The 45098-nt window shown below is 62.0% G+C and carries 44 protein-coding genes and 1 pseudogene; 27 read left to right on the plus strand and 18 right to left on the minus strand.

From position 1 onward, the window contains the following. Positions 1-391: 391 nt before the first annotated feature. Positions 392-610 carry a hypothetical protein gene (locus C404_RS60600; protein ID WP_235180619.1) on the plus strand — a complete coding sequence of 73 codons (219 nt, stop codon included), beginning with the start codon at positions 392-394 and terminating at the stop codon, positions 608-610. Positions 611-630: 20 nt separating this feature from the next. Here C404_RS60600 and C404_RS36915 read toward each other — a convergent pair whose 3' ends face one another. The 3 genes from C404_RS36915 to C404_RS36925 all read right to left on the minus strand — a co-directional run bounded on the left by C404_RS36915 (position 631) and on the right by C404_RS36925 (position 1775). Continuing rightward, positions 631-882, minus strand: a complete 252-nt coding sequence (locus tag C404_RS36915) for a GlsB/YeaQ/YmgE family stress response membrane protein (protein ID WP_031329016.1) — start codon at positions 880-882, stop codon at positions 631-633. 283 nt (positions 883-1165) lie between these two features. After that, positions 1166-1345 carry a hypothetical protein gene (locus C404_RS36920; protein ID WP_021193790.1) on the minus strand — a complete coding sequence of 60 codons (180 nt, stop codon included), beginning with the start codon at positions 1343-1345 and terminating at the stop codon, positions 1166-1168. A 34-nt stretch (positions 1346-1379) separates the two neighbouring features. Then, the gene (locus tag C404_RS36925) at positions 1380-1775 is read right to left on the minus strand and encodes a DUF3597 domain-containing protein (protein ID WP_021193791.1); all 396 of its coding nucleotides are present in this window, start codon (positions 1773-1775) and stop codon (positions 1380-1382) included. A gap of 98 nt (positions 1776-1873) precedes the next feature. Here C404_RS36925 and C404_RS59900 point away from each other — a divergent pair, with 98 nt between their 5' ends. Then, a complete protein-coding gene (locus C404_RS59900; RefSeq protein WP_152524421.1) occupies positions 1874-2122 on the plus strand; it encodes a hypothetical protein in 249 nt (82 codons plus the stop codon). Positions 2123-2128: 6 nt separating this feature from the next. On the opposite strand, the pseudogene C404_RS59140 reads toward C404_RS59900, so the two are convergent. The 3 genes and pseudogenes from C404_RS59140 to C404_RS60955 all read right to left on the minus strand — a co-directional run. Further along, a pseudogene (locus C404_RS59140) lies at positions 2129-2449 on the minus strand (hypothetical protein); the annotation flags it as partial. A gap of 130 nt (positions 2450-2579) precedes the next feature. Continuing rightward, a complete protein-coding gene (locus C404_RS36930) occupies positions 2580-2825 on the minus strand; it encodes a hypothetical protein (RefSeq protein ID WP_021193793.1) in 246 nt (81 codons plus the stop codon). A 201-nt stretch (positions 2826-3026) separates the two neighbouring features. Then, a complete protein-coding gene (locus C404_RS60955) occupies positions 3027-3239 on the minus strand; it encodes an NlpC/P60 family protein (protein ID WP_442792368.1) in 213 nt (70 codons plus the stop codon). Between the two features lie 486 nt (positions 3240-3725). Between C404_RS60955 and C404_RS60960 the strand changes: the two genes are divergently transcribed. The 6 genes from C404_RS60960 to C404_RS36955 all read left to right on the plus strand — a co-directional run bounded on the left by C404_RS60960 (position 3726) and on the right by C404_RS36955 (position 6361). Beyond that, a complete protein-coding gene (locus C404_RS60960; RefSeq protein WP_442792369.1) occupies positions 3726-3806 on the plus strand; it encodes a hypothetical protein in 81 nt (26 codons plus the stop codon). After that, the gene (locus tag C404_RS36940; protein ID WP_021193795.1) at positions 3803-4102 is read left to right on the plus strand and encodes a hypothetical protein; all 300 of its coding nucleotides are present in this window, start codon (positions 3803-3805) and stop codon (positions 4100-4102) included. Before C404_RS60960 ends, C404_RS36940 begins: the two co-directional genes overlap by 4 nt. 221 nt (positions 4103-4323) lie before the next feature. Beyond that, positions 4324-4695, plus strand: coding sequence for a hypothetical protein (locus C404_RS36945; RefSeq protein ID WP_152524422.1), 372 nt, complete (start codon positions 4324-4326; stop codon positions 4693-4695). A 67-nt stretch (positions 4696-4762) separates the two neighbouring features. Beyond that, positions 4763-5596, plus strand: a complete 834-nt coding sequence (locus C404_RS36950) for a nucleotidyltransferase domain-containing protein (protein WP_031329017.1) — start codon at positions 4763-4765, stop codon at positions 5594-5596. Further along, on the plus strand, positions 5586-6029 hold the full coding sequence (locus tag C404_RS58790) for a hypothetical protein (protein ID WP_021193798.1): 444 nt from the start codon (positions 5586-5588) through the stop codon (positions 6027-6029). Before C404_RS36950 ends, C404_RS58790 begins: the two co-directional genes overlap by 11 nt. Further along, positions 6026-6361, plus strand: coding sequence for a hypothetical protein (locus C404_RS36955; RefSeq protein WP_021193799.1), 336 nt, complete (start codon positions 6026-6028; stop codon positions 6359-6361). The genes C404_RS58790 and C404_RS36955 overlap by 4 nt, the downstream gene beginning before the upstream one ends. Before the next feature lie 596 nt (positions 6362-6957). On the opposite strand, the gene C404_RS59145 is transcribed toward C404_RS36955, so the two are convergent. The 11 genes from C404_RS59145 to tssK form a co-directional block, all read right to left on the minus strand. Next, on the minus strand, positions 6958-7362 hold the full coding sequence (locus C404_RS59145) for a hypothetical protein (protein ID WP_081659342.1): 405 nt from the start codon (positions 7360-7362) through the stop codon (positions 6958-6960). A gap of 352 nt (positions 7363-7714) precedes the next feature. Beyond that, complete coding sequence (locus tag C404_RS58795) at positions 7715-7921, minus strand: hypothetical protein (RefSeq protein WP_021193801.1); 207 nt, start codon at positions 7919-7921, stop codon at positions 7715-7717. Further along, positions 7902-8570 (minus strand): substrate-binding domain-containing protein, encoded by a 669-nt coding sequence (locus C404_RS58800; RefSeq protein WP_081659339.1) that lies wholly within the window; start codon positions 8568-8570, stop codon positions 7902-7904. The genes C404_RS58795 and C404_RS58800 overlap by 20 nt, the downstream gene beginning before the upstream one ends. Before the next feature lie 195 nt (positions 8571-8765). After that, the gene (locus tag C404_RS59150; RefSeq protein WP_160170171.1) at positions 8766-9926 is read right to left on the minus strand and encodes a hypothetical protein; all 1161 of its coding nucleotides are present in this window, start codon (positions 9924-9926) and stop codon (positions 8766-8768) included. Between the two features lie 120 nt (positions 9927-10046). Further along, entirely contained in the window at positions 10047-10361 is a 315-nt protein-coding gene (locus C404_RS36975) for a hypothetical protein (protein WP_021193803.1), read from the minus strand. A gap of 33 nt (positions 10362-10394) precedes the next feature. Then, on the minus strand, positions 10395-10820 hold the full coding sequence (gene tssE, locus C404_RS36980) for a type VI secretion system baseplate subunit TssE (protein ID WP_031329021.1): 426 nt from the start codon (positions 10818-10820) through the stop codon (positions 10395-10397). A gap of 10 nt (positions 10821-10830) precedes the next feature. Continuing rightward, complete coding sequence (gene tssH / locus C404_RS36985) at positions 10831-13545, minus strand: type VI secretion system ATPase TssH (RefSeq protein WP_021193805.1); 2715 nt, start codon at positions 13543-13545, stop codon at positions 10831-10833. Positions 13546-13696: 151 nt separating this feature from the next. Beyond that, positions 13697-14182 (minus strand): Hcp family type VI secretion system effector, encoded by a 486-nt coding sequence (locus tag C404_RS36990; RefSeq protein WP_021193806.1) that lies wholly within the window; start codon positions 14180-14182, stop codon positions 13697-13699. A 95-nt stretch (positions 14183-14277) separates the two neighbouring features. Then, positions 14278-15912: an OmpA family protein gene (locus C404_RS36995; RefSeq protein ID WP_021193807.1), complete on the minus strand. Its 1635-nt coding sequence runs from the start codon at positions 15910-15912 to the stop codon at positions 14278-14280. Positions 15913-16016: 104 nt separating this feature from the next. Continuing rightward, positions 16017-16766 carry a DotU family type IV/VI secretion system protein gene (locus C404_RS37000; protein WP_021193808.1) on the minus strand — a complete coding sequence of 250 codons (750 nt, stop codon included), beginning with the start codon at positions 16764-16766 and terminating at the stop codon, positions 16017-16019. Next, the gene (gene tssK / locus C404_RS37005) at positions 16763-18115 is read right to left on the minus strand and encodes a type VI secretion system baseplate subunit TssK (RefSeq protein WP_021193809.1); all 1353 of its coding nucleotides are present in this window, start codon (positions 18113-18115) and stop codon (positions 16763-16765) included. The genes C404_RS37000 and tssK overlap by 4 nt, the downstream gene beginning before the upstream one ends. A gap of 503 nt (positions 18116-18618) precedes the next feature. On the opposite strand from tssK, the gene tssB reads away from it, so the two are divergent. The 19 genes from tssB (at position 18619) to C404_RS37080 (ending at position 44692) form a co-directional block, all read left to right on the plus strand. After that, positions 18619-19131 (plus strand): type VI secretion system contractile sheath small subunit, encoded by a 513-nt coding sequence (tssB, locus tag C404_RS37010; protein WP_021193810.1) that lies wholly within the window; start codon positions 18619-18621, stop codon positions 19129-19131. 72 nt (positions 19132-19203) lie between these two features. After that, positions 19204-20739 (plus strand): type VI secretion system contractile sheath large subunit, encoded by a 1536-nt coding sequence (tssC, locus tag C404_RS37015; RefSeq protein ID WP_021193811.1) that lies wholly within the window; start codon positions 19204-19206, stop codon positions 20737-20739. 277 nt (positions 20740-21016) lie between these two features. Further along, entirely contained in the window at positions 21017-22597 is a 1581-nt protein-coding gene (gene tssA, locus C404_RS37020) for a type VI secretion system protein TssA (RefSeq protein WP_021193812.1), read from the plus strand. Between the two features lie 11 nt (positions 22598-22608). Continuing rightward, complete coding sequence (tssF, locus tag C404_RS37025) at positions 22609-24423, plus strand: type VI secretion system baseplate subunit TssF (protein WP_021193813.1); 1815 nt, start codon at positions 22609-22611, stop codon at positions 24421-24423. Further along, positions 24420-25508, plus strand: coding sequence for a type VI secretion system baseplate subunit TssG (gene tssG, locus C404_RS37030; RefSeq protein ID WP_021193814.1), 1089 nt, complete (start codon positions 24420-24422; stop codon positions 25506-25508). The genes tssF (C404_RS37025) and tssG overlap by 4 nt, the downstream gene beginning before the upstream one ends. A 13-nt stretch (positions 25509-25521) precedes the next feature. Next, the gene (gene tssJ, locus C404_RS37035; RefSeq protein WP_021193815.1) at positions 25522-26055 is read left to right on the plus strand and encodes a type VI secretion system lipoprotein TssJ; all 534 of its coding nucleotides are present in this window, start codon (positions 25522-25524) and stop codon (positions 26053-26055) included. Positions 26056-26200: 145 nt separating this feature from the next. Beyond that, entirely contained in the window at positions 26201-28552 is a 2352-nt protein-coding gene (locus C404_RS37040; RefSeq protein ID WP_031329026.1) for a type VI secretion system Vgr family protein, read from the plus strand. 4 nt (positions 28553-28556) lie between these two features. Further along, on the plus strand, positions 28557-30989 hold the full coding sequence (locus C404_RS37045; RefSeq protein WP_021193817.1) for a M23 family metallopeptidase: 2433 nt from the start codon (positions 28557-28559) through the stop codon (positions 30987-30989). Further along, the gene (locus C404_RS37050) at positions 30986-31456 is read left to right on the plus strand and encodes a hypothetical protein (RefSeq protein ID WP_021193818.1); all 471 of its coding nucleotides are present in this window, start codon (positions 30986-30988) and stop codon (positions 31454-31456) included. The genes C404_RS37045 and C404_RS37050 overlap by 4 nt, the downstream gene beginning before the upstream one ends. A gap of 11 nt (positions 31457-31467) precedes the next feature. Continuing rightward, entirely contained in the window at positions 31468-31731 is a 264-nt protein-coding gene (locus tag C404_RS0129720; RefSeq protein ID WP_031329027.1) for a PAAR domain-containing protein, read from the plus strand. A gap of 113 nt (positions 31732-31844) precedes the next feature. Then, positions 31845-33065 (plus strand): hypothetical protein, encoded by a 1221-nt coding sequence (locus C404_RS37055; RefSeq protein WP_235180621.1) that lies wholly within the window; start codon positions 31845-31847, stop codon positions 33063-33065. A 1-nt stretch (position 33066) separates the two neighbouring features. Beyond that, the gene (locus tag C404_RS37060) at positions 33067-36594 is read left to right on the plus strand and encodes an ImcF-related family protein (RefSeq protein ID WP_021193821.1); all 3528 of its coding nucleotides are present in this window, start codon (positions 33067-33069) and stop codon (positions 36592-36594) included. After that, positions 36591-38450, plus strand: coding sequence for a type VI secretion system baseplate subunit TssF (gene tssF, locus C404_RS37065; protein WP_021193822.1), 1860 nt, complete (start codon positions 36591-36593; stop codon positions 38448-38450). Before C404_RS37060 ends, tssF (C404_RS37065) begins: the two co-directional genes overlap by 4 nt. Then, the gene (gene tssJ / locus C404_RS37070) at positions 38447-38983 is read left to right on the plus strand and encodes a type VI secretion system lipoprotein TssJ (protein WP_031329030.1); all 537 of its coding nucleotides are present in this window, start codon (positions 38447-38449) and stop codon (positions 38981-38983) included. Before tssF (C404_RS37065) ends, tssJ (C404_RS37070) begins: the two co-directional genes overlap by 4 nt. A gap of 209 nt (positions 38984-39192) precedes the next feature. After that, entirely contained in the window at positions 39193-40107 is a 915-nt protein-coding gene (locus C404_RS60605) for a type VI secretion lipoprotein TssJ (RefSeq protein ID WP_235180625.1), read from the plus strand. Positions 40108-40271: 164 nt separating this feature from the next. Next, on the plus strand, positions 40272-41039 hold the full coding sequence (locus tag C404_RS58810; protein ID WP_152524423.1) for a hypothetical protein: 768 nt from the start codon (positions 40272-40274) through the stop codon (positions 41037-41039). A gap of 14 nt (positions 41040-41053) precedes the next feature. Continuing rightward, positions 41054-42142, plus strand: a complete 1089-nt coding sequence (locus C404_RS60965; protein ID WP_021193826.1) for a DUF746 domain-containing protein — start codon at positions 41054-41056, stop codon at positions 42140-42142. A 55-nt stretch (positions 42143-42197) separates the two neighbouring features. Next, positions 42198-42968: a murein hydrolase activator EnvC family protein gene (locus C404_RS59155; RefSeq protein WP_081659341.1), complete on the plus strand. Its 771-nt coding sequence runs from the start codon at positions 42198-42200 to the stop codon at positions 42966-42968. 695 nt (positions 42969-43663) lie between these two features. After that, positions 43664-44692: a hypothetical protein gene (locus tag C404_RS37080; RefSeq protein ID WP_152524425.1), complete on the plus strand. Its 1029-nt coding sequence runs from the start codon at positions 43664-43666 to the stop codon at positions 44690-44692. Between the two features lie 130 nt (positions 44693-44822). On the opposite strand, the gene C404_RS60625 is transcribed toward C404_RS37080, so the two are convergent. Next, on the minus strand, positions 44823-45098 hold a 276-nt coding region (locus C404_RS60625; protein ID WP_442792367.1), incomplete at its 5' end, for a tyrosine-type recombinase/integrase.

A 45098-nucleotide genomic window follows, 5' to 3' on the forward strand; every position in this document is an offset into this window, starting at 1 on the left:
CTCGCTTCCAAGACTGTGGTCGACGTGGACGGGGAAATGGTCAAGATCCTGACCTGAACCGGTCAAGGCTGTTGCCACACATCCATTCTGGCGCCCATTGACCAGCTGCCGGCCGGCTCGCACGACTTCTCGGGGGCATTGCCGGCCGCCTTCACGCGCAGGAGTAGACGAACATGCTTGTGTCAAAAATCGACGCCGCCCGACGGCAACTCATTACTGCCATTCGCCTATTCTTCGATGGCGGTGATCCCGTTTCCGTGTACTCGCTGGCATCGAACACATGGGAGGTCACTGACGTGCTCTGCACGAGCGTGGGCGTGGAAAGCTTCTCCAAGCGGGCCCGCGAAAACCTGCCAGTCGGACACACGCTGAAGTACTACATCAACGAGCCGTGTCGAAATTTCTTCAAGCAGGCCCCGAGCAAGACCCGAACCCTGATAGCTCTGTCGAACTGCGCGAGGCCAACGTTGTCGCCATCCTGTTTCTGGCCGTGGAGGACTACATACGATTTCGGCAGGGCGGTCCTGTAGGAGCGCAGGTCTTTCAGCTGTGGTTTAGCGCTGTCTTCCCGGAGAAGGTCACCGAAGATGGCCGAGCCCTGTTGTTGTGACTTGGCCAACCGTGGGTTCGTCACGCGCGCCTGATGAGCCGGATCACAAACAGCAGAATCACCGCGCCGATCAGCGCCGTGGCGATCGAACCGATCCAGCTTGGCCCGAGCGAGATATGCAGAACGCCCGAAAGCCAGCCGCCGATGAAAGCGCCGACAATGCCGACCACGATATCAACAAACAGGCCAAAACCGCCGCCGCTCATCAGTACACCCGCAAGCCAGCCAGCGATAGCACCAATCACAACCCAAGCAATCAATCCATGTGTCACGGTTTCATTCCTTCTTTCAAAATGGTTTTCGTTGGCTAGCTTCGCTGGACCGACCGACTGCGGCAAGCCGCCCCTGCCTTCGTGGTCGGATATCACCGAGCATCAAAAGCGTGCTCCGGCTCCACAACCGGCATGAAATCCGCCATTGCCGCCACTGCCCGCGCAGCCAAAGATGCCGCACCCCGCGAGAGAGGCTGCCGTAACCACCAGAACAAGCAATCGCACGACGGCTGTTTTCATGGCGCTTCCGATAAAAGCGGCTTCGCGTCTGCCGTTTTCGTTTTCAGTCCCATTCCTGGAGGCGCACATCGTGCTTCTGCTTGATGATCGATACCTGATGTTCGTGCTCAGCAATCACCTGCAAGGTAGCTTGCCTCATCAGCGAGTCCGGGGTCAGGGTCGAGGAGAACGCCTTCAGCTGATCAAGCGAAAGCGCGACGGGCCGCGAGAGATTGTCGATCATCAAAGTTCCGATTGCATGCCAGAGGAGGGCAATCTCACGCTGCCAGGTCTGACGGCAGTTTCCCGCCATTGGCAGCCAACGCCTTCATGAGTTCGGCGTGCAGCCACACGTTCATGGTCGCCGAATCCGACAGGTCGCCCTGGTAGCTCAGTTCTTGCGCAAGCCGCTTGCGATGCTCGAGGCTGCTGTCGACCCCGAGCGCCTTCATGGTGTCGACGATCGAGGTGCGCCAGTTCAAAGACTGGCAGCTTTCCTGGACAAGCTGGTCCATCACGGACTCTACGTCGACCTGAGCAAGAGGTGGCGGATTGTTTGCAGCGTCCGCGCCGGCTGCGCTCGCAGGATCCGGCACCGGCTCGGCAGCGGGTGGCGGTTGATCCGGTTTGGCTTTGCCGAAAATCTTGTTGACGATATCGCCAAAAATGCCCATGTCTGTGCTCCAACGTGTACTGTTCAGAAACGGCCGCCGATTCCAATGCCGCAGACCGGTAATCTTGGAGTGGACTGCGCCGAGCGGAGAAGGGGGCCTTGCGCTACTGCCCCGTTTCGTTCTTAGCGGTGCACGCGATGGTGATGATGGTGCGCGTGACGCTTGTGGTGCGGGTGATGGCCACCGGCGCCTTGAGCAAACGCACCGGCGGCGAACAGCGTGGCAATGACAGCAATCATCAGCTTCTTCATGACTGGGGCCTCAGCGGTAAAAATCGACAGCCAACGATTGGCCGCCTGAGTTGGATGAACGCTACGGCTCGCCGAGCGTTGATCTCAGGTGATTGAAAAAAATCAGTGGGTCACGCGGGTGATGCCACCGGAGGACAGCAGGCGCACACGCTCGCCTGGACGAAAAGCCTCGTCGGCGCACCGTCGTCCAGCTTGACGGTGATCTCTAGCCCTGGCTGTTTGTTCGCCTGGTTTTAAGCAACGCATGCCAACCATGCCGCCAGCAATCGCGCCCAGGGTGCCCGCTGCCAGCGAGCCATTGCTGCGCCCGATGGCCGCCGCCGAACCAATGCCCCCAATAGCGCTGCCTGCTAGCGAACCGACACCGGTTTGCTCGTGATCGATCACCACGTTGCGAACCGAATCGACGGTTCCCAAGCGCAGCGGTCAACAGGGCAGCGGCGCCAATGCGAAACATCATCGTCATATGTGGCCTTCGGAATCAGTGTGTTTGGCACATTGGAGCGCGCCGTGTCGAACACGGATGCGCAAGCTCAGTTGCGGATCGGGTTCCTCATTGCTTCGGTGCGTTGGACTCCGCCGCCTTCTTGTGGTGGTGATGGCGGTGATGCTTGTGCTTTGCGGGTGCGACCGCGTTGTCAGCATTTTGCGCGGGTGCCATGGCAGCATCCTGTTTCGGAGCCGGTGCAGGCTTGGCAGCTTGCGCCTGCGGTGCCGTCACTTGCGGCGCGGTGACTTGTGCGAAGGCTGCGATGGACGCCATGCTGGTGATGACAGCAGCGGCAATATTCTTCTTCATGCGATCTCTCCTTTGCTTACGTTGATTCGGTGCGGAGACGATGTCCCCACACGCCAACAACGGCCCTCTCGAATGCATCGTTGACGGTCTAGGCGGATGATTTTCAATTGTTTGCAGTTAGCCAGACTGCGCTGGCGCGCGTCGTCAAAATTTTTGTCAATTCGGTCGACGGCGTTCCGCCGCTCGCCGCTCGTGTTCTCATCAGTCTGGTATGAAACTGAGAAGCAAGCGCCTTGCGCCCCCGTAGTGAGACATCCAGTATGGAGGGCTCAGATTCACAATGCGCACGCGGCTCTCCGTGAACGGGGTGCGCACGAAATGACCACTGCCGAGATAGGTGCCGACGTGCGAGTACCTCGCCCCCGGGTGTTGAAGAACACCAGGGCCACCCAGTCGCGCCCCGTAGCGTTCGATAGGGTGTCCTTTCCTTGCAGGACTCGCTGCGGTGTTGTCTACTCTGGGCTATCGATTTAGCCAGAGCCGAGCGTAGACTGTGCGGATGCACGATCCATGCGCGAGTGTTCACATGCGCATGCCTACTGGCCGCATGGTGGACAACAAGCGTGATCTGTTGAATCGGCTTGGGCGGGCATTTGGCCCGCACACCTTCAAGGTGTGGCGAGATCAACCAGCGGCTGGCCGAGTAGGGAGGCGATGCGTAAGAGACAGACGAATTCTGACAAGACTCACGAGGAAACACGGCACGATGACTGGCCAGACGCCTGGGGACGTACTCCGTCGACGCGCCGAAGTGATCGCTTGGGTGCGAGCACAGATCGCCTGCTACGGCTTGACGCTCGATCTGCTGCAGGATGCGGGATGTTCGCGCCGCCCGCACGCGAGCCCTTGCCGCTGCGCTACCGCAACGCCGAGGGGCAAAGTTGGGACGGGCATGGCGTGATGCCGCACTGGCTGCAGCACGCGGCGCACGCCGGGCGGTCGGTCGAGCATTTTAGGTTCGAGTACGTTGGACAACTATGAAGAAGGGAGTCTGGACGCTGCTGTGCGTCGCTATCGTTGCCTGGGGAATCTGCGCGGCCTTTCCGGCCAGTGCGATTCACTTCGGTTGGATCGGCACCTTGTTCGGCTCGGCGGCGGGTCTGATTGCGACCCTGTCGAGCTATCAAACGGAAGAAATCGCCCATACGCGTGGTGGCGCCATCTACAAGTCTGAATCGCCCATCAAGTTTGCGTTGGCCCATGCCCTCGTCGGCCTGCTTTTTGTCGCGCTCGCCTGGCTCAGCGTCTTGGGCAGCCTAGGCGCATTGGGCGCGTAGGTGGGCATTGATTCCACCGGTTCACCCAGAGGCACGCACCAACTTCAGCGATTGCGACCCAACTCAAGTTCAAAGCCTTCCATGTTTGCAAAGCCCAATGCGGCAATCGGTTTGTCCGCGATGTTCATCCTGTTGCTGTTGTTCTATCTCGGTTTCTGGGTCTCGCGTGATTGCTACGCGGCTTCGCTATTTCCAAGGTTCTATATGCCTTGGCGGGCGCGATGATCATTGGCCCTTTGTTTCTCCACCTTTGTCCTGAGACATCCTCTCTGCCATCAAAGAAAGCGATGGGGCCCGTCGGGCAAGTCATTGCCTTTGGACTAATGGGCTTCTTTGTCACGTGGAATTGGGCCACCGCGATTCCTCGCTTGAGTGCCGGCCGCATGCTGACATCGCAGATCTCTTATGTGCAGGTGCCTGGCTGGAAGAATTGCCGGTTCGGTGCCGAGTTTGCCGATGCTGGTGGTGCCGGCACCATCCGAGTGTGTGGGCCCCTTTGGCATTTGCCTTCCGAACCGGAGCGCGGCACGATTCGCGTCACGGAGAAAGTCGGAGGGCTCGGCGTCTATCTCCTCAGAATCGAACCGATTTGAGGATTGGCGCACCGGCTGTCTCTGCTAACCGGCGGCTGGACTTCGCCAATCACTCTGTTCGTGCATGATGCCAACTACCCAAAATGCGTCCGTGGTGCGCAGTGAACATCCGATCGACCCGGCTATCCGAGAACGAATCATCGCGGAGATCAACGTCATTGAGCGCGCCAACGACGTGCGGGTGCTCTACGCCTGCGAGTCAGGCAGTCGCGGCTGGGGATTCGCGTCGCCAGATAGCGACTACGACGTGCGCTTCCTGTATGTGCATCCGCTGGATTGGTACTTACGGGTCGAGCCGCAGCGCGACGTGATCGAGAAGCCCATCAGTGACGAACTCGACGTCAGCGGCTGGGAGCTACGCAAGGCTTTGCAACTGCTGCATCGTTCGAATCCGACATTGCTGGAATGGCTCAACTCGCCGGTTGTCTACCGCGAGGATGCGCGTGCCGTGAGTGATCTGCGTACGCTCGCGCCGGACTTCTTCTACCCCGTCAAGGGCCGGCATCACTATTTGGCGATGGGCAAGAAGAATTTCCGTGGCTACCTGCAGGACGAGGTGGTGCGCTACAAGAAATACCTGTACGTGCTGCGCCCGTTGCTGGCGGTCCGCTGGATCGACGCGGGCAGGGGCATGCCGCCGATGCGCTTCGCGGAGCTTGTCGCGGGGACCGTCGACGATGCCACGCTGTTGGCGGAGATCGACGATCTGCTGGCCATCAAGATGCGTTGTGGCGAAGCCGAACAGGGTCCACGGCGCCCAGCCATCCATTCCTTCATTGAGGCGATGCTGGCCGAGGCGGAGCACGACCCGCAATACAAGCAACCACAGGGCGATCCGGTCGAACTGGATCACTTTCTGCACAGCGTGGTTCTTGGCGAGCGGTACCAGCATGCCACTTGAAACCGTTCACTTCGACAGCGTGTCTGGCCAGGTTCGCGCGTCGCAGAACCGCCGCCAAGTTACGCTCTTCAACTTCACCGCGGCTGGACGCACCGAGTATTCCGTCGCCGCGCCGGGTACGCCGCGCCTGGAGGCAGGCATGACGATCACGGCGTTTCTGGAGGAAGCCGGCAACTGGCAGACACTGGTCGGCTGGCGCGACCATGCGAGCGGGGCGATTGTCTGCGATAGCGCAGCACAGGAGATCATGCTCAGCGTTGTCTTGCCGCCGATGATCGTGCTCTTTGCGAGCAGCGGATGGCGGCAACCGGTAACCTTGGTGGCCGTCGTTGTCATGGCTGCCTATCTGGCCTGGGCGGTCGGGCGTATCCGTATGCTGCGCAGCGCGCGCGCTGCGCTGGCGGCACTGCCGTTGCCAGAGAGTTCGCCATGAGCTGCGGCAATGAACAGGGAGAGTCCGCTCTTCACCGGGCGCGTCGCGCGACGTATGACTTGATGCTCGATCAAGATCTCGACAAGACCGGCCTTGTTGAGGCGGAGATTTTCGACTTGCTCGATCTGGCGTACAGCTATGGCGCCGCGTCAACGGTTGGATGGGTAGAAGCACGGTTGCGCGTTCTCGCTGCGCGCCTAGACCGTGGTGAGAACCTTTCTCTGTTCGCCCCTGCGAGCGGGTGCCAGATGGGTGCCGCAAGCCGGGCGGAATTCAAGCGGTGGGCGTTGGAGCATTTTCCCGTGGCTGGGCAATTGATTCGTGCTGAGTAAAAAGAAGAGGCGAGGATGGAAGGGCGGCCGATTCGCGGGTGGCTCACGGTTTTGTCGGTGCTCTTGCCCGTGATCGTTTTCATTTCAGGTTTCTTGGTATGCGACGTCGACGGCTGGGTCCATGGGACACCGGTTTCCGACGGCATCGTCTTAATGGTCTTCTTGGGGCCGGTAATCTTGCACTCGCTGATTGCGCGTGTGAACAGCGGGCGCCGAGCGTATTGGTGGTTGGGAACTTGCCTAACCCTTGTGATGACCCAGCTGTTGCTGGGGGTTGGCGCTTAGTACGGCCAGACGAGCGGTACGCCTCGGACGGGTACATCCCTCGTTGCACTACTGTCGATCCGTGCGTGGCCGTGGCTTGCTATTGCATTGTTTAGCGCGACAGGCATTTGGGCTATCGTGATTGTTGGCAGCGCCAGCGTTCAACGCGCTGGATCTTTGCTCTGGCAACACAAGTCAAGCCGTTAGCTGCGGGGCGCGCGTACGGCCTGCCCTTGCTTGCGATGATCCGGAAGGACGGATCACCATCGCACAAGATACCAGCGAGGCGCGTCCCGGGGGTGGGCGTGTGCGGCGTCTTCGACGGTGCGGGCTCACCAGACATACGGAGTCCCCCAAACGGGCATACCGTAACCAACTCCCCAGCTGCCTCGGTGGCGCCATCCTCCGCCGTAGAAAACCGGATAGCTACCAAAGTAGGGAGAGGGTGCGTAAGCAGGCGCGGCAACGTATTGGCGCATTTGTGCTGCGTGCTCAGCCGCCTGGTCAGATTCACGTAGGGCCTTGGCGTTGAGTTCGCCCAGTTGTTTGCGTTGTTCCGGGGTGAGGGTTGTGTCCGGACGATTCTGCTCATCGGCCGGCAGGCGTGCGGTATATGGCGCGCCGTCGGGGCCGCGTGGAATGACGACGCAAGCGGCAGTCAGTGCAGCAAGGCAGGCCGACAGAGCGGCCTTGACGATCCGGGACGGCTGCGACGAGTGTCGGGATGGCAAAGGCATGCTGCGTGCACCGGGATTGGCGGCGCAAGCCGCAAACAGGTCGATTCGATCGTTCATCTGCGCTTTCCTCCTATTACAAATTCCACGCGCCGGTTTCGCGATCGGCCGTGCGGTGTGCTGGCTTGCATCCTATGTTTTCTCGCTTTTGCGTTCTGTGATCGTATCGGCCGCGCCTACACTTGGACTCAGTGCGCCGTCTGTGCCACTGCAACGTCTGTACTTGCTGCACTACTGCCGCCAGTGAGGCAGGGTCCAGCGTCAATGGAACATGCCGGACACCCGGCCGCAGAACGACGGGCCAGTCTTGTCCGGTACCACGAACGATGTCCTCAAGCTTGTCGGTGCACAACGCTTAATCGTCGGCACCGGCAAGGATTGCACACGGCCGGCGCTCCGCCCACAGGTTCGCCGCAAAGTCGCGCTGGGGCTGGAAGTTCATCGCCAAATTGAAGTCGTACTCGGGCGTCAGCCGCAACACGGCGGCATTGTTGAGCGCGAACCGGGTGGCGGGCAGGTGGTTAACCGGCCCGCTGCGACTGCTATCGAGCAGGCGGTTCAAGACCGACCGCCCGCAACATGGGCGCCGTAAGTTCGCGAATCAACGCAGCCCCGGCTTCTGGATGCAGGGCATTGATCGGAATGCCGGCCGCGAACACGGTGGTCTTCTGGACTGCGGCGGGAAGCGGGCCGACGAAGGAAATGCCACGGGCGCCGGCCAATTCGCTGACCTGCTGGAATCCGGCGTCGCATTGTCCATCGGCGAGCAACTCGGAGACCGGCGTTTTCGGGCTCACCATCAGACGATCCTTGACCCGATCGGCGATGCCAAGCTGCCCCAGCAATTCTCCTGACACGTAGCGTCCGCTACCGCTGGCCGACACGGCGATGCACTTCGCCTGGAGCAAGGCGTTGCGAAGCGCGTCCACCGTATCGATATGCACTGGACCGTAAGAAGGCGCCACGGCGAATCCGATGCCAGACGTGGCAAGATTGGCCGTGCTGTGGACATCCACGAGCCCATCGACAATTAGCGCGTACAGTGCGGTTGCGTCAAGAATGACAACGTCCGCGGATTCCCCCCCGGGCCAGGCGATTCGGTATCGCGTCTGGCGAAGTCCCCATGGAGGGCCCGCGCACGGTGACAAGATGGTGCCCGGTGGCGCCTTCAAAGTCTGGTGCTTCCGACGCGTAGGCTGTATTGAAGCCACCGGAAATCATCACGGTGAGGGTGTCGGCCACCGCGGGTTGTTGGACCAGGCAAAGCGTAGCGGCGACGCTTGCCCAATAGAGACTGAAGTTCATGTCAGCAGATCAAGGGGTCTCAAAGTTCATCGCCGTGCCGCGGGCCGCCGGGGAATTCGTAAAAATGAGAGCCGTTGCGGCGGGGATATCGAATCGCTGTTCTATGCTGTTTGCTTACTCTTCAACCATTTATCAAGTTCAATCCACATGTATCGTGGAATGTCGAGCGCTTGTGAAGCTGATTGCTCCCCGCTTTTTATTCGGAGAAGCCGTTCGTGAATATCAGGGTATTCATCAAAATCTCTTTGCATGGTGATACCATACGTTACATATGTGAATAAGTCGTCATCCCGAACGATCCCATACCCATGCGCTTTGTCGATTAGCATGCTAAACAACGGATGCATTTCCGAAGGTTTTGGCAGAAGTGAGTCAAAGGAACCGATGTGTTTCTGATGAAACAACTGAATAATGTGGTCGCGTTCCGTATAAGGTTGGAGCCTGATGGGAGAGGGTGTCGGAGGTCGTTCAGCAGTCAGTAGACTCGAATCAATTGTGGGCACAGAAACACGTTGAAAGCGGCCCTGCTTTAGCTCGTCCAGTCTTGCGGGGGAGAGCGCGCCGACCATCTTCGCAAGTGACCCCGGCGCGCTTTGAGCGACCGCAAGCGAGTTCGCGATGTTGGGATCTTCGTCAAAGTGAGGATTCACGAGCAATCGTAAGTATACGTACTGTTCGAGATCAGAAACGTCCTCGAGGTGATATTTGAGCCACGCTTCGCCAATAACGCGATCTACTCGGCGATAGAGCCGCGCATCATCTTCATCGTAAGCATTTGCTAGCTCAAATGTGTATTTTCTCGATAGTGTTCCGAACACTGCCGCGCTATCAAATTTCACATCTCCGAAAGATTTGCTCGAAATAATTAGCTCAACATGACGATCTGGAAAGATGTGCACCTGGAGAGTTGTATCGCCAGATTTAGAAGACACCTTTGTGCGAGGCATTGTCACCTTTCGCTCGGCATGGAGCGTTAACGTTTTCCCGTCCCGCCACTCATCGGCATCGTAGTAGTTCCATTTAACGGTAAATTCTGTTCCGTCCAGTCGGTAACAGCAAGCGAACCCGCCGCCATTTCCAAAAGCAGTGTGTCCGTGGACATCTGTGACGGAAAAGTCGCTCAGTTCAAATGGGGAATAGTTAAAACCAGTTGTCGTGACGCCACCATAACTTGGTTCAGAATTGTTGCACGTGAGGAGAATAGGCACGATTGAAGTAACTGCGAGAGCAGTCGCGATTCGCGTAATAGTCTGTTTTTTCACGTTGCAAGTGATTAGGCTCGCCGTCAGGCGGTGACGGTTGTGTTCTGCGGGACGGGAATGAGGGGTACCTTTCGATCAATCAGGCCTCCCCGCGCAAAGACGAACACCTCACGCCCCCTGTCAGGCAGACAAATCGATGTCTTTCAACTCGAGCACGATCGGGCGGTACTTGGAGAACACCCATAGGCCGAACGAACACCCTGCCCAAACGACCACGGTAAGCATCGTGGCAGCAAACACTCCGACAAACGGGCTTGCCACCAAGGCAGACACCCCATAGAGCGGTTTGCCATTCCACATCACGCCACCGATCCCAAAAAGCGAAAGGACGCCACACGCCAGAGAGAACGGCACGAGCGACAGGTACAGGCCAATGGCGATGAGTTTCAACAGCGACCCGGAACTGACTCGTCGGACCCGAATTTCCCGAAACATCACATTCCTCCATCCAATATCGCGCAAGTGTCGCTAGCCGCGGCCCTGCCGCAACTGCTGCACCCGCATGCGCCCCGGCGGCTCGAACACCGTGCCGAACCGAACTAGACCGGCCTTCTTGAGGTGGCAGGTCAGCACGAAGCTGACCAGCAGCCCCGGATCGGGCGATTCGTCGATTTCGACGTCGACCGCCCGGATACGCGGTTCGTAAGCGAGCAGCGCGCCCTCCATCTGACGTTTGAGGTCGTGCAGCGACGCCGGCAGGTTGCGGTAGATCTCCGTGAGGTCGGTCAGCCCATAGTCCGGCACGTGCTTGAGCGCGCCCGCGCGGGTATTGAGGATGCGGCGGATATTCGCCTGTACGCTCAGGATTTCGAGGGTCTTGTCGTCGTAGGCACCGAGCGGCGTGCCGTCGATGTGGCCGAGCAGCACGTCGTACAGCGAAGGGCCGGTGGGCATGGTGTGGGCCTCACGAGGCCAGCGCTGCGGGCGCGGCCGCAGCATGATCCGGTGCCTCGTGGTGGTCCACGAAGTCGATGACGAGGTTGCCATTGGCGTCCATCGACAGCACCACTTGCGCGGGGGTGGTTCCGTCAGCCATGCGCGAGAGCAGTTCGCGCGAGACGGCGGGCAGGATCTTCTGGTTCAGGAACGCATCGACGTTGCGCGCGCCCGAATCGCGCGCCACACACAGCTCGGCCAGAGCGCCGACCAGCGCGTCATCGCTGGCCAGCACAACGCCATGCTGGCGCTGCAGCCGTTCGGCCACCTTGGCCAGCTTCAAGCGCACGATTGACGCGATCGCTTCCGCCCCAAGCGGGCGGTACACCAGCGTCTGGAAGCGGGCGAGCAGGGCCGGCTGGAAGTGCGCCACCAGCTCTGGATGAATGGTCTCAAGCAACGCTGCCTGCGAGATGGCGGGGTCCTCGGCCGTGGCCTCATCAATCCGAGCGCTGCCCAGGTTCGAAGTCATCAGGATCACGCAATTGCGGAAATCGATGTCGCGCCCTTCGCCATCGCGCATCTCGCCGCGATCGAAGACCTGGTAGAACAGGTCCAGTACATCCCGGTGGGCCTTCTCCACCTCGTCGAGCAGCACCACGCTGTACGGGCGCTGGCGCACCGCTTCAGTGAGCACGCCACCGCGGCCATAGCCCACGTACCCTGGAGGGGAGCCTTTCAACTGCGACACCGTGTGCGCTTCCTGGTATTCGGACATGTTGATGACGGTTAGCGCCGCCTGTCCGCCGAAGAGCACATCGGCCAGCGCCAGGGCAGTCTCTGTCTTGCCCACGCCTGAGGGGCCCGCGAGCAGGAACACCCCCAGCGGCGCGTGCTCGTTCTTGAGTCCGGCGCGGGCGGTGCGCAGTCCCTCGGCGAGCGCTGCCATGGCGTCATCCTGCGCAACCACGCGCTCAGCGAGTCGTTCTTCCAGCGAGAGCAGGCTGCGCAGCTCATCCTCGACCAGGTTGCCCACGGGCACGCCCGTCCATTCGGCCACCACGCGCGCAACTGCGCGTGCGTCCACATCCGCAAAGACCAGTGGCACTTTGCCCTGCGCCTGGGCCAGCGCCTGTTTCGCGTCCGCAAGCGCTTGCGCGGAGGGGGTCTCGCCGTCGCGTTGCATGTGCAGCGCCGTGACGAGCATCAGTTCTCGGGCGTAGCGCTCTTCAAGCGCGGCCAGCTTTTGCTTGGCATCGGTAATGGCGGACTCGAGCGCCGCGCGCCGTGCTGGCGCCGGGTCCTCACCAGCATGCTGGTCGGCGTCGAGCGTGGTGCGCTCCAGCTCCAATGCCGCAAGCGCTGCACGGGCGCGCTGCAGCGGCGCCGGGGGCGATTCCAGCCCCATGCGTACACGCGCGGCGGCCGTGTCGATCAGGTCCACGGCCTTGTCGGGCAACTGACGGGCAGGGATGTAGCGGCGCGAGAGTTTGACGGCCGCCACCAGCGCCTCGTCTCGAATGTGGACGTTGTGGTACGTTGCATAGCGGACGGCCAGCCCGCGCAACATCAGACAGGCGGCTTCGTCGTCGGGCTCATCGACCTTGATGAGCTGGAATCGGCGCTCCAGCGCCGCATCGCGCTCGAAATATTCCTTGTATTCGGACCACGTGGTGGCGGCGATGGTGCGCAACTCGCCGCGCGCCAACGCCGGCTTGAGCAGGTTGGCCGCATCCGCGCCACCGGCAGCGTTCCCCGCACCAATCAACGTGTGCGCTTCGTCGATGAAGAGCAGGATCGGCACGGGCGAGGCCTGCACCTCGTCGATCACGTTCTTGAGGCGCTGCTCGAATTCACCCTTGACGCCGGCCCCCGCCTGCAGCAGCCCCAAGTCCAGCGTCAGGATGCGCACGTCGCGGATCACCTTGGGCACCGACCCCTCGGCCACGCGCAGCGCCAGCCCCTCGACGAGCGCCGTTTTGCCGACGCCAGGATCGCCCACCAGGATCGGATTGTTCTTGCGCCGGCGCGCAAGTACGTCGACGACTTGTTGGATTTCGGTGTCCCGCCCGAAGACGGGGTCGATCTGTCCGCGCTGGGCCTTGTCAGTCAGATCGATGGTGAACCGCCCAAGGGCTTCGCCCTGCTGCGAGCGGGCCGCAGGAATGGTGTCCTTGCCGGTGCTGGCGCGTGGTGCCGGCGATGGCGATCGGTCGGCTGTGGTCGCCGCCGGCGCAAGAGCCTCTTCGATGGGCGGCAGCGGGCTCGCGGCTTCGCACGTCAGGTGGTCCAGCCGTGGCAGGAGGTGGTGGATCTGGGCGCTGGAGACGGACAGCAAGGGCCAGGCATTGCGCGCGCGCAGCACGTGAGGCGCATCCACAATTGCCTGCAGCAGGTTGCCCGAGCGGATCGGGCTGTCCAGCTTGTCCGAAGACGCCCAGGTTGCGGCATCGGCCAGCACGGTGGCGAGCTGCATGGACAGTGCGGGCTTGCCGCGCGCCGTGCGCGGTGCGTGGTTGATGGTCTCAATCAGCGCATCCCAGAGCGGGGCGGAGTCGATCTCATAGTGACGCAGGATCGCCGGGATATCCCCGTCGCCCGCTTCGAGCAGCTTGAGCAGCCAATGCTCGATGGAGATTTCATCAGCCAGCCGCGTCTGGCACAGGCTCGCGGCCGCTTCGAGCGCGGCGGCGCAGTGCGGGTTGAGCCGGCGAAGCAGGGAAGGGGTGTCGCGCAATGCCATGGGGCTGCCAGATCCAAAGGGGTAGCGGTGCCGTTCAAGGTGCCGGCGCGGGGCGTAATGCCGCGCACCGGCAACTAGCTGGGTGGCGGGCCGGAATGTTCATGGACGGGGAGCGAGCAGGAAACCGGCCCCGAACAACATGGTTCGCGCTTTACGAGCGTTCGTTCCAGGTGTCCTTGTGGATGATGTTGCCGTCCTTGTAGGACCAGGTGACGGTCTCGTAGCGCAGCTCGACCTCTTCGAGGTGGTTGTGCTTCTCGTAGTCAGGGTTCTTGATGTCGAGCATCTTGGGACGCACGGCCACGATCTTGACGTTCTCGAGCTTGGTGTTGAAGTACTCCTTCTCCTTGCCCGCGTCATCGATCTTGTACCACTTGATCTCGACCGATTTGAGCGTCTGGCCGCTGGTGACCGCTTTGTACAAGTAGGGTGTCGAGGCGTCGGTCTCCTTGGTCAACGTGATGGGCTTGTGCACCCGCGTGCCAGTCAGCTTGCCGGTGTTGCCATCGGTCGGGATGTGCACGCCGTGATCGAACGCGACGATCTCGACGCTGCCTTCGCGTCCCTGCACCGACACTGAACCCTTGATATCGGCGCCGCCGTCGTCCTTGAGCCACATATAGGCCGGAATTGCCATACTGATTCTCCTTCTTCGTACTGCATAAAGCACTCGGAGCCTGTCCCCGAGCTTCCCAATCCCGAAGCGCAAGGCTTCGGGGACTAAACAGGTCGCTAGGGCTGCGTGGTCTCAGGAATCAGCGTGATCTCCACTCGCCGATTCCTGGCTCGGCCCTCGGGTGTGCCGTTGTCCGCCACGGGGTGGGTATCACCCAGCCCCTGGGTTGCAAAGCGTGTGGCCGGAATGTCGGAGGCATCCATCAGCCAGTCGCGTACTGCGCTTGCGCGCGCGATTGACAGGGTCAGATTGCTCTGGGCGTTGCCGACATTGTCGGTGTGGCCCGCGACCAGAATGCGCTTGTCGGGATGCGCTTTGATCATCTCGAGCACGCCCACCAGCGCCCGGTTCGAGCCCACCTTGAGCTGTGCGCGACCGCTATCGAAGAGCGACATGCTGTCCAGCGTCACGATCACGGGTGGTACGGGCGGCGGCTGGTACGAGGCGATTGCGGCATTCAGTGCTGGGACGAGGGCTGCGCCGCGGTACATGCCGAAAGACAGGCGCAGCGGCACGCCCGTGCGCACATACCGCTCCAGCTGATCGCGGTCGGCCACGAGCGTGGCCAGGGCATTGCGCCGGGCCGTATCGTTCGTGGAGGGAATGGACCTGTATTGCGCCAGATCGGTGCCCTCGCGCGCGAGCAGCCCCTCGTTGTTTTTCGCGGCACCCCAGGTCGCAGCAGCCAGCGCACAAGCCGTAAGCGCCACGGCGTGGGCGAAGGCGGCCAAGCGCGGTGACACCCACGCTCGCCGGGGGATTGCCTCGATGAGCGGCTGCGGCAAGGGCCATGGCAGCGGTGAATGAGTCAGCGGCGCTGGGGCGACGCGCGTGCGCAGTTCGATATCACGTTCCCAGGGCCCGCCAGGCAGGCTGGTGGGGCCGCAGTCGATCCAGCCGATGCCGTAGAGAGGCCAAGGCCTGGCGGGCTGCCGGCGGTCTTGCAATGCGCCGATGATCACTTCCTGAGTCCAGTTCACCAGGGCGGCGAGGGTGGCGGCACGGGCCGCGCAGAAGCGATCCTCGGGGGCGCGCTGCACCTCGGACTCGGCCGCCTGGGTCACGGCTTCGAAGCGTTCAGCACCGGTGATGGGAACCGCTGACGACACGCCCGCCCATTGGAGCGACGCCAGGGGTACCAAAACACGCCGCTGGTAGACCGCCACATAGCCGGGCAGCCTCACGCCAAGCAGACGGGAGGCATCGGATGCCGCCTGACGGATCAGGCGCAGCTTCTGCGCGAGCACCTCGGCATCGGCGTATAGATTCGGCGCCACCGCCAGCACGATGCCGTCCGGCGCACGGCCGTCGCGCCACTGGCGCAGGGCAGCGGCCAACTGCGGCAGGCGCTGTGGATGATCGGCCCGCACCCAGATGGCGCCATCGCCCACATGAACGAGACGGGCTTGCGTACCTCGGTTGAACATCGCCGGCAGGCCGTCGCCCGTGACCAGCACGAGCGGCATGCGCGCGCGCAGGTCCAGCGGCAGGTCCGCAGCGGCCGCGCCCAGCGCGGCGAGGATAGTCGCGCTTTGCTCGCGTGCGATGCGGCGCCCGCGCGTATGCAGCCAGACCAACATGGCGGCGACCGTCAGGATCAGGATGGTGAGCATCCACGCGAGACCGGTGCCAACAGGCAACACCAGCCAGAGCACCGCCAGCGCGAGCGCCGTGCCCAGCGTGACGATCATCGCCAGCGGATACCCTAGTCCATGGAGCGTGGGTGCGCTCGCCGTCGGTGACAAGCGGCCGGCTTCGTGGGCTGCGGCCTGTTGCGTGACCTGTGGGTCGGATTTCACGGCCGGGCGGCTTGGGAGGCCAGATGCGCGAGCTGCGCATCCAACGCGGCGCTGCAGACGAGCCAGAGCAGCCCAGCCGCCAGACAAGCGAGGCCGGCCAACCCCCAAGGGGAGAGGGCGCGAAGCCGGTCGACCAGGCGCAGCTTGGGGCGGTCGATCACAAAGGTCGGGGCGGTTGCCGGGCTCAACTGTTCCAGTTTGGCAGCGAGTGCGGTCCTCAGTGCGGTCAGCTTGCTCTCACCCTCGCGAGCATAACGGCCGACGAATCCCAACCCCAGGATGGCCGCGTAGAACTGCAGCAGGTCCACCGAGGGTGAGGTTTCGCGCATGCGTTCGCCCAGCCGGTCGAACACACGTTCGCCCGCGTCATGCTGCTCGAACAGTTCCACCTGCAGCGGGGTCGCTTCCCAGGTGGCCTTCTGCTCCGCGGGGAGGTGGCGCAGCGCGGTCTCATCCAGCAGCCCGCATTGGGCAATGGCGGCTTCCTGTCGCACGTCCGGCGGCAGGCCGAGCAGATCCAGCGCGGCGTGGAAGTCCGAGATGAGTTTCAGGCAGTAGTTGCGCAGTTCGGGGCCGTTGGCAGTTTTACCGCCGCCGCTAAGCGTGGTGACCTCGAGCGCCGTATCGCGCAACAGATCGCGCATGCCGATGCCCGCGGGGCGGGCGGCGGCAGCATCGTTGGCCAGCAGTGCGCTGCCCGCAAGGGCGCTGTGAGGGGCGCTGGGAAGAGGGAGCGCGGCTTTCATGAGCGCAGCACCGCGTAGAGTTCCAGCGTGGCCTCGGGCACCGAGGCGGGCAGGTAGATTTCGCAGGCCCGGGCGGCGAGCATGCGCGCGTGCGCCGGGTCGCCCGCGTCCAGAGCAAAGTAATGGTTGTCCAGGCGCACGGGGATGGCGGCAGGCACGCGCTGCACGGCCGAGAGCGGTATGCCGGTGAGCGCCGAGTTGACGATGTGCTCGATGTCGTCGGGCGCGCCGACCTTGCACAGCCGTGGGAAGTGCTTGACCAGATCGAATGCCGGCATCGCCGCGTTGACCGACAGATACCAGTCGGCCGCGCCTTCCACGATGCGCTCGTCCAGGAACTGGCCGGACCACAGGGTCGGCGTCTTGCGGGCGAGGCCAATCGACACGACGCGCGATGGGATGATCGCGTCGAGCAGCGTGCGGATCAGGGTCTCCAGCTTGGCGAAAACTTCATCGGCGTGCGCGTGATCGTACGCGGGGATGTCTGTGAGCTGCGCGCTGGTCGAGAAGGTCGTCAGCGCACTGGCCAACTGGGCCAGCACGCCATACAGCCGCGCAGGCGGCTGGTTCGGGTGGGAGGCCAGGAACCGCAACTGCGGCCACGCCGCATGAATGCAGTGCAGCAGCCAGAAGAGCTGCACGTCGGCCACACCGTACTCCGCAACCTGCTCGATGCGCTCACTGCGCCGCGCACCCAATGCCGCGCTCTTGGCGGCCAGGATATCGGCTAGACGCGTGATGCGCTCCAGGTGCAACGGGTGGCCGGCGAGCGTTAGACAGGGCGGCACATAGCGCGCATCGACCTGGAACTGGCCGCTCGCCGTGCGCTTCAGACGCGCCACCGCGCAGACGGTGTCGTCCGCGTGCGGCTCGAAATCGAACAGCAGGCGCAGCGCGTGCCGGCCGGCAGCGACCTCGGCCTCGCCCGTGCCGTGCAGATCGGTGACTTTGACGAATTCCCGGTAAAAGCGCCGCGGCCGAGCCAGTGTCGTTTCGTCGAAGCGGCAGTTGTTGCCGTTTGCGTCCGGTAACGCGAGCGCCACCAGCACGCCCACGCTCTGCAGATCGGCCGGCAGCCCTTGTGTGAGATCGCGCGCCGCCGGCAAGGCGTCAGCCACCGCCGTGTCGATGGGCGTGCCATCGGGCAGGCGGACCTTCAAGCGCGAGAGTTTGAGGCGTCCGGCGGCGAGCGCTTCCTCATCAACCTCGACGGCAAGCGTCCCCCACGGCTCGGTCAGTGCCGCCGCGGCAAGTTGCTGCTGGGCAAACGCATTCCAGCGCTCCTGCTGCTGGAAGTGCTGCTGCGTCAGGATCAGGCCTTCGTGCCAGAGCGGTTTATCGATCCGCATGGTTGGGGTGCAATTGCTGATTATTGAATTAAAGCGGCGCCAATTTTATATGCGGAAACTTGGTCTCGTATACAAATGAATAGAGTGCATCTAAATTGCAAATTAGTTCGCCACAATTTGTTTTCATTCATTTGCAATTGCTTCTCGGTCGAAGAACCGGAAGGAGAAACTGGGGGGCTGGATGCAGTGATATGAAAGATGTTGAGCTGCGATACTAGAACTGGGCAATTCATGTGTGCTCCGGCACCGCGCTGGACTGGAAATGCTTGCCTGGTAAGGTTTTCAAGAATGGCTGCATCTCGCGCGAGGCGCGCTTCCAATCGCTGCTAGCACATTAATAGCGTCTGAATTGTCAATGTTTGTGTCATTCGCACTTTGACTTGATTTTGACGTCCATCGGGTAAACCTGCTTTAATGGACGCGCTATAGCGGGACATCCCGCCATGTGGTGTTGGCGGGAGCCAGCGCAAATCTTGACTTGAATCAGATTGGAGTACGCATCGATGGACAGCTTCCAGCGAGAGATCCCTAAAAGCCGCGTTTCTATTACCCTGGATTTGCACACGGGCGGAGCGCAGAAAAAGGTTGAGCTGCCGCTCAAGCTGCTCGTCGCGGGCGACTTCAGCGCGGGCCGCGAGCAAGCGCCGCTGGCCGAACGCAAGAAGGTCGACATCAACAAGAACAACTTCGATGCGGTGCTCGCCGACTTTGCTCCCGACCTCAAGCTGGCCGCCGACAACACGCTCGCGGGCGACGGCTCGGAGTTGCCGATCAACCTGTCGTTCCGCGCGCTGAAGGACTTCGAGCCGGAGCAGGTCGCACGCCAGATCCCTGAGCTGCAGGCGCTGCTCGCCATGCGCAACCTGCTGCGCGACCTCAAATCGAACCTGCTCGATAACGGTACGTTCCGCCGCGAATTCGAAAAGGTGCTCAAGGACAAGCGTTTGTCCGAGCGCCTGCGCAGCGAACTGGCGCAGCTTGCCACTGCCGCCACGCAACCTGAAGGCCATGCGTGAGCGCAGCCGCGCAAAAGCAGCGTTGACGGCGCGCCGCAAGGGCGCGCCCTGGTACCGACAACAGGACAGGACATGAAGCACACCGAATCCAACCAAGCCGCGGCGGCCGAGACCGTCGTCCTGGACAATGACAGCGTCTATGCAGCGCTGTGCAACAAGATCAATCTGAAACCCGTGACCGAGGCGCGCCCGCTGGAGGCGTTCCGCGACAACGACATGCTGTCGGATGCGTCGGCTGACGAGCGCATCGCGCGCGGCATGGGCGCCTTTCTCGAACTGGTCTCCAAGGCTAGCCAGCCGGTCGAGCGGCTCGACAAATCGCTGCTTGACTTCCACATCGGGCAAATCGACCGGCAGATCAGCCGTCAGCTTGATGCGGTCATGCACCACCCGGAATTCCAGGCCCTCGAAGGCCGCTGGCGCGGCCTGAAATTGCTCGTCTCGCGCACCGATTTCCGCCGCAACGCCCGCATCGAGGTGCTCGACGTGTCCAAGGAGGCGCTGCAGCGCGATTTCGAGGACACGCCCGAGATCATCCAGAGCGGCCTGTACCGCCTGACCTACATCGAGGAATACGATACCCCGGGCGGCCAGCCGATCAGCGCGCTGATCAGCGATTTCGAGTTCGACAACTCACCGCAGGACGTGGCGCTGCTGCGCAATGTGTCGAAGGTCGCCGCCGCCGCCCACATGCCGTTCATCGGCTCGGTCGGCGCGGCGTTCTTCGGCAAGCAGTCGATGGAGGAAGTCGCTGCCATCCAGGACATCGGCAACTACTTCGATCGCGCGGAGTACATCAAGTGGAAGAGCTTCCGCGACACGGATGACGCCCGCTATGTGGGCCTGACCATGCCGCGCGTGCTGGGACGTCTACCGTACGGCAAGGACACCACGCCGGTACGTGCCTTCAACTACGACGAGGCAGTCAAGGGCCCCGACCACGACAAGTACCTGTGGGTCAATGCTTCCTTCGCGTTTGCGGCCAACATGGTGCGCAGCTTTGTCTCCAACGGCTGGTGCGTGCAGATTCGCGGCCCGCAGGCCGGCGGCAAGGTGGAAGACCTGCCGGTGCACCTGTACGACCTGGGCACCGGCGCGCAGCCCAAGATCCCGACCGAGGTGCTGATCCCCGAGACGCGCGAATTCGAGTTCGCCAACTTGGGCTTCATTCCGCTGTCGTTCTACAAGAACCACGATTTTGCGTGCTTCTTCTCAGCCAACTCCTCGCAGAAGCCTGCGCTGTACGAGACCAAGGAAGCCACGGCCAACAGCCGCATCAATGCGCGCCTGCCGTACATCTTTCTGCTCTCGCGTATCGCGCACTACCTGAAGCTGATCCAGCGCGAGAACATCGGCACGACCAAAGACAGGCGCCTGCTCGAGATCGAGCTCAACAACTGGATCAAGGGGTTGGTGACCGAGATGAAGGATCCGGGCGACGAGCTGCAGGCCTCGCACCCGCTGCGCGAAGCCAAGGTCCTGGTGGAGGACATCGAGGACAACCCGGGCTTCTTCCGCATCAAGCTCTTCATCATCCCGCACTTCCAGGTTGAGGGCATGGACATTGGCCTGTCGCTGGTGTCGCAGATGCCCAAGGCCAAGAGCTGACCCGACGGTCGTTGTTGTGTGGGTAGCCGCCGGGGCAGATTTGCGCCCCGGCGTTGATATTTCTAATACCGCGCGAGTCAAGGAACTTCCGAATGCCGATGCTCTGTCCTTCGCAGGACCGTGTGCAGAACGTGCATCGCCAGCCAGGTTTGGGCCGGCTGCCTGAATCTACGCAGGTTTTGCCTCGGGAAGGCGTCTCTTGTGCGAAGGACAGGACATCGCAAGTGCGCCGAAATAAGGTTCGATCGGCAACGCAAGCGTCGTGGGAGACCGTGTGATGTTGCCCGGCGTGCTCAAAGCGTTTTTTCCATCTCGCGATGCCGAGCAGTTGGTCCGGTCGCGTCTGGACGCGTGGGATACCTGGCTGCAGCCTGTTGCGCGCGATAACGAGATCGGCCGCGATCCAGGCTACGAAGACGCGTTCTTCGCGCTCAAGGATGAAGCCAGCAAGCTCTCCGGCATTGACGATGCCTTGGTCGCCGGTTCCTGCGAGCAGCTCATCAAGGAAACCGGCAAGGATCTGCGTCTGGCGGGTTATTACGCTGGAGCCCGTCTGAGACAGGATGGTCCGGCGGGCTTTGCCGATGGCCTCGAATTGGCCGCTGCCTTGGTTGAGCGCTTTGGAGAGGCGGTGCTACCCGCGCGTGCCGAAGCGAAGAAGGGCGCTCTCGAGATGCTGGCAACCACACGCATGATCGAGTTGCTGGATGGCCGGGGCGAATTCGCCCCCCAGGATCTCGAGCGCTCGCTTGCGGCGCTCAACACGCTCGTGACCCGCACGGCGACGTGGCCGGAGTCTGTCCGTCCGAACCTGCAGCCGCTCATTTCCCGTTTTGAGCGCAAGGAGGCGCCAGTCCTCGGCATGGATGCCGGCGCTGGCATGCCGCCATCGGCTGCAACTGCCTCCACCTTGGCGGGCACGGTTGCCTCGGCCCGCGATTTGCTCGACCAGGCACGCACCATGGCGGTCTGGTTGCGCGATCAGGAAAACGGCTATCTGCCGTCGGTACGGCTGGCGCGCACCATTCGCTGGGACACCTTGCACGAAGCGCCGCCGGCGGACGCGGCCTGCCGCACGCGCCTGGCGCCGCCGCGAGGCGAGCTGCGCGCCCAGATGAAGCGGCTCGTCCTGCAGAAACAGTGGCACGAGCTGCTCGAGCGCGTCGAGGGCGCCTTCATGGAGGGTGTGAACCACCTGTGGTTCGATCTCCAATGCTTCCAGCACGCTGCACTGGACCACATTGGTGCACCTTACAGCAGTTGGCGCGAGTTGCTACGCGCGGATTTTGCACTGTTTCTTGAGCGGTTGCCCGGCATCGAGCGTCTAGCGTTCAGCGATGGCACCCCGTTCGCCGATGATACGACGCTCGAGTGGATCGCCCGGCACGCAGTAGTGCGTGATCTGGAGGCCGGCGAAAGCGTTGCACCCTTGCCCGTATCGGCCGACAGCGCAAGCGGCCCGGCAGGCGACTGGCCGGAAATCGAGGCCCAGGCACGGGAGCTGGCCGGACGCGAGGGCGTCGAGGCCGCTTTTGGCTGGCTGGAAGCGCTACCAGGTTTGAAGACCGATCGGCATCGTTATCTGTTGCGGCTCGTCATGGCACGCTTGGCCGATCATGTGGGACGCGCCGATACGGCGCTTGCGCTGCTCGCTGAGCTCGATGCGGTCGCAGGATCGTTGCCGCTCACTCGTTGGGAGCCGACGCTTGTCTTCGAGGTCAAGCACCAGTTGATCCGCGTATTGAAGGCGATGAGCGCGCGCAAGGATGCGGACAAGCCGGTGCTTGCCCGCCGCATTGGCGAACTGCAGGCCGAGCTTACTGTGCTCGACCCTGCGCGCGCACTCTCTGTTTCGTAACAAGGATCGCGATGGAAAACGACGATCGGATCCTGCGCTACTACGAAGCCGAAATGCAGTATTTGCGCGAGTCGGGTGAGGCCTTCGCTAGAGTCCACCCGGATCGTGCGCGCGCGCTCGGCGCGGATCGGGCGGGCGAGGGGGATCCGTACGTTGAGCGGCTATGGGAGGGTTTCGCATTCTTGTCCGGGCGGTTGCAACAAAAGCTGGATGACGAGCGTCCTGAATTAATGCAAGCCCTGGTTGGACTGCTGTGGCCACACTACCTGCGCACAGTTCCGTCGCTGTCCATTGTCGAATGGCTTCCGTCTCAGGGCACGCTGCGCAAGACCGAAGTGGTGGCCGCTGGCGTGCCAGTGCGTTCCACGCCCATCGCCATTGCGCCGTCCTCCCATGAGGGGACGGGGGTGCCCACGACCGTCCAGTGTCTTTATCGGACCACGCAGGCCGTCACGTTGCAGCCGCTTTCTCTCGTGAGCGCTGGCCCGGCCGTACGGGACGACGGCCGCTCGGTCCTGCGGTTCGGGTTCGAATTGAATGCGTCCGCACAGCGGGACGGGATCGACCTGTCCCGGCTCAGCCTGTACCTGAATGCGGAATTGCCCACCGCGTTCGCCATGCACCTCGCGCTCACGCGCCACGTCGAGTCGATTACGTGGCGCATTCCCGAGGTGCGCGATGGCCAGGCGAGCCGACTGCCAGGCGTCACGATCGAGCCGGCGGGTTTTACGGCGGACGAAGCGCTGTGGCCGAGGGTCGAGGGCGCGTCTTCGGGGTTCCAACTGCTGCTTGAGTATTTCTCATTCCGCGAGAAATTCCTGTTCGTTAACCTGTGCGGGCTCGATGTATCAAGGCTTCCGGCCAATTCGACCCGTTTCGAGCTTGAAGTCGTGCTGACGCAGGCCTATCCGTCAGACCAGCGCTTCAGTGCTGCGAACGTGCGGCTGTTCTGCTCACCGGTGGTCAACCTCTTTGAGCTCGACGCCGAGCCGATCGTGACGCACCACCACGAGGCTGAATACCGGGTGATACCGATGGCGCACCAGTGTGGGCATGTCGAAACCTGGTCGGTGGATTCGGTCACGTCGTTCGACCACCAGACAGGCGAGCGGCAAGCGTACGTGCCGTTCGCCACGTTCGAGCATCGAGGGGGCGCGCTCCGGTACGAGGCGCCCCAGCGGTATTTCCATACACGTGTACGTCCGGGCAGGGCGGGGCGCCATGAAACGTGGATCACACTCGGTGGCCATGCCTGGGAAGACCTGGCAGCGCTGCCGGAGGAGAGCGTTTCGCTGCGCGTGACGGGCACCAACGCGATGCTCACACCCAAGAACCTGCGCGAGACTCGTCTTGCCGAACTCATGCAGGAGGTATCAGGCGTTGCGGCGGTGCGTAATCTCGTCGCACCAACGGCGGCGCTGTATCCGCCCATTGGCGACCGGTTTGAATGGCGCAGCCTCTCGCATCTTGCGCCAAATTTCTTGTCGCTGATGGACGCTGAGGTGTTGCGCGGCGCGTTGGCGCTGTACGACTGGACCGACGAGGCGCTGAACCGGCGGCGGCTCGGCGGGATCCTGCAGGTCCGCCAGGAGGGAATCGAAGAGGTCAGGGGCGGCTCGGTCGAACGCGGTGTGCGCATCGAGGTCACGCTCGACGCTCGCGCTTTCTCGGGAGAGGGCGATCTGATGTTGTTCGGTGAACTGCTGCACCGCTTCTTTGCGCTGCATGCCGAGCTCAATCTGTTCACCCGGCTCGCGATCGTGAGCCTGCCCACGCAAACTCGTATTGAATGGCCGCGCAGTAAGGCCCAGTCGGCACAGTCATGAAACCGCGCGAATGGCCTGATCTCGAACCGCTCGTTGCCGCGTTGCTCGCACGCGCGCCGCAGATGAACTTCATGCAGTTCTGCCGGCTGTTGGAGGCAGGCGTGCCAGACCGCCCGGGCTTCGCGGTGCTTGATACGCTGGAGCACGAACCCGTGCGTTTCCGGCCCAGACCCCAGACCGGGTTTCCGGCAGGCGAGATGGCAGCGATCGAATTCGACGAAGATCGCCCCGATGCGCCGCCGACCGTGCGAACGACCTTCATGGGGTTGTATGGCGTTGATGCCGCGATGCCGCCCCACCTGATCGACGACATCGTGCTGCGCGAGGAGGGGCATGAAACCGTCGAAGCGTTTCTTGATCAGTTCAACCACCGTTTCGTCACGCTGCTGTATCGCTCGTGGAAGAAGTACCGCTATCCGGAAAGCTTCCGGCCAGCGGGGAGCGATGCGCAATCGCGCAATCTGCTGAACCTTGCCGGGCTCGGCTGGGGTGACAAGCCTCGGCGCGCAGGTTTGCCTGACTCGCGGATGCTCGGCTTACTCGGCTTGCTAGTCCAAGGGATCCGCACGCCGGAGGGTCTCACGCGTGTCATTGCGTTCGCCGTGCCCGGTGCCGAAGTGCATGTCGACGAATTCTGGACGGTGACCGCACGCGTTGCGCACCCTCGGCCGTTGACGTCGGCACCCACAGGCGAGTGCGGCGCGCCCGCTCGTGGGCTTGGCGGCGGCTATGTGCTTGGCCAGCGTTTTGCCCACCGCAGCCGTGCCGTGCGTGCGACGCTGCGTCCTGCCAATGCGGAACAGTCGCAGGACCTGCTGCCGGGAGCTCGGCTGCATCGAGAACTGATGGCGTTCGTCCAGCTTTATGTGGGTGCCAGAGTCGACGTCCATCTGTGTATGGAAGTGTCCTCGCGGCTGGCGCCCAGGCCGACGATCGGGCCGACCAGCACAACCGCTGCACCGCGCCTTGGATGGACAACCGTTCTGCCCGCTGGCGTTGCGCGCACGATCACGATCGGTCTGGGGAACCACGACGCAACCCCCGCGCCCCCGGTGAACGGGTATGTACCCTTACAGCAGGGATGACCGGAGCCCATCGATGTCCATCCGCCTTGTCATCGCCGCCATCACCACCGCCATGCTGCTGAGTGCATGCGGGGCGTGGCAGGCCGCGTCGGATGCGTCGTCAGAGGCTTGGCGCTCGATGTTCTCCAACAACCTCAAGGTGCTCGATGTCGACTTGCGTGCACGCGAGGCCCTGAACCCGGACGGCCGTGGGCGGGCAACGCCGGTTGCCGTGCGCATCTATCAGCTGACGGACCGCAAAGCGTTTGACGACGCGTCCTTTGCCGATTTGCTCAACAACGACAGCACCGTGCTCGCCCACGATCTGCTGGCGAGCATGGCGGCGGTGTTGAATCCGGGCGCGTCTGTGAGCCTGTCGCAGCCGATGCAGGCTGATACGGCGGTTGTTGCGGTCGTTGCGCTATACCGCGAGCCCGGGGGCTCCGCCAACTGGAGGCGCGTCTTCGACAGGAAAGAGCTTGGCGGCACGCCCCTGAAGCTAACGCTTGGTGACCAGGCCATTGCGCGGCTGGACGGCGCATCGCGGGCCGGGAGGCGATCGGAATGACCTTCCTGTTCACGACACTCAGCGGTGGTGCCGGACATCGTCCAATCCGGATGCCAATTGACTTGCGCGAACCCGATGGCATTGCTTTCCCGGTCCCTTGGCCGGCGGTAATGCCGGTGTGAAACCTCTCGATCCCATGGCGGTCATGCAAACTATCCAGGATGTGCTCAAACACCCCAGCGCGATTCTCACGCAGCCTCTTCATTTGGAAATCGCGACGCTGCAGTCACCGATTTCCGTGTTTTCGTTCGTCCTGACGGAGGAAATGAACACGCCGTTTGTTGCGGACATCACGGTCACATCAACGGACAAGCATATCGACGGCGCAGCCGTGGTGGGCCGCCCGGCGATTTTCACGATCGAGGAGCACGCGTCGATCCCATCGGTGCCGGGGCTGACCGAGCCGGTCCAGCACGCGGCCCGCACCGTGCACGGCATCGTCACGCAGTGGACGCGGATCAAGACGTCACGCGACGAGGCAACCTATCAGTTGCATCTGAAGCCGCGTCTGGCACTGCTAGAGCAGGTCCATGATTCGGCTGTTTTCCTGGACCGGTCGTTTCGCGAGCTGCTGACCGGCACGCTCGTTGATCGCGATCTGTTCCAGTCCTATGACGTCGAGTTTGAACTCGAAGGGCTGGATGGAAAATTCGATCAGACCGTGATGTATGAAGAGACGGTCGTGAATTTCATTGATCGGCATTGCAGGCGGGCTGGCGTCTTCTATTACTTCAAGCACGCCAAGAAAGAAGACGGGCCGCAGCGCGACACGCTGGTGTTCAGCAACACTGCGCGCGGTTACATGCGGGCGCTTGAGGTGCCGCTGATGCCGTACTCGGGCATGGTGAGTTGGCACGAGGCGATTCTGGAACTTAATGTAACGCGCGCGCTCGTGCCGCAGACCGTGCGCGAGTGGGACCACAACTTCCGGCAGCCAGATGATCCGCTGCAGGTCGAATCGGTCGTGGCCCAGGACGACCGGTCGGTGTATGGCAGCGTCAACCGCAGCAACGAGCATTTCCACTCGGTTGAGGAAGGACAGGTGTTTGCCGATGCGCGGCGCGATGAACTGATCGCGCGCCAGACGCGAGTCTCGGGCAAGAGCAATGTCAAGGGCATGGTACCGGGCATGGTGGTGCGCGTGATCAACGACACCGTGCCCGAAGCACCGCACGGCTTCGTGGTGACGAAGCTTGTGACCACGGGCAGCCGCAAGGAGTCGGTCACCAACGCATTCGAGGCGATCCCATCGCACCTGACGTATCGGCCGGAGTATGTGCCGGAGAAGCATTGGCGCTGGATATCCGGAGCGCTGATTGCTGTCGTGGAGTCCGGTGACGACCAGCCGTACGCGTGGATGGACGAATACGGTGGCTACCGGGTGCGGTTTCAGTTTGCGCGCCGGACCGGTAAGCGCGGCACGAACAGCATGGCACTGCGCCTGCTGCGCACGTCGGCCTCGTACCGGGGCGGCCTGCACGTGCCCTTGCTGCCCGGCACGGAAGTCCGGGTGATCGCCACCCAGGGAAATTGCGACCGGTTACTGATCGCGGGCGCCGCCCACGACTATGCGCGGCGGGACCTGGTGCATGGCAAGGAGGGCTGGTACAGCCGCGCCGTGTTCCGCTCACCGCTGCTCGGCAACAAGCTGCGCTTCGAGGACCTGAAAGACCACGAGGGCATCCGGCTCGCGACGGTCTTCGGAAAGACCTCACTCAACATGGGCCATCTCGTCGATGGCGAGAAGAACAAGCGTGGCGAAGGCTACGAACTAACCACGCAGGGCTGGGGTACGGTTCGCGCGCAGAAGGGATTGTTCTGGTCGGCCGATCCTGCGAACCCGAACGCCCCGCATCTTGAGATGGCCGCTGCGCTGCGGGAATTGCAGACCTCCATCCAACGCGTGACGGCGCTTGTGAATGCGACGACTCAGGCCAAAGCGACGCCGGCAGATAAGGCCACACAGGCGAACCTGCTGGAGGTGCTCGATCAGTTGAAGGGGGCCGGGCTGCTGGCCAGCGCCCCGGCGGGCATGGCGTTTGTGACGCCGAAATCCATCCAGCACGCAGCCGGTGAGAACGTGATCGTGACGGCTGGCCAGCACGCCGACGTGAGCGTGCTCAAGCGTTTTACTGTGGCCGCGGGCGATCTGATCTCGCTGTGCGCGCACAAACTTGGCCTCAACCTCACCGCCGCGAAGGGGAAGTTCACTGCCTCGGCGCTCACCGATGGGATGGACCTGTTTGCAGAGAAGCAGCTGCGCGTCGCAAGTGAGAGCGCGGATGTACAGGTCTCGGCGAAGTCAAAGATCAGCCTCAACAGCGGCGGGGCCTCGCTTGCGATCGAGGGCGGCAACATGACGTTCCACTGTCCCGGCGCATTCACTATCAAGGCCGCCTCGTTCACCTTCGTCGGCCCCGATAACGTGCCGACCCAATTGCCGTCCCTGCCGAAAAGCAGCCTCAAGGTATCCGATTCGTATTCGTCATCTCACTGAAACCATGATCATCAACCCTCCCTTCCTGCCCGCATCGGGCCTGACGGCCAGCGACGAGTCGAGGCCGGATCCTATGATGGATACGGTTGATCAGTTCGAGATCCGCCATCACGGGGTCTGGCCGGTCACCTTCGATCGGCGTTCTCATTGCGCTATCCATCTGAACCCGGGCGACCAGGCGGAACCTGTCCGCGCCATCGCCGACGGAGAAGTCGTCGCGTACCGGGTCTGCAAGAAGGCTATCTCGGACGGCACGGAGGATCCGCAAACCGGACAGCCGGTCCTGAACTCGAATGCCGGCTTCGTTCTACTGCGGCACAAGACCGACACAGGCGACGGACGCTCGATCACGTATTACTCGCTCTACATGCACCTGCTGGACATGACCAACCAGGAGCACAGCTTCCCCCAGCCTAACGATCCGCCAGAGATTGGCTCGCCGAATGCGCTACCCAAGTGGTTGCTCAACACCTTAGGCAACGCGGATGGGGTCGTGCAGACTGGGGGAGCGAGAAAGGTCTACCGCAAGGACTTGCTCGGCTATGTTGGTAAGTATCAGGGCGTGCCCCATCTGCACTTCGAAATCTTTATGGCGGATGGCGATTTCAATACCTGGTTCGGCAAGACACAGATCGGGGTCAAAAAGCCGGCTCAGCCGACCACGAGCGACTATTGGGGGCACAGCTATTTCATCATAGCTGGCCCGCAGGAATTCTGTCGTCAGCCGGCAGGCATGGATGAGAAGTGGTTTCCCCAAGTGCCGGGTGGCTCCATCGACGCAGCCGAAACACTCTATGTCGAGGCATGGTTCAACAAGGGGCGACGTTTTACGCGCGCGTGGATCGATCGCGGTAACAGCGGCACCGTGACCCTGCTTACGCCCGACCCCATTGCGGACCCCTATGACAACGGTACCGATAGCCACCACAACCCAAAGCGCTACGAATATGACCTGTATGACCGCGCGATGGCCCTCTATCCGGCATGCCCAAGCGACGGCTATGAAATGCTGCGGTTCGGTCGCATTCTGTCGGAGCATCCGACGCTGACGGGGGCGGCCTGCGCCACTTGGATCGCAGTGCCCTTCGATGAGAAAGGCACGCTGGGCTACGTCAACATCGCGCCGGACAAGATCAAGAAGCTGTCCGACGCGGATTTCCCGTTCTTTACGGGTTGGCAAAAGGTGGATGGTGACAACACGCCGTTCAACGATGGCGGCCGATGTGACTACACCACGCTTTGCGGGCTGACTGGCATTCAGGATTCGCTGCCATCGGTACTGCGAATTGAGGCCGATCCGAACAACTCTGATGAGACCAACCTGCGGCTTGCCAGCTTTGTGCAGAACACGCATGGCGTGGACGAGAAGCTCAGGGGCATGGTGTTTAAGGCGCGCAGCGAGTGGGATCCGTCCTACAACGAGGAGCGCTACAAGGACCTGAACGATCCCTATGGGTTTTTTGGCAAGCAGAAGGATACCAACCCCGATGGGGACAAGAAGTTCAAAGATTTCCTGAGCAAGTTCCAGTTTTTGGACAAGACGCCGCTCGCCGGGCAGGAACTTTGGTTTTTCCATCCGCTCGCGTTTATCCGGCATTTCCGGAAATGTGAGTGGTTATCCGCGACCGAGATTGCGCAATGCGTTCCCCGCTCGATGTTTTCGCTGCACGGTACGCAATTCGTGACAGGTAGCCATCCTTGGGCGAATGCGTTGAAGCAAGGGAAGGCTTGGGAGTCAGATCTTAACGCGGCGCTGCGTAAGTACCGCATCAGCTCGACAAGAGAACGAGCGACTCATTTTCTTGCTCAGTTAATGGAGGAATCTGGGTGGCTTCAGGCTGTTCGCGAATATCACGGAGAGGATAGACCATATAACCCGTACTACGGGCGCGGGTTGATTCAACTTACAAAAAAGCCGAACTACGATAAATACGGAGAATTTAAGAAATTTCCGAATGATCCAGCGGTTCCAGCAAAATTTGCGGGCCTTCACTGGAATCCCGACGTAAAATTGGCTGATACAAATTCGGTTTTTGATCGACGTAATTGCGCCGATAGCGCTGGTTTGTATTGGACCTGCAGAGCGATGACGGCGATAGGTGCGAATACTATCAAAACGACCGATGAAGGCGGATTGAGAATCGAGACAGCAACTCAAGCATCCAAATCTACCAATGGAAATGTGGCAAATCAAAATATTAACGGCCTTGAGCATCGACTGCTGTCATTTGTATATATTAAATATATCTTGCTTGACTTGATTGAAATGGACTCTTCTGAGCAAATTTCCTTTGTCTGGCGAAGAAATTCCGCACAGGAACCAGTGCTTGATGCGAGCGGTCAGCCTGTGTTGGATCCGCATACACATCACCCGAAGATGAGATATTTCCCTGCCACGCATACGATTCAGGTATCACTGGAGAGGCAACGGCCATGAGAAAAATTTCCATGCTTCTTGCATTGCTTTTCTTTTCGGAATTGGTCTGCGCGTGTGGAACTAATGCTCAACGAGAGAAGATGGCAGAGAAACTGTATGCAGATAATGATATGCAGAAATTTGTCTGCGCCAGTGACTCCTGCTCAATGCAACAATTCGAAGAGGGACTGCAATTTCATAAATATGAGAAGTCGTTTCGCGGGAAGAAGGTTTTAATATGCCTGGTTGAGCCGAAATTGAGCGCAACAAATTCGTATGCCGGCATATTTTCGGCCAAGGGCGGCGAATATGAGTTTCAATTCATTTCATATGGAACCGGCGTCAAGGTCGTTGCTAACAAGGTCGGAATTCCGATGATTGTAGAGTACGGCGTTAGTGATCCAGACAACCCCGATTACTCATTGAATCAATATTTATGGAATGGTAGGAAATTTATTTTCTATCGAAATATGAAAGTGCATGACTGAAATTTAAAAAAATGTCCCGCTCCCCTATTCGCAAAGGCGATGAACTCGAAAACGGCGGCCAAGTTACTGGCGGCTCACCCTATATGGAATTCATGGGCCGTCCTCTGGCACGCAAGGGAGATGAAGCGTTGTGCCACCGGCACGGCCCAACTGTGATTGACGAAGGCGACGAGTCGTTTCCTGACCGGGACGGCAAGCCGGTGGCGATGCATCTGTATCGCTGCGCCTGCGGCTGCCGGCTGATTTCGTCGCTGCAAAACGTGTCCATTGGCTGACGATGCCGGTTGATCTCTCGCCGGCAGGCTTGCCATCGGCCTATCCGGCGCACGGGCCGCGCTTCTGGCCGTGGCTGCTCGGCTGGGTGCTTTGCTGCGGGCTCGGCGCTGCGGTGGTGCTATTGCTGTGGCCAGCTGGCACGCCCGCGCGCGGCCCACAGTTCTGGCTGTGTGTGGTGGGCATCCCGAATGCGGTATTTTTTGCGGCGCTTGCCATCGCCCGGACGATCTACGAGGCGGACACCCTTCACGCGCGCTTCCGCAACAGGCACCGCGCAGTCTGGCTCCGGGGCCGTATCGTTACCGCGCAACGGCCACTGCAGGTGCTCGGCGCCGGGTACTGTCTGCCATTGGGCGGCAAGTTGCTCGGCGAGGTGTTGAAGGAAAGAACTTCCTTTCTGCAGGCACGCGTGCCTCGTAGCGGCACAGGACGTGTCCTGCACAACCGTTTTGCGGATGACGACCCCATCCTCCACGAGGATTCGAATGTGCCCGGTCTTGCTGATGGCGAGCCGTCAGAGGACATCGATGCCGGACATGGCGAGGCGCCGCATCCGTTTACCCCGGTGCCACCCGCCGTTCGCGTCATCGCACATGCGTTGGCATCTGTCGCTGACAGCGTGCGGGCACTGTCGCAGTATGGCCCGGAATACGCGCCTGCAGTGCGTGTGCTGTCGGCCCCCGAAACCGCCGATGAGCGTGTGGAGCAGGTCAAGCAGGCGTTGCAACGGGCGGGCCTGCCGGATCTCGAATGCATTGCCGTACCGGCCACGGACGGCCTACTGGTGGCCGATGCCTGGCTGGACGCCGGTGAACAGCGGCCGTTGCTGGTTGTCGCGGCGCAATGGCATGACGTTCTGACGGCCGGCAGCACTGAGGGCGGGGTCGCTGTGTTGCTGGGCCTGGGCGCGTTTCAGTTGCCCGAGACGATCAGGGTGCTCGGTTTGCTGCACCGACCGGTGGCCGATCAACTCGAAGGCTTGGAAGCGGTGCTGGCGAACAGCGTGCTGTGGGGTAAAACCGATGCAGCCAGCGTTACTGCCGCTTGGATCACCGGCCTGGACGGCTCGCACGACACGAATCTACTCGCTGCGATGCGTGGAGCCGGCCTCGCTGGCGTCGCAAAGCAGGAGACCCAGCGTCGGCCCGATCCCCTGGCCGGGCACGCTGGAGCCGCCGGCGGCTGGCTGTCGGTCGCCGCAGCGATGGAGGGAGCGGGCGGAACACAACTGATCCTCCATACGCCGTCGTCCACGTCGATCGTGCAGGCCGCGATCCTGCACGTCAACGGCCCAATGAAGCAAGAAGAACCTGATGATGAACGCTCGCAATAACATGCAAATTCTCGCGGCAGCCGAGGCTGAGTCGACCGGAACCAGCCGGCTGCTCGCCTGGGGGCCGATCTTTTTGGCGTTGATCCTTGCGGGGGTGGCGCTTGCGCTGGTGTGGTTCAAGGGCGATCTGTTTGGCGCGCTCACGCGCGAAGCGAAGCTCGGTGCATCGGTCTGGATTTTCCTGGCGCTCGTGGGGACGTTGCTGTTGCACCTGGGACTGCTGTTCGGTGGGGCATACCGCCTGGTTGGGCGCGTGTTTCGTGCCGAAGTGCGCGATCGAGGCGCGGCAGTCAAGCCGACGAAAACGCTCAAACGCGATGCCCGCCTGCAGGCACTGCTCGACGAATTGCGCGCGACGCACGGTTGGCGCTGGCGATATCGGACACCATGGCTGCTGGTGGACGGCAAGGATGTGCTGATCGAGGCGGTCGCGCCTGGTCTGAAGCACGCGGGCGTCATGCCTATCGCCGACGCCATACTTCTGCACACGGCACCGGATGGGATCGACGCGCAAGCGTGGCGCCGCCAGATCCGGCAGATGCGCAGTTGGCGACCGGTTGACAGCATCGTTCACGTCACCCATGCGGATGTGCGCGAGACCGAACTGCCGCGCGGCTTGGCCACGCTTGCGACCGATTTGGGCTGGGCCGCGCCCGTCACGTTCTTGCACGCCGTGCCCGCCAAAGGCGGCTTGCCCGAGACGTTCGACGCCATCGGCGCATTCCCCGGAGCGGCGGGCCGCAGTGTGCAACTGGCGGCGTTGAGCGAGCAACTCGCCATGATCGGGCGGCACACGGCGGGCGCGGGTGTGCAACTGTGCGCGACGCCCACGCCGATCACCTATCTGGCGCAGATTTCCCAGTACATCGACCAGCGGCGGGAGCACATCCTCACCGGCTGGAATGCACTGAGCGCTTCCCACTGGCTACGCTCCCCGCTGGCTGGCGTGCTGTTCGCGCCCGTGTTCGCAGGGTCCGCAGCCTTGCCGGTCCCCACACCGGTCATGGTGGACGGCCAGCCGGGGACAGAGGCGGCGGCGGGGCTGCCCCAAGCGGCAGTGTTACCAAGCCAGCCCGCCTCCCTATTACCCACGTGGCGAGCCATTGCACAACCGCGTGGCACGGGTCGGCGAGTCGGTTTCTACTGGCCCAACGCGCTGGCGGCACTCGCGACCGTTGCGGCGATTGCATGGTGCGCGTTGATGACAGTGTCGTTCATCGGCAACCAGCAACTGACGCGCGAAGCGCGTGCTACGGTAACCGCCGCGCTGGATGCGCGACCGCAGACGGCAGTGGCTTTGCGCGCGCAGCTCACGATGCAGCAATTGATCGAGAAACTTGAGTATCGGCAGCGGCACGGCGCGCCGTGGTACCTGCGCGGCGGCCTCTCACGCAACGACGAGTTGCTTGCCGGTCTCTGGCTTCCCTACCGGATCGCCTCGACACGTAACCTGCAGACCCCCGTCGTGAACACGATCGGCGACCTGCTCAAGGCTGCCAATCGGACGCGCGCCGATGCTCTGCAGTCGCAGGATGCGCGCGGCAGCACCTACAACGCGCTCAAGGCGTACCTGATGCTGGGAGATCCGCCGCACTCCGAGCCTGCGTTCCTCAAACGCATGCTGGTGGCGATGTGGTCGCGTCCGCCCGAGATGCCCCTGGGTGAGCGCGACGACACGGGGCAGCGGCTGGCCGGTTTTTATGCGGATCACCTCGAAGCCCACCCCGAATGGCGCATCGCGCTCGACGACGGCCTCGTCACGTCGACCCGCAACACGCTGGTCACGCAAATGGGGCTGGCCTCAGCCGACGATACCGTCTATCAGGGCATCCTCACAGAGGCGCGGGGCAAGTACGCGGACGCGTCGCTCGAAACCCTGCTTGCTGGCGCAGACGCGCGCGGCCTGTTTGCCACAGCGCAAACCGTGCCAGGCATTTACACGCGCGCCGCGTGGGACGGCATGATCGCCGCTGCGATCGACAAGGCGGCCAGCGAGCGGCGCATGAGTGGCGACTGGGTACTCACGGGCACACGGCCTGCGCAGACCCTCGGCAATGCCGTGTCGCAGGGCGCGGCCAGGGCAACGGCCGCGCTCGACGAGAAACGGGCGGCCGAAGACCTCAAGCAGCGCCTCTCCGCGCGGTATTTTGCGGAATACACCGCAGCCTGGCAGGGGATGCTTAACGGCATCCGCTGGCAGCCGGCGGCGAACCTCAATGATGCCATCGAGCAACTGACGCGCTTGGCCGACGCGCAGACCTCCCCGCTCATCGCGCTGATGAAGGCGGTCCAATACCAGGCGCAGGCCGGGCGGCCGTCGCAGGCCTTGGCCGACACGCTGGTGCGCAAGGCGCAAAGCTTGATCGGCAACGAGGACCAGGCGGCCACACCGCCGGTCAATCCACTCGACAAGTCGTTTGGCCCGTTGCTCACGCTGATGGGCGACGCCACTGCCGCACCGGCAGCCGCTGGTAAAGGCAACGCAGGCGCCAACCTCGCCCTGAATGGCGTGAGCTTGTCGCGGTACCTGACGGCGGTCACCACGATGCGCTTGAAGCTGCAGCAGATCGCGGGCAACCCTGACGCGCAGGCGATGGCGCGCTCGCAGGCGCAGGCCGTGTTTCAGGGCAAGCTCTCGGAGCTGTCGCAGGCGCGTGACGATGCGGCGCTCACGGCGGCGAGCCTCGGCACTGCATGGTCGGGATTTGGCGATGCGGTGTTCGCGCAGCCACTGGAAGCCGCCTGGCAGAGCATCCTGCAGCCGGCGGCGGCGAGCCTAAATGAAGCGTGGCGGGCGAACGTTGCCGCGCCATTCAATGCGGCGATGAGCGGCAGGTATCCATTTTTCGACACGAACGCCGATGCGTCCTTTGCTGAGCTCGGGCGCTACGTGCGGCCCGACACTGGTCTGATCGCGCGCTTCATCACCACACAGCTTGCCGGCGTACTGAAGCTGGAGGGCGATCACTGGACGCCGAACGAGCTGGCGCCGCAGGCGCTGCATTTCGATCCGAAGTTTCTGGCGGGCGTTCGGCAACTGTCGACGGTCGGTGCGCAGCTTTACTTGCGGGGCGACGCGAACGAGCGTTTTGAGATGATGGCGCTGCCCACGCCGGACGTGACGCGCTCGGAGCTGTCGGTTGACGGCAAGCAGATTGTCTACTTCAACCAGCAGGAGCGCTGGACGCCGCTCGCGTGGCCCGGCGACGGACTGAATGGACATGCGGGGCTGACCTGGCAAACGCTCAATGCCGGCTTGCGGCAGGCGTTCGATTCTACGGGCGACTGGGCGTTCCTGCGTTTGCTGGGCAGGGCGAGCGTCAAGCAGCTCGACAGTACGCGCTATCAGCTGACGTGGAGCGCGCCCTACAACGAGCCGCTGCGCTACGTGCTGCGCACGCAGGTGGGTTCGGGGCCGCTTGAGCTGCTGAAGCTGCGCGACTTCCACATGCCCGAACAGATCTTCAGCGTCGGCAAGGGGAGTATCGGGCCGGTGCTCCCGCCCCTGCCTGCGGAGTTGCGGCCATGAGCGAAGACAAGAACAGACTGCCGCTGAACGGCCACCAGGGGGATACGCCGATGTTCCCGCTGGAAGATCCGTTCCTGCGGTACTTCGACTCGGAGATGCGCTACCTGCGCGAAGCAGGCAGGGAATTCGCCGATGCGCAGCCGCAGGCAGCGCGGCAGTTGGGAATGACAACGCCGGGCGCGCGGGACGAGCGCGTGGAAGCGGTCTACGAGGGCTTTGCGCTCCTCGCGAGCCGGCTGCGCATGAAGCTCGACGATGCCCTGCCGGAAATCACCGATCCGCTGATCGATCACCTGTGGCCGCATGCGGGCCGCACCATTCCGTCGCTGGCGATCCTGGAATGCGAGCCCCGCGTGGGCGAGGCGCGGGTCCTGGATACCCTGCCAGCCGGCCAACAGGTACGGTCGACGCCGATCGGCCCGGACGGCACCGTCTGCGTCTACCGCACCACCCAGCCGGTACGCCTGCTGCCGCTCAAGCTCAGGGAGGCGGGTGTGCGTATGCGCGAGGACGGGCGCGCAGTCATCCGGATCGCGTTCGATCTGCTGCATCGCGAGCAGCGACTCCTGGATGACCTGTCTCGCATTCGTTTGTACCTCCACGCCGACCGGGCAACCGCGTCGGCGCTGTATGCCGTCTTCACGCGGCAGGTCCATTCGATCGGCGTGCGCATGCCGCGCTTGCTGGACGGCCAGTTGCAGGCGCAACCGGCCATGGGTGTTGAGGCAGCAGGCTTCGGGCCGGACACCCGGCTATGGCCAGTCGACCGGGATGCGCGCGACGCCGAACTCGATCGCGAGCAGACGATGCTCGAATATTTTGCGTTTCCGGAGAAATTCCACTTCGTCGACCTTTGCGGCTTCAACACGGCGAGCGTGCCGCCGGGCGAGACACGCATCGAGTTCGAGATCGAGATTGACGGCCGCATTGCCGGTGACGTGACGTTCGGCGCGAACAACCTCCGGCTGTTCTGCACGCCGGTGGTCAACCTGTTCGAGTTGGACGCGCGGGCCATCCGACCCAACGCACATGATCGTAACTATCTGGTCCGCCCGCCCGCCTCCGCCGACGATCATGTCGAGCCCTATGATGCCGTGAAGGTCGTGGCCTCCGATCCCCGCAACGCGGCGCATTACGAATACCAGTCGTTCAAGGAATTCCGGCACCGTGGCGGGATGATGCGCTACGAGTCGCCCGAGCGCTATTACCACACGTCCATCCGCCATGGCGTGACGGGTCAGCGCGAGATGTGGGTGACCTTGGGCGGCCATCTGTGGGATGAACCGGGCAGTCTGCCGGACGAACACGTGACGGTGCGGGTGCTGGCCAACAACGGCCGGTTGCCGCGCATGGCGCTGCGGGAGTCGATGATTACCGAGCCGGTCTCGGTTTTTACGGGGGTTGAGCGGGTGCGCAATCTCACCGCGCCCACCATGCCGCTGTATCCGCCGCGCGGCGGCGGATACGACTGGAGGGTGGTCTCCCACTTCAACGCGGCCGGATCGAGTGAACTGAACATGATGAACGCGGACGTCCTGCGGGGTGCGCTGCAGTTGTACGACTGGACGCAGCAGGACGACAGCCGTCGGCGCATCGAGGCGATCCACGAGGTCTGGCTCGACGAAGACACGGACATTGTTGGGGCGCGCATTGACCGGATCGTGAACCTGAATGTGGGCATTGCGCCTTCGGGCTTTGCCGGCCCGGGCGACGTGGCGCTGTTCGGCGATGTGCTCAGCCGCTTTGTGGGCCGCTACGCCTGCTTCCATTACGCGGTGCGGCTCGTGCTGTATGAGGGCATCGGTGGTCCGATCCGGCGCTACCCGTGCGCGGTCAGGAAGGGAGGCTGGCTATGAAAGAAAGAACGAACCGGACACTACCCTCGATCCTGCTGGGGTGCGTGTGCGCGACGACGGCCGTGTTGCTATCGAGCTGCGGCATGTGGCAGTCGGTCAAGGAAACAACGGTCGATGCGACACGCGCGGTGTTCATTGCGAAGGTCAAGCAGATGAACCTGGTGATTGAGAGCCGCGAGGCGCTCAACCAGAACGGACAGGGCCAGTCATTGCCGGTCGTGGTGCGCGTGTACCAGTTGAAGAACACGGCGGCCTTTGAAAAGGCGGCATACGAGCAGTTGCTTGACGACGATCAGGCGCTACTCAAGACCGATCTGGTTGGCCGCATGGAGACCGTGCTGGCTCCGGGCGCAACGGCCAAGCTGGCTGCAACGATGGCCGAAGAGGCGCAAGCGGTGGGCGTCGTGGGGTTTTTTCGTGATCAGAGCGGGGCCACGTGGCAACTGGTCATCCCGAAATCGCAGTGGAAGAAGACCGATCCTGTGAAGCTTATCGTGACAGGTAACCAGATTGAACTGGGGGCGGAACCTTGATGGGGCAATGCATGGTTGGGGCAGCTTCGGTCCGGCCCGCGAGTTTCGTAATAGGACCAGAGCATGTTTCCTGAATTTCGTGAGCAGATTTGCGTACTGAAGGCGCGGGTCATGCGTTCGGTGCGGATGGTCAGTAGAAAGCAATCGTCTCTCGCCCGTTTCGCCGCACTCCAAATGGAGCAGGCGTGTCGTCGTTGAGGAAGCCTGAGGTGACAGCCAATTATTCGGACAATACCAGTACGTGGCGCACGACTGCCAAGATACTGCTTTTTGCGGCGCTCGGCCTGTGCGGGACATTTATTGCGGCGTGGAGCGTGCTCGAAGCATTGCGCTGGATTGGAGCGCGGATTTTTATCGACGCCTCAATTGGTTCTTACGTTCGGCTCGATGTCAACGAGGTAATCAACGTCTTTCCGAATAATCTATTGGTCCTCTCGTACCTGTTCGGGCTGAGCTCAGTGCTGCCGAGTGCGTGGCGGGCATTTCATCTTCCCCGATGGTGTACGAGATACACGGTTGAAACGCGGCGGGCCCAAGCAAAACAGGACATCAAGCGGCTCGTCATGGTAACGCTGGTGTTATTCCTGCTGTGTCTACCCGGCATGAATACCTACACGATTGTTACGCCTTCTGCGGTTGTGCAGAAGCGGTTTTTCGCCTTGCATGCGCAGACGTATCCGCTCAAATCCGTTACGAGGGTTCAGTGCGTGGTCATAGGGCGTGGACTGATTTTTACAGAACTGACATTCACGGACGGACGCTCGCTGGAGGAGGCTGGCTTCCCCAGGCATCTGATGGCTGCCATCGCGAAGGAGGGGGGCACTGTTGTGGAGTACGACAGCCGCTGTCAGTCTGAATTCAATACTGATGAGCGTGTACGGCCATCGGCTCAGGTGGGGAGGGTCGTCAACCCAGGCGGCTCGGCGAGCGTGTCGCAGCCCATGCAGGCTGATACGGAGTATGTCGCGGAGGTGGCGTTCTACCGGGATGTGTCGGGGACGCCGGCGTGGCGGCGCGTGGTGACGAAGAAGACGCTGTCGCCTGATGCGCCGCTGCGTGTCGAACTGGTTGACACCGATGTGGTGATTGCGGGGGACGCGCCAAAAGAGCGCCCTGCGCAATAGCCGCTTGGCAAGCCGGTATAGCACCCGGCTGTAGCTTCAATATGGCGCGGCTAAAGAAAGAAAAGCTGCGGCGGAGGGTGCGGCATTGTGGGGTCAGCCATGCTGAAATGAAGCCATAGCATTCCACACGAAACGAAATAGAGCCCCAAAAACACGAGAATCAAATGACGTGGAATGAATTGAGAACCAGTAAGTCTGTTGGACGCGTGCGAAAACTTTGGCTGATAGGTGGCGTCGTGCTCGCAACGGCAGCATTTTTTGGCACCAGATTCATGTTGTCGCGACACGACCTGAGCAAAAGCAAGATCGACGAGATTTTGCAAGTCGCGCTTACAGACAAAAACATGGTTCCGACGAGCGCTTGCGTCAGCCTTGCAGGCGCTGAGCTTCCTGCCGATGTAAATGCGGGAGATTTGCTGCGTGCTGACGGCGCTGTGAGAAAAGACGTGCAGGCGTTAATTAACCGTGGCCTGATTACCGTGAAATTCAATGCAGGCAGAGGAACGCCGACCGTCAGAAATCCGAACTACGAGTCGCTCGACAAGGATGTTCCTTTGAGTCATATCGAGGTAACACCGTTCGGGAAGTCATTCTATCGGTACAAAGAATTTGAGACGGTCGATGGGTCTTCCCCCGGAGGCAGTGCCCTGCATATGGCGAATCTTTTCTGTGCGCACGTTACATATGGCGGCGTGGAGAAGTTCATGGAACCGACCAAGAATCCGTTCGATGACAATCCGCATCAGGTTTCGTGGGTCAACTTCCTCTGGAAACCTGATCAACATGCAACACCGTGGCTGTCGGACCCTGACCTCATGTCACTTTCGTTTCATCCCGAAGAGGATGGTTGGGCGCACAAGGGAATTCTCTTCGAGCAGGACGACAGTGGGCATTGGGGCCTTGGTGCCAATCCATACATCATCCGGTGGTAGAGAGGCGCGCCGTCATGATGCACGGGGTGCGGGCCAAACAAGCGGTGTCCGGTAGCGAGGGCGAGACGCTGCAGGCCTTCCTGCAACGGCACCTGGATCGTCTGATGTCTCCCGACTCAGACCCGGTTCCGCCGTGTCCCCAATGCCATGGCACGCACATCCGCAAGGACGGGTATGCCCGATCCCAAGTCGCCGGCGGGTGCCTTCCCAATTTCAAATGCGTTGGCTGCGGTCATGTCTACAGCCGGCTGAGCGGAACGCCGTTTTCGAAGCGCCGTCAACGTAAGCAGATCGACGCCTGGATCGCGTTGTTGGGCGAGGAGCTGGGATGCGCAGAAGCCGCGCGCCAGCTCAGCGTCCGCAACCCGACGGTATATGCCACCGTCCGTCTGTTTCGGCGCTGGTTGCTCGAACTCGATCCCAGTGGTCACTACGAGCAGTGCGTGAGGCTGGGTGGCCGGATGACGGCGGTCCACGTCGCGTCGCCCGCCGGTGACGGAGAGGGTGTCACCGTGCGTGAGGATCTGGAGCTGAGCGCCACGCTGTTGGCGGATTTCGATGCACTGTACTCTCGACTTCCTCTCCCGATACCCGACTGCCCGGGCTGCGGCAGTGGCGACGTCAACGCGAAAGGCAGTCATCGCGGCATGCCGCGCTTCCTGTGCAAGAACTGCGGCAAGCAATTCAACCGCCGCACGGGTACGCCCTTCGCCAGGGATCGGAAGTTGAGTGAGCAGCGCGCGTTGGTCCGCTATCTTGGGTTACCGCTGCCGATAACTCAATTGGCCGACATTCTCCAGGTAGACAAAGCCGATCCGGCGCGCTATCTGCGCAAGTTTCGCGCACGCTGCAACCAGATCGACCCATCCGGCACATTGTCCCGTCGCATTCGTGCGGGCGTGCGACCCAGCGCGAAAACATTGTGTGTCCGCTGCGGGGCGCATCGGGTGCTCTTTGACGCCGTCGCCCTTGGTAAGTGCGGTAATTGTGGTTGGATTGTTTCGATGCGCCGGGATTTGGTCGAACGTGGCGGCGTGCTGGAAGTGGGACCGGTCCGGTTGGTGCCGTTTGGCGAAGCCCCAGGGCTACCGGACTTCAAATGAACGTTACACGCTGTCCGCTCAGGCGGCGCTACGATTTCGAGGGAAAGGAGTGAAGATGTTTGTCGGTGAGCATGGCCCCAGCTTTGGGGTGCGATTTCGTCTGCAATGTGCAAGCAGGAAGCGATCGACATGTCTGCGCTGGATGGGCACGGTAGTGTGGGCGGCGTCGCTCAGTGCCTGCACGTTGACGCCATGGTCAACCAAGCTGGAAACCAGTGCGCACGTGTCAGCAGGGTATTACCAAGTCAATGCTGGAGATACGTTGGCCTCAGTTGCCGCTGCGTTTGGGCGGCGGCCGGCGGAGATTGCGGCATGGAACGGCTTGGGTGGGCAGCAAGATCTCCAGACAGGTCAAGTGTTGCGAGTTGCGCCGAACCTGCAAGCAGGGGCGGTATCGCCGGCGAAGGCGGGGTCAAAGCACGACCAGCACGGTGACCAGCCAGGGTGGGTATGGCCTACGTCTGGAGCCATTGTTGAACCGTATGCGGCAGGCAAATCGGGAGGTATTTTGATCCGAGGTACGCCAGGCGAGGCTGTGAAGGCGGTTGCAGCGGGCCGCGTAGTGTACGTTGGTTCGGCACTCAAGAAGTACGGGTTGGTTGTGATCATCAAACACGACAACGACTTCGTGACCGCTTACGGCGGCACCGGCAAACTGTTTGTGAAAGAGGGTGAGACCGTGCAGCGGGGGCAGCAGATTGCAGAGATGGGTTCTGACGGCAAGACCAAAGGGGTGCTGCGGTTTGAGGTGCGCAAGGATGGTAAGCCGATTGATCCATTGACAGTGCTGCCCAAGCCCGATGTGATGGATGTCGTGCGCCCGTGAACTGGCGAGTGGCTTGCGCGTCATCGTGATACGGAATCGGCCTCTGGCACCTAGATGACAAAGTCATTGCGTGACTTGCTGCTTGAGTTGGATGAAATCAACCGCATGATCCATCGCGTTCGTCTGCGCGGACCCGCACCATCGAACAGATGCAGAAGTTGGCGCGATTGCGTGGTGGGCGTTGTCTTTCGACGGCTTACGCAGGCGCCCACGGCAAGCTCGAATGGGCGTGTTCAAGGGGCCATGTCTGGCAATCGACAACTATCAGCGCTTGGTGTGGTCTCTGGTGCCCGTCCTGTGCGATTCTGAACTCTATCCGATCGCGGGGGCAGCAGAAGCGCAAGCGCTACAACCTATCAGGGAAGCTGGAGTCGAATTCTAACCGCAGGCGGGCGCGTGGACTCAAATGACTGCTGTGCGCGCGGACGGCGTTTTCGCCGCGAGCCATCTCCGCTGGGAGCGCGGTGAACGCGCCAGGGAATGACAGGCGTGTTCGACGACAAAACATGAAGGAGGCGTCATCGTGGCGGCAGATGCGTTGGATCGCAGCAAGCCAGAGCAGAAAGAGCCGATCGGCCGGACGGCCAAACGTCGTCGTGTCGCTCGTACGTCGCAGCCTGCATCCTCCGTGCAGCACAGCGATCCCACTGAGTTTCCTTGCGCTGCCCATAGAGTTCCGTGACATGGACCGATCGATGACCCGACGCACCACGGCCGCCGTGATCGCCTTGACGCTGCCGTTTCTTTTGTCCGGCTGCGATACGCCGGATGCCTCCGAGGTGCTGCTCCAGGGACCGCACCTTACGATCGTCAGCGAGCAACGCCATTTCGCGAATTGGGCCACGGGAGGACAGACCAACTATCGCGTGGTTCGCGTGAAGGTCAACGGACGCACGGTGGCCGATGCCGACCTCAGCCTCCCGCTCTTCCCTGCGGACCATCCTTGTCACTCGCCGTTCTACGCGATACATGACCTACGCATGCTGCCGAACGAATCGGCTTTGGTCCTCATGACACAAAACGACCGCTTGTGCGGCCAAGCGCAACTGGCTCGGCTGTCGGTCGTGGAGGGACGGCTCAAGGTGGAGCGCATGGACGTCTCCCGCGTCGTGTCCGCGCGCGGTGCCGTCAGCCGCGGGCAGGCCCGAGGCGTGGATTCCGAGACCTTCGGTGATGCCGACGGGGATGGAGTCTCGCGCCCCGACGCGCTGCGAAACGTGCGGGCGACCTGGACAAGTGTCACCCAGCGGGTGGCGACGGCGGAGGAGGCGCCCCATCACGCGGTCGCGATCGATCTGTCGAGCCTACACTTAAGCGACCTGGGCCCGGGCGACGTGTTGCGCTTCGTCGACACCTCGCCCGTCGCGCTCGTGCTGTTCGACGGCGGAGGCGATCCTGCGCATCGACGCGTGCAGTTCCGTGCCGTGAACGCGGTCAACGGCCAGGAGCTCGACCAAGTGACGATCGCGCCGGCATGCTATTCGCTGAACGCCCGGGCCGCCCGTATCCTCGGCGAGGCCGATATCGCCAATGGCTCGCCGGAGGAGCTCATGAGCGATCACGAATCCGGTGACGAGGCGCAGCAGCGGCACGCGAGCGCCATCGCCAATGCCTTGGCCGGTCTGTACGACGTCAAGCCGACGATCGCCTGGCGTCCAACGGAACGGCGCCTGCGAGTCGACCTCGATGGCCTGTTGGTGCGACGACCGCACTGCGATGCATAGCCATTACGGCGGGCAGCAATCACCGCCGTCGGTTGGTGGCTCTTTCGATACTGCTGTAACTGCATCGCTATCGCGCGCTGCGACAGCGTGCGCTCATGGGTTCAAAAAACCGTGAGCGACTGGATATGGGCTACTGTTCGGACAGTTCCAAATCGCGCCAGTGGTTGTGCAAGTCGCCCGCACATACGTGCTGAGCCCACGCTTCCATGAGCGGGCGCCGTTGCTCCAGTAAGTCGGTCCGATGGTACGCCGCTTCCACCTTGTTCGCCACCGTGTGGGCAAGCGCGCGTTCAGCAAGATCCCGTGCATAGCCGTTTTCGCTGGCCCAATCTCGGAAGCTGGAGCGGAAGCCATGAGCGGTTGCAATCCGCCCAGGGGTATCGCTCTCCGCCTTGACTGTTGATTT

Origin of the sequence: Ralstonia sp. AU12-08 (assembly GCF_000442475.1) — a bacterium.
Lineage (GTDB): Bacteria > Pseudomonadota > Gammaproteobacteria > Burkholderiales > Burkholderiaceae > Ralstonia > Ralstonia insidiosa.

Excerpts from the sequence above, each read along its gene's own strand:
- C404_RS36920 (WP_021193790.1), bottom strand. The coding sequence starts at position 1,345 with ATGATCGACAATCTCTCGCGGCCCGTCGCGCTTTCGCTTGATCAGCTG.
- C404_RS36925 (WP_021193791.1), bottom strand. The coding sequence starts at position 1,775 with ATGGGCATTTTTGGCGATATCGTCAACAAGATTTTCGGCAAAGCCAAA.
- C404_RS36930 (WP_021193793.1), bottom strand. The coding sequence starts at position 2,825 with ATGAAGAAGAATATTGCCGCTGCTGTCATCACCAGCATGGCGTCCATC.
- C404_RS60960 (WP_442792369.1), top strand. The coding sequence starts at position 3,726 with ATGCCGCACTGGCTGCAGCACGCGGCGCACGCCGGGCGGTCGGTCGAG.
- C404_RS36940 (WP_021193795.1), top strand. The coding sequence starts at position 3,803 with ATGAAGAAGGGAGTCTGGACGCTGCTGTGCGTCGCTATCGTTGCCTGG.
- C404_RS36945 (WP_152524422.1), top strand. The coding sequence starts at position 4,324 with ATGATCATTGGCCCTTTGTTTCTCCACCTTTGTCCTGAGACATCCTCT.
- C404_RS36950 (WP_031329017.1), top strand. The coding sequence starts at position 4,763 with ATGCCAACTACCCAAAATGCGTCCGTGGTGCGCAGTGAACATCCGATC.
- C404_RS58790 (WP_021193798.1), top strand. The coding sequence starts at position 5,586 with ATGCCACTTGAAACCGTTCACTTCGACAGCGTGTCTGGCCAGGTTCGC.
- C404_RS36955 (WP_021193799.1), top strand. The coding sequence starts at position 6,026 with ATGAGCTGCGGCAATGAACAGGGAGAGTCCGCTCTTCACCGGGCGCGT.
- C404_RS59145 (WP_081659342.1), bottom strand. The coding sequence starts at position 7,362 with ATGCCTTTGCCATCCCGACACTCGTCGCAGCCGTCCCGGATCGTCAAG.
- C404_RS36975 (WP_021193803.1), bottom strand. The coding sequence starts at position 10,361 with ATGTTTCGGGAAATTCGGGTCCGACGAGTCAGTTCCGGGTCGCTGTTG.
- tssE (WP_031329021.1), bottom strand. The coding sequence starts at position 10,820 with ATGCCCACCGGCCCTTCGCTGTACGACGTGCTGCTCGGCCACATCGAC.
- tssH (WP_021193805.1), bottom strand. The coding sequence starts at position 13,545 with ATGGCATTGCGCGACACCCCTTCCCTGCTTCGCCGGCTCAACCCGCAC.
- C404_RS36990 (WP_021193806.1), bottom strand. The coding sequence starts at position 14,182 with ATGGCAATTCCGGCCTATATGTGGCTCAAGGACGACGGCGGCGCCGAT.
- C404_RS36995 (WP_021193807.1), bottom strand. The coding sequence starts at position 15,912 with ATGATCGTCACGCTGGGCACGGCGCTCGCGCTGGCGGTGCTCTGGCTG.
- C404_RS37000 (WP_021193808.1), bottom strand. The coding sequence starts at position 16,766 with ATGAAAGCCGCGCTCCCTCTTCCCAGCGCCCCTCACAGCGCCCTTGCG.
- tssK (WP_021193809.1), bottom strand. The coding sequence starts at position 18,115 with ATGCGGATCGATAAACCGCTCTGGCACGAAGGCCTGATCCTGACGCAG.
- tssB (WP_021193810.1), top strand. The coding sequence starts at position 18,619 with ATGGACAGCTTCCAGCGAGAGATCCCTAAAAGCCGCGTTTCTATTACC.
- tssC (WP_021193811.1), top strand. The coding sequence starts at position 19,204 with ATGAAGCACACCGAATCCAACCAAGCCGCGGCGGCCGAGACCGTCGTC.
- tssA (WP_021193812.1), top strand. The coding sequence starts at position 21,017 with ATGTTGCCCGGCGTGCTCAAAGCGTTTTTTCCATCTCGCGATGCCGAG.
- tssF (WP_021193813.1), top strand. The coding sequence starts at position 22,609 with ATGGAAAACGACGATCGGATCCTGCGCTACTACGAAGCCGAAATGCAG.
- tssG (WP_021193814.1), top strand. The coding sequence starts at position 24,420 with ATGAAACCGCGCGAATGGCCTGATCTCGAACCGCTCGTTGCCGCGTTG.
- tssJ (WP_021193815.1), top strand. The coding sequence starts at position 25,522 with ATGTCCATCCGCCTTGTCATCGCCGCCATCACCACCGCCATGCTGCTG.
- C404_RS37040 (WP_031329026.1), top strand. The coding sequence starts at position 26,201 with ATGCAAACTATCCAGGATGTGCTCAAACACCCCAGCGCGATTCTCACG.
- C404_RS37045 (WP_021193817.1), top strand. The coding sequence starts at position 28,557 with ATGATCATCAACCCTCCCTTCCTGCCCGCATCGGGCCTGACGGCCAGC.
- C404_RS37050 (WP_021193818.1), top strand. The coding sequence starts at position 30,986 with ATGAGAAAAATTTCCATGCTTCTTGCATTGCTTTTCTTTTCGGAATTG.
- C404_RS0129720 (WP_031329027.1), top strand. The coding sequence starts at position 31,468 with ATGTCCCGCTCCCCTATTCGCAAAGGCGATGAACTCGAAAACGGCGGC.
- C404_RS37060 (WP_021193821.1), top strand. The coding sequence starts at position 33,067 with ATGCAAATTCTCGCGGCAGCCGAGGCTGAGTCGACCGGAACCAGCCGG.
- tssF (WP_021193822.1), top strand. The coding sequence starts at position 36,591 with ATGAGCGAAGACAAGAACAGACTGCCGCTGAACGGCCACCAGGGGGAT.
- tssJ (WP_031329030.1), top strand. The coding sequence starts at position 38,447 with ATGAAAGAAAGAACGAACCGGACACTACCCTCGATCCTGCTGGGGTGC.
- C404_RS58810 (WP_152524423.1), top strand. The coding sequence starts at position 40,272 with ATGACGTGGAATGAATTGAGAACCAGTAAGTCTGTTGGACGCGTGCGA.
- C404_RS60965 (WP_021193826.1), top strand. The coding sequence starts at position 41,054 with ATGATGCACGGGGTGCGGGCCAAACAAGCGGTGTCCGGTAGCGAGGGC.
- C404_RS59155 (WP_081659341.1), top strand. The coding sequence starts at position 42,198 with ATGTTTGTCGGTGAGCATGGCCCCAGCTTTGGGGTGCGATTTCGTCTG.
- C404_RS37080 (WP_152524425.1), top strand. The coding sequence starts at position 43,664 with ATGACCCGACGCACCACGGCCGCCGTGATCGCCTTGACGCTGCCGTTT.